56 protein-coding genes and 1 pseudogene (1 of these 57 cut by a window edge) are annotated in these 55,109 nt (G+C 65.5%); 26 read left to right on the forward strand and 31 right to left on the reverse strand.

Features of this window, described 5'->3' with window-relative positions; translation table 11 throughout:
• The 4 genes from D8Z78_RS13095 to D8Z78_RS13110 all read right to left on the reverse strand — a co-directional run.
• Nucleotides 1–1,879, reverse strand: partial view of a DUF2339 domain-containing protein gene (locus D8Z78_RS13095; RefSeq protein WP_121630722.1) — the 5' portion only. 863 nt of this gene lie to the left of the window's left edge; only the first 1,879 of its 2,742 coding nucleotides appear in the window; it begins with the start codon at nt 1,877–1,879; its stop codon lies beyond the left edge, outside the window.
• A gap of 97 nt (nt 1,880–1,976) precedes the next feature.
• The gene (locus D8Z78_RS13100; RefSeq protein ID WP_121630723.1) at nt 1,977–2,978 is read right to left on the reverse strand and encodes a YcjF family protein; all 1,002 of its coding nucleotides are present in this window, start codon (nt 2,976–2,978) and stop codon (nt 1,977–1,979) included.
• Nucleotides 2,979–3,030: 52 nt separating this feature from the next.
• On the reverse strand, nt 3,031–3,519 hold the full coding sequence (locus D8Z78_RS13105) for a GNAT family N-acetyltransferase (protein WP_240672116.1): 489 nt from the start codon (nt 3,517–3,519) through the stop codon (nt 3,031–3,033).
• Nucleotides 3,516–4,943: a YcjX family GTP-binding protein gene (locus D8Z78_RS13110; RefSeq protein WP_121630724.1), complete on the reverse strand. Its 1,428-nt coding sequence runs from the start codon at nt 4,941–4,943 to the stop codon at nt 3,516–3,518. The genes D8Z78_RS13105 and D8Z78_RS13110 overlap by 4 nt, the downstream gene beginning before the upstream one ends.
• 248 nt (nt 4,944–5,191) lie before the next feature.
• Between D8Z78_RS13110 and truA the strand changes: the two genes are divergently transcribed.
• Entirely contained in the window at nt 5,192–5,959 is a 768-nt protein-coding gene (gene truA / locus D8Z78_RS13115) for a tRNA pseudouridine(38-40) synthase TruA (protein WP_121630725.1), read from the forward strand.
• A gap of 30 nt (nt 5,960–5,989) precedes the next feature.
• Here the strand turns inward: truA and D8Z78_RS24610 are convergent, their stop codons facing one another.
• The 4 genes from D8Z78_RS24610 to queF form a co-directional block, all read right to left on the reverse strand.
• Complete coding sequence (locus D8Z78_RS24610; RefSeq protein ID WP_164932961.1) at nt 5,990–6,496, reverse strand: hypothetical protein; 507 nt, start codon at nt 6,494–6,496, stop codon at nt 5,990–5,992.
• Nucleotides 6,496–8,118 carry a hypothetical protein gene (locus tag D8Z78_RS13125; protein ID WP_121630727.1) on the reverse strand — a complete coding sequence of 541 codons (1,623 nt, stop codon included), beginning with the start codon at nt 8,116–8,118 and terminating at the stop codon, nt 6,496–6,498. Before D8Z78_RS13125 ends, D8Z78_RS24610 begins: the two co-directional genes overlap by 1 nt.
• Nucleotides 8,119–8,241: 123 nt before the next feature.
• Entirely contained in the window at nt 8,242–9,219 is a 978-nt protein-coding gene (locus D8Z78_RS13130; protein ID WP_121630728.1) for a membrane dipeptidase, read from the reverse strand.
• Between the two features lie 39 nt (nt 9,220–9,258).
• Entirely contained in the window at nt 9,259–9,723 is a 465-nt protein-coding gene (gene queF / locus D8Z78_RS13135) for a preQ(1) synthase (protein WP_121630729.1), read from the reverse strand.
• A 246-nt stretch (nt 9,724–9,969) separates the two neighbouring features.
• Between queF and D8Z78_RS13140 the strand changes: the two genes are divergently transcribed.
• Both D8Z78_RS13140 and argF read left to right on the forward strand, forming a co-directional pair.
• A complete protein-coding gene (locus tag D8Z78_RS13140) occupies nt 9,970–11,142 on the forward strand; it encodes an aspartate aminotransferase family protein (RefSeq protein WP_121630730.1) in 1,173 nt (390 codons plus the stop codon).
• Between the two features lie 93 nt (nt 11,143–11,235).
• A complete protein-coding gene (argF, locus tag D8Z78_RS13145; RefSeq protein ID WP_121630731.1) occupies nt 11,236–12,162 on the forward strand; it encodes an ornithine carbamoyltransferase in 927 nt (308 codons plus the stop codon).
• A gap of 35 nt (nt 12,163–12,197) precedes the next feature.
• On the opposite strand, the gene D8Z78_RS24615 is transcribed toward argF, so the two are convergent.
• From D8Z78_RS24615 to D8Z78_RS13155, 3 genes are all read right to left on the reverse strand, one after another.
• Nucleotides 12,198–12,371 carry a hypothetical protein gene (locus tag D8Z78_RS24615; protein ID WP_164932962.1) on the reverse strand — a complete coding sequence of 58 codons (174 nt, stop codon included), beginning with the start codon at nt 12,369–12,371 and terminating at the stop codon, nt 12,198–12,200.
• A gap of 73 nt (nt 12,372–12,444) precedes the next feature.
• On the reverse strand, nt 12,445–14,886 hold the full coding sequence (hrpB, locus tag D8Z78_RS13150; protein WP_121630732.1) for an ATP-dependent helicase HrpB: 2,442 nt from the start codon (nt 14,884–14,886) through the stop codon (nt 12,445–12,447).
• A 46-nt stretch (nt 14,887–14,932) separates the two neighbouring features.
• Nucleotides 14,933–16,507, reverse strand: a complete 1,575-nt coding sequence (locus D8Z78_RS13155) for a calcium-binding protein (RefSeq protein ID WP_121630733.1) — start codon at nt 16,505–16,507, stop codon at nt 14,933–14,935.
• Nucleotides 16,508–16,684: 177 nt separating this feature from the next.
• Between D8Z78_RS13155 and meaB the strand changes: the two genes are divergently transcribed.
• The 6 genes and pseudogenes from meaB (at nt 16,685) to D8Z78_RS13185 (ending at nt 20,942) form a co-directional block, all read left to right on the forward strand.
• On the forward strand, nt 16,685–17,659 hold the full coding sequence (gene meaB / locus D8Z78_RS13160) for a methylmalonyl Co-A mutase-associated GTPase MeaB (RefSeq protein WP_121630734.1): 975 nt from the start codon (nt 16,685–16,687) through the stop codon (nt 17,657–17,659).
• Between the two features lie 96 nt (nt 17,660–17,755).
• A complete protein-coding gene (locus tag D8Z78_RS13165; RefSeq protein WP_121630735.1) occupies nt 17,756–19,471 on the forward strand; it encodes a DUF1963 domain-containing protein in 1,716 nt (571 codons plus the stop codon).
• Nucleotides 19,472–19,483: 12 nt separating this feature from the next.
• Nucleotides 19,484–19,567: pseudogene (locus tag D8Z78_RS25360) on the forward strand (DUF1963 domain-containing protein); the annotation flags it as partial.
• A 134-nt stretch (nt 19,568–19,701) separates the two neighbouring features.
• The gene (rpmB, locus tag D8Z78_RS13175; RefSeq protein ID WP_121630736.1) at nt 19,702–19,989 is read left to right on the forward strand and encodes a 50S ribosomal protein L28; all 288 of its coding nucleotides are present in this window, start codon (nt 19,702–19,704) and stop codon (nt 19,987–19,989) included.
• 111 nt (nt 19,990–20,100) lie between these two features.
• Entirely contained in the window at nt 20,101–20,451 is a 351-nt protein-coding gene (locus D8Z78_RS13180; RefSeq protein ID WP_128910786.1) for a hypothetical protein, read from the forward strand.
• 38 nt (nt 20,452–20,489) lie between these two features.
• Entirely contained in the window at nt 20,490–20,942 is a 453-nt protein-coding gene (locus tag D8Z78_RS13185; RefSeq protein WP_121630738.1) for a copper chaperone PCu(A)C, read from the forward strand.
• 33 nt (nt 20,943–20,975) lie between these two features.
• Here D8Z78_RS13185 and D8Z78_RS13190 read toward each other — a convergent pair whose 3' ends face one another.
• Nucleotides 20,976–21,671, reverse strand: coding sequence for an NAD-dependent deacylase (locus D8Z78_RS13190; protein WP_121630835.1), 696 nt, complete (start codon nt 21,669–21,671; stop codon nt 20,976–20,978).
• Nucleotides 21,672–21,711: 40 nt separating this feature from the next.
• Between D8Z78_RS13190 and D8Z78_RS13195 the strand changes: the two genes are divergently transcribed.
• Nucleotides 21,712–22,161, forward strand: a complete 450-nt coding sequence (locus D8Z78_RS13195; protein ID WP_121630739.1) for a low molecular weight protein-tyrosine-phosphatase — start codon at nt 21,712–21,714, stop codon at nt 22,159–22,161.
• Here the strand turns inward: D8Z78_RS13195 and D8Z78_RS13200 are convergent.
• Nucleotides 22,152–22,331, reverse strand: coding sequence for a hypothetical protein (locus D8Z78_RS13200; RefSeq protein WP_121630740.1), 180 nt, complete (start codon nt 22,329–22,331; stop codon nt 22,152–22,154). The two genes, D8Z78_RS13195 and D8Z78_RS13200, sit on opposite strands and share 10 nt — an antisense overlap.
• A 141-nt stretch (nt 22,332–22,472) precedes the next feature.
• Here D8Z78_RS13200 and D8Z78_RS13205 point away from each other — a divergent pair, with 141 nt between their 5' ends.
• From D8Z78_RS13205 to D8Z78_RS13245, 9 genes are all read left to right on the forward strand, one after another.
• Nucleotides 22,473–23,333, forward strand: coding sequence for a DUF1353 domain-containing protein (locus D8Z78_RS13205; protein WP_164932963.1), 861 nt, complete (start codon nt 22,473–22,475; stop codon nt 23,331–23,333).
• 179 nt (nt 23,334–23,512) lie between these two features.
• Complete coding sequence (locus tag D8Z78_RS13210; protein ID WP_121630742.1) at nt 23,513–24,379, forward strand: FAD binding domain-containing protein; 867 nt, start codon at nt 23,513–23,515, stop codon at nt 24,377–24,379.
• The gene (locus D8Z78_RS13215) at nt 24,376–24,858 is read left to right on the forward strand and encodes a (2Fe-2S)-binding protein (RefSeq protein WP_121630743.1); all 483 of its coding nucleotides are present in this window, start codon (nt 24,376–24,378) and stop codon (nt 24,856–24,858) included. The genes D8Z78_RS13210 and D8Z78_RS13215 overlap by 4 nt, the downstream gene beginning before the upstream one ends.
• The gene (locus D8Z78_RS13220) at nt 24,858–27,095 is read left to right on the forward strand and encodes a xanthine dehydrogenase family protein molybdopterin-binding subunit (RefSeq protein WP_121630744.1); all 2,238 of its coding nucleotides are present in this window, start codon (nt 24,858–24,860) and stop codon (nt 27,093–27,095) included. Before D8Z78_RS13215 ends, D8Z78_RS13220 begins: the two co-directional genes overlap by 1 nt.
• Nucleotides 27,095–27,346, forward strand: a complete 252-nt coding sequence (locus D8Z78_RS13225) for a MoaD/ThiS family protein (RefSeq protein ID WP_121630745.1) — start codon at nt 27,095–27,097, stop codon at nt 27,344–27,346. The genes D8Z78_RS13220 and D8Z78_RS13225 overlap by 1 nt, the downstream gene beginning before the upstream one ends.
• A 272-nt stretch (nt 27,347–27,618) precedes the next feature.
• Entirely contained in the window at nt 27,619–28,914 is a 1,296-nt protein-coding gene (locus tag D8Z78_RS13230; protein ID WP_121630746.1) for a flagellin N-terminal helical domain-containing protein, read from the forward strand.
• 167 nt (nt 28,915–29,081) lie between these two features.
• Nucleotides 29,082–29,492: a flagellar biosynthesis repressor FlbT gene (gene flbT, locus D8Z78_RS13235; protein ID WP_121630747.1), complete on the forward strand. Its 411-nt coding sequence runs from the start codon at nt 29,082–29,084 to the stop codon at nt 29,490–29,492.
• 94 nt (nt 29,493–29,586) lie between these two features.
• Complete coding sequence (locus tag D8Z78_RS13240; protein WP_121630748.1) at nt 29,587–30,369, forward strand: enoyl-CoA hydratase-related protein; 783 nt, start codon at nt 29,587–29,589, stop codon at nt 30,367–30,369.
• 1 nt (nt 30,370) lies between these two features.
• The gene (locus D8Z78_RS13245; protein WP_206169682.1) at nt 30,371–30,895 is read left to right on the forward strand and encodes a thioesterase family protein; all 525 of its coding nucleotides are present in this window, start codon (nt 30,371–30,373) and stop codon (nt 30,893–30,895) included.
• A gap of 156 nt (nt 30,896–31,051) precedes the next feature.
• On the opposite strand, the gene D8Z78_RS13250 is transcribed toward D8Z78_RS13245, so the two are convergent.
• From D8Z78_RS13250 to D8Z78_RS13305, 12 genes are all read right to left on the reverse strand, one after another.
• Nucleotides 31,052–33,250, reverse strand: a complete 2,199-nt coding sequence (locus D8Z78_RS13250) for a 3-hydroxyacyl-CoA dehydrogenase NAD-binding domain-containing protein (protein WP_121630750.1) — start codon at nt 33,248–33,250, stop codon at nt 31,052–31,054.
• On the reverse strand, nt 33,247–34,167 hold the full coding sequence (locus D8Z78_RS13255; RefSeq protein ID WP_121630751.1) for a nuclear transport factor 2 family protein: 921 nt from the start codon (nt 34,165–34,167) through the stop codon (nt 33,247–33,249). The genes D8Z78_RS13250 and D8Z78_RS13255 overlap by 4 nt, the downstream gene beginning before the upstream one ends.
• Nucleotides 34,164–34,622: a cupin domain-containing protein gene (locus D8Z78_RS13260; RefSeq protein WP_121630752.1), complete on the reverse strand. Its 459-nt coding sequence runs from the start codon at nt 34,620–34,622 to the stop codon at nt 34,164–34,166. Before D8Z78_RS13260 ends, D8Z78_RS13255 begins: the two co-directional genes overlap by 4 nt.
• Entirely contained in the window at nt 34,604–35,116 is a 513-nt protein-coding gene (locus D8Z78_RS13265) for a hypothetical protein (protein WP_128910787.1), read from the reverse strand. Before D8Z78_RS13265 ends, D8Z78_RS13260 begins: the two co-directional genes overlap by 19 nt.
• Entirely contained in the window at nt 35,113–36,000 is an 888-nt protein-coding gene (locus D8Z78_RS13270) for a hypothetical protein (protein WP_121630754.1), read from the reverse strand. Before D8Z78_RS13270 ends, D8Z78_RS13265 begins: the two co-directional genes overlap by 4 nt.
• A 2-nt stretch (nt 36,001–36,002) precedes the next feature.
• Nucleotides 36,003–37,214, reverse strand: a complete 1,212-nt coding sequence (locus tag D8Z78_RS13275; RefSeq protein WP_121630755.1) for an acetyl-CoA C-acetyltransferase — start codon at nt 37,212–37,214, stop codon at nt 36,003–36,005.
• 20 nt (nt 37,215–37,234) lie between these two features.
• Nucleotides 37,235–37,870 carry a glutathione S-transferase family protein gene (locus tag D8Z78_RS13280; protein ID WP_121630836.1) on the reverse strand — a complete coding sequence of 212 codons (636 nt, stop codon included), beginning with the start codon at nt 37,868–37,870 and terminating at the stop codon, nt 37,235–37,237.
• Nucleotides 37,871–38,188: 318 nt separating this feature from the next.
• Nucleotides 38,189–39,322, reverse strand: coding sequence for an acyl-CoA dehydrogenase family protein (locus D8Z78_RS13285; protein ID WP_121630756.1), 1,134 nt, complete (start codon nt 39,320–39,322; stop codon nt 38,189–38,191).
• A gap of 9 nt (nt 39,323–39,331) precedes the next feature.
• Nucleotides 39,332–39,544 carry a hypothetical protein gene (locus D8Z78_RS13290; RefSeq protein ID WP_121630757.1) on the reverse strand — a complete coding sequence of 71 codons (213 nt, stop codon included), beginning with the start codon at nt 39,542–39,544 and terminating at the stop codon, nt 39,332–39,334.
• A 42-nt stretch (nt 39,545–39,586) separates the two neighbouring features.
• Complete coding sequence (locus D8Z78_RS13295; RefSeq protein ID WP_121630758.1) at nt 39,587–41,365, reverse strand: acyl-CoA dehydrogenase C-terminal domain-containing protein; 1,779 nt, start codon at nt 41,363–41,365, stop codon at nt 39,587–39,589.
• A gap of 30 nt (nt 41,366–41,395) precedes the next feature.
• Complete coding sequence (locus D8Z78_RS13300) at nt 41,396–41,797, reverse strand: MerR family transcriptional regulator (protein ID WP_121630759.1); 402 nt, start codon at nt 41,795–41,797, stop codon at nt 41,396–41,398.
• A gap of 252 nt (nt 41,798–42,049) precedes the next feature.
• Nucleotides 42,050–42,442, reverse strand: coding sequence for a MerR family transcriptional regulator (locus D8Z78_RS13305; protein ID WP_121630760.1), 393 nt, complete (start codon nt 42,440–42,442; stop codon nt 42,050–42,052).
• A 131-nt stretch (nt 42,443–42,573) separates the two neighbouring features.
• Between D8Z78_RS13305 and D8Z78_RS13310 the strand changes: the two genes are divergently transcribed.
• Genes D8Z78_RS13310 through D8Z78_RS13325 form a run of 4 tightly spaced genes read left to right on the forward strand, consistent with a single transcriptional unit; the run spans nt 42,574 to nt 45,119 of the window.
• Complete coding sequence (locus tag D8Z78_RS13310; protein ID WP_121630761.1) at nt 42,574–42,999, forward strand: PaaI family thioesterase; 426 nt, start codon at nt 42,574–42,576, stop codon at nt 42,997–42,999.
• Nucleotides 42,996–43,508: a PaaI family thioesterase gene (locus D8Z78_RS13315; protein WP_121630762.1), complete on the forward strand. Its 513-nt coding sequence runs from the start codon at nt 42,996–42,998 to the stop codon at nt 43,506–43,508. Before D8Z78_RS13310 ends, D8Z78_RS13315 begins: the two co-directional genes overlap by 4 nt.
• Before the next feature lie 10 nt (nt 43,509–43,518).
• The gene (locus D8Z78_RS13320) at nt 43,519–44,832 is read left to right on the forward strand and encodes an MATE family efflux transporter (protein ID WP_121630763.1); all 1,314 of its coding nucleotides are present in this window, start codon (nt 43,519–43,521) and stop codon (nt 44,830–44,832) included.
• A gap of 56 nt (nt 44,833–44,888) precedes the next feature.
• Nucleotides 44,889–45,119 (forward strand): N-(5'-phosphoribosyl)anthranilate isomerase, encoded by a 231-nt coding sequence (locus D8Z78_RS13325; RefSeq protein WP_121630764.1) that lies wholly within the window; start codon nt 44,889–44,891, stop codon nt 45,117–45,119.
• Between the two features lie 94 nt (nt 45,120–45,213).
• On the opposite strand, the gene D8Z78_RS13330 is transcribed toward D8Z78_RS13325, so the two are convergent.
• Complete coding sequence (locus D8Z78_RS13330) at nt 45,214–46,290, reverse strand: transglutaminase-like domain-containing protein (RefSeq protein ID WP_121630765.1); 1,077 nt, start codon at nt 46,288–46,290, stop codon at nt 45,214–45,216.
• Between the two features lie 131 nt (nt 46,291–46,421).
• On the opposite strand from D8Z78_RS13330, the gene trpB reads away from it, so the two are divergent.
• A complete protein-coding gene (trpB, locus tag D8Z78_RS13335; RefSeq protein ID WP_121630766.1) occupies nt 46,422–47,666 on the forward strand; it encodes a tryptophan synthase subunit beta in 1,245 nt (414 codons plus the stop codon).
• A 396-nt stretch (nt 47,667–48,062) separates the two neighbouring features.
• Entirely contained in the window at nt 48,063–48,572 is a 510-nt protein-coding gene (locus D8Z78_RS13340) for a hypothetical protein (protein ID WP_121630767.1), read from the forward strand.
• A 329-nt stretch (nt 48,573–48,901) separates the two neighbouring features.
• Here the strand turns inward: D8Z78_RS13340 and D8Z78_RS13345 are convergent, their stop codons facing one another.
• From D8Z78_RS13345 to D8Z78_RS13360, 4 genes are all read right to left on the reverse strand, one after another.
• Nucleotides 48,902–49,279, reverse strand: a complete 378-nt coding sequence (locus tag D8Z78_RS13345) for a DUF2237 family protein (RefSeq protein WP_121630768.1) — start codon at nt 49,277–49,279, stop codon at nt 48,902–48,904.
• A gap of 3 nt (nt 49,280–49,282) precedes the next feature.
• Complete coding sequence (locus D8Z78_RS13350; RefSeq protein ID WP_121630837.1) at nt 49,283–50,437, reverse strand: serine hydrolase domain-containing protein; 1,155 nt, start codon at nt 50,435–50,437, stop codon at nt 49,283–49,285.
• A 4-nt stretch (nt 50,438–50,441) separates the two neighbouring features.
• A complete protein-coding gene (pth, locus tag D8Z78_RS13355) occupies nt 50,442–51,113 on the reverse strand; it encodes an aminoacyl-tRNA hydrolase (RefSeq protein WP_121630769.1) in 672 nt (223 codons plus the stop codon).
• A 369-nt stretch (nt 51,114–51,482) separates the two neighbouring features.
• Nucleotides 51,483–52,106: a 50S ribosomal protein L25/general stress protein Ctc gene (locus tag D8Z78_RS13360; RefSeq protein WP_121630770.1), complete on the reverse strand. Its 624-nt coding sequence runs from the start codon at nt 52,104–52,106 to the stop codon at nt 51,483–51,485.
• Nucleotides 52,107–52,253: 147 nt separating this feature from the next.
• On the opposite strand from D8Z78_RS13360, the gene D8Z78_RS13365 reads away from it, so the two are divergent.
• Complete coding sequence (locus tag D8Z78_RS13365; protein WP_121630838.1) at nt 52,254–53,402, forward strand: MFS transporter; 1,149 nt, start codon at nt 52,254–52,256, stop codon at nt 53,400–53,402.
• A gap of 94 nt (nt 53,403–53,496) precedes the next feature.
• On the opposite strand, the gene D8Z78_RS13370 is transcribed toward D8Z78_RS13365, so the two are convergent.
• Nucleotides 53,497–55,047 (reverse strand): hypothetical protein, encoded by a 1,551-nt coding sequence (locus D8Z78_RS13370; RefSeq protein ID WP_128910788.1) that lies wholly within the window; start codon nt 55,045–55,047, stop codon nt 53,497–53,499.
• Between the last annotated feature and the right edge of the window lie 62 nt (nt 55,048–55,109).

The raw sequence follows: 55,109 nt of genomic DNA on the forward strand, positions 1-55,109 counted from the left end.
CCCACAGGGGGGCGTTTTCGGCCCAGACGAGGCCCGGATCGATGACAAGGCGATAGCCCAGCCCCACTACGCCCGCCGCCACGTAGACCTCCATCAAGGGCAGGTCGAACCGCCGGTCGAGCGCGCTGGCCGCCAGCACCGTGGCCGCAAGGGCCAGCGTCAGCGCCGTGGTCGTCAGCACCACGCCCAACGCGAAGGCCAGACAGGCCAGCGCCGACAGCACGGCGAGCGAGGCGCGCAGGTGATCTGCCCCGTCGGCGCGGGCGTACCGCTCGGCAAAGGCCACCATCAGCGCCGACAGGCCAAGCGCGTGCAGCGCCCATGTGGTCTGCCCGATCATCAGCGCCGGGTGCCATGTCAGTTCCAGCGCCAGCCCGGCCAGCGGCGCCAGCAGGCTGGCCGCGCCCGCCCAGATCACGCCGAAGTCGCCCGGCTGCCGCGACCGCCAGAAGGCCGCAAGCGTCGGGATCACCGCGGCCAGCAGGATCAAAAGGATGTCCCACGGCAGGCGCTGTTCGGTCAGGCCTTCGCTGGCGGTCAGCGCTGCGGCCAGCGCGTCGCGGGGTGCTTCGGACAGGGTCGGCCCGGCGATCAGCGCCAGCATCGCCAGCGACGGCAGGGCCGCGAGGTCCTGCAAGGCCGGCGCCGGGCGCGAGGCGAGGATCAGCGCTGCCGCCAGCCCCGCCGCCAGCCAAAGCGCCACCCACCATGTCAGCGCCGTCATCGGGCCGAGCACCACAAGCGTCGCCGAGGCGGCGAGCACCGCCGCCCCTGCCAGCCATGTGGCAAAGCCCGCTCCGGCCGGGTCCTGCGCGGCGATGGTCTGGCCCAAGGTGCGGCCCGCCTGATCGGGGATCAGGCTGCGCGCCGGGATCAGCACGGCCAGCGCCACCAGCGCGCAGCTGTAGGCGGCAAGGCTGACGGCCATGGTCTCGGACCCGGTGCCAAGATGCAGCAGCCACCCGGCGGCGTGCCCCAATCCCACCGCCAGCGCCGAGATCCACCCCCAGCGGCGCAGCGTGTCGATGCCCAGCCCCAGCGCCGTCAGCGTGCCGAAATACAGCAACAGCCATTCCGGCGTCTCGGAACTGCCGCCCACGGCAAAGGGTGCGCCGATGCCGCCGATCAGCCCGACGGCGGCCAGCAGCGGCCCGTGCAGCCAACCCAGCAGCAACCCGCCGCCGGCCACCAGCGCCAGCGCCACCAGCGCCGGTCCGGGGCCGATCAGGTCATACAGCAACCGCGCGGCGACGATGCCACCCATCAGCGACACCAGCCCCGCCCCGGACAGGACCGAGGGCAGGTAGGCCGAGGCGCTGCCGACATCGTCGCCCCAGCGGCGCCGGATGAACTCGCCCGCGGCGATCAGCGTGACGCCAAAGGCCAGCGCGGCGGCCACCCGCAGGCGCGGGCCGAGCAGCCCGGTCTCGATCCCGTATTGCACGAAGAAGATCCCGGCCAGCGCAAGGCTTGCAGCCGCCGCGGCGTAGAACCAGTTCTGGGTCAGCCAGATGAGCAGGGCCGAGGGCGCTTTTGGTTCTGTCGGAGTGGTGTCGGGCGGCGGCGCCTCGGTCCAAGGGGTGGCGGTCTTGGTGCGATCGGGACCGGCGGGCTCGGCGGCGCGTTTGACGCGGTCCGGATGCGCCTGACGCGAGATATGCGCCATCGGGGGGTGGGCCGGGTCCTTCGATTCGGGCGCGGGAAGGGGCGCCGGTACAGGGGCCGGCTCGGTTGCGGGGCCGCTGCCCGCCAGTCGGACAAGCTCTGCCCTGAGTTGGGCAATCTCGCGGCGGATACGGAAATGCGCGACGACGAGGGCGATCAGAACGACCGGGATGACAAACAGCACGAGGCCGAAAAAAATGACAAGTGGCGCCAAGGGAGGTCTCCTTTGGGCGGAGTTTGACCGCGTGCGCCAGCGAGGGCCAGTCCGGAAAAGCCGACCGCCGCCAAAAGCCCGCGCGCGGGCGACAGGGTCAGGACTTGTCCTTCATCACCAGCCCCGCCAGCGAGGTCCGGATGATCGCGCGGACCGAGGGGCGCTTGACGGCGGTAAAGGGCAGCGGGCGGCAGACCTCCATCGCGGCCACGCCGACCCGGGCGGTCAGTGCGCCGTTCACCATGCCCTCGCCAAAGCGGCGCGACAGCTTGCCAAGGATGCCGGACCCAAGGATCGGCTCCAGCATGTCGTCGCCCACGGCGACGGCACCGGTGGCGACGAGGTGGGACATGACGGCGCGGGTCAGCCGCCAGCTGCCCAGCGTGCCCGAGCGCCCGCCATAGATTTCGGCGATGCGGCGGATCATCCGCAGGTTGGAGGTCAACGCGGCGACCACGTCGGCCAGCGCCAGCGGCACCAACGCGGTGACCGTGGCGACCTGCCGGGCGGCGGCTTCGACTTCGCGCCGGGCGGCGGCGTCGAGCGGCGCCAGCAGCGTCGCCTCGGCATGGCCGATCAGCGCGCTTGCGTCGAGGATTTCGGCCTCGCGGTCGCGCAACTGTTCGCGGCCCCAGCGCGTGTCTTCGCGCCCAGCATACAGCGATTGCAGGTCCTTGGTCAGGGCGCGGGCCTCGGTGAGGTCGTCCCCGGCCAGCGCGGTATCGGCGCGCCGGTGCAGCGTGTCGATGCGGGCGAGGCGGCGGAAGGCGGCAAGCTCCTTGACCACGATGCCGAGACAGACCGCGACGAAGGCGGCGATCAGCGCGGTGACGGCCCAGCCGAGGATCGGGTTGGACGCGATCAGCGCTGTGGCAAAGGACCAAGCGGCGAGCGAGACCAGCGTGGTGACCAGCGCGGCCAGCAGCCGCCAGAACCAGCGCGCCAGCCGCGACGGGCGGCGCGCGGTCAGCGCGGCGACGGTGGCCATGGCCTGCCCCTGCGGGGCGGGTCCGGGATCGGGGACGGGAGGCGCCTCGGCGGGGGAGGGCGCGGCCTCGTCTTCGAGGTCGATCAGGACGGGGCCTTGTCTGTCGGTCATGCGGAACCTCTTCTCAGGCGTTGGCGGTCTGCGGGTCGGGGTGATCCCGGACCTAGCTTTGGGCGCGCCAGCGCAAACGGATGTCGGGCAGGCCTTCGTCATTGTCGCCTGCGGTGCGGTCTATCTCGACGAAGCCCATGCGGGTGTAGAAGGCGCGGGCGGCGCGGTTGGCCTCGAATGTCCAAAGCTCCAGCCGCGCGCGCTGCTGCTGGGCCTGCCGGATCAGCGCCGAGCCCAGCCCGGTCGCGCGGGCCGCCGGATCGGTGAAAAGCGCATGCACGTAGTCGTCCTCGCGCGCGATGAAGGCTTCGGGCCGGGGGCCGCGGCTGGCGACCGTCACCCATCCGCGCTCGATCAGACTGGCGGCGTGGGCAATGTCCTCGGCGGCGCTGTGCAGGCGCGGCTTCCACGCGTTTTCCCGAACCGCGTCGGTGATCATCTGTCCCAGCGCCCCGGCATCCAGCGCCGTTGCGGCGCGCAGCGTGATCCCGGGCGGAGGCGGGGCAAAGCCGTGCGCGACGGGTTGGTGTGCGCCGCTCACAGCCGGTCCCCGATCAGGAACTGCGCCGCCCGGTCCAGCCGGATATGCGGCGGACCCTCGCCGGGTTTCAGCGTGACCGGCGCGGGGGCAAAGCGCATCACCTCATAATCGGTGTCGAGCCACCTGTCCGCCCCCTGCCGGGCGGGCGTCAGCAGGTGGCTGGGGTCCTCTGGCAATTCGCCGGGATAGAAGGCTGCCTGCTTGCCGCGCGACCCGTCCGCCTGCAGCAGCGCCCCGCGCACGCAAGCCAGCTCTCGTCCGCCATGCGACACCATCTGTTCGGTCGTGGCGCGCAGCGCCGCCAGCGACAGCGCCTGCGTATCCGCCCCGGCAAAGCGCGCCCGGTCGCGGGCGTCGCGGGTCAGCGCCTCCATGATGGCGCTCAGCCGGGCATGTTGGGTGTGGTGAAGATGATCCGCCTTGGTCGCGGCGAACAGGATCTTTTCCACCCGCTTGCCCAGCAGCAATTGCGACAGAAAGGCGTTCTGCCCTGGCCGAAACGCCCCAAGGATATCGGCCAGCGTCTGGCGCAGGTCCTCGACCGCTTTCGGCCCGGAGTGGATGGCGCCAAGGGCGTCGACCAGCACGATCTGCCGGTCGATCCGGGCGAAATGGTCCCGGAAGAAGGGTTTGACGACCTTGGCCTTGTAAGCCTCGAACCGCCGCTCGAACTCGCGATAAAGCGACCGCCGCCCGGCACCGTCCTGCGGCGGCAAGGGCGCGAAGGTTAGCACCGGCGAGCCGTCCAGATCGCCGGGCAACAGGAACCGCCCGGGCGCGCAGTCGGAAAACCCCGCCCCGCGCGCGGCATGCAGCAGCGCCGTCCAGGCGCTGGCAAGGCGCTTGGCCACGGGTTCGTCAAGATCGGCCTGCGCGGCCTCGGAGGTGGCGAGCGCGGCAAAGCCCGCGTGATCGGGCCAGCGGGTCATGCGGGTCAGCATGGTCTCGGACCATTGGGCAAAGCTCTTGTCCATCAGGCCAAGGTCCAGAAGCCACTCCCCCGGATAATCGACGATATCCAGATGCAGCGTTCGCGGCCCCGACAGACCCGAGAGCAGCCCGGTCGGGCGCACCTTCAGCGACAGGCGCAGCTCGGAAATCGCACGGGTGCTGTCGGGCCAGCGCGGGTCGGTGCCGGTCAGCTCGGCCAGATGGCTTTCATAGTCGAAACGCGGCACCGTATCGTCGGGCTGCGGTTGCAGGAAGGTGGTGAGGATACGGCCCTCGCGCTCGGCCACCAATTGCGGCATGCGCGCACGATCCAGCAGGTTGGCCACCAGCGAGGTGATGAACACGGTCTTGCCCGCGCGCGCCAGCCCGGTGACACCCAGCCGCAGGGTCGGCTCCATGAAGGTCTGTGAAAACGTGTCGGACACCTGCTCCACCCCGCGGGTGAGCGTGTCGGCAATCGTGCCTAGGACCATGGGCCGCCTTTCTGTCGTACACCGGCAATCTAGGCAGCCCGGCCCGGATATGCCAGAGGGAGGGACGCGCGCAGCTTCCCCCTTGCACCGGGCGCCACCCTGACCGTCACGACCCGCCCTCGCTACGGGCGCCAACCCGAGCGGACGACCGAAGGGAGGACAGCGAGGCACCCTGCGCGCCGAAGGCGCACCTTTGGATCACCACACCCGCCCTTGCGGTGACGAGACCGGCGGGCTATCCGGCTGCCATGCCCAGATACGCGCTTCTCGTGGAATATGACGGTCGGCCCTTCGCAGGCTGGCAAAGACAGGCGGATCAGCCCTCGGTGCAGGGCGCGATCGAGGCCGCGCTGGCGCGGCTGGAGCCACGCGCCCACACCATCGCCGCCGCCGGGCGGACCGATGCCGGGGTGCATGGGCGCGGGCAGGTCGCACAGTGCGACATGGACAAGGACTGGGACCCGTTCCGCCTGTCCGAGGCTCTGAACTATCACCTCAAACCCGCCCCGGTCGGCATCCTCGCCTGCGCGCGCGTCGATGATGAGTGGCACGCGCGTTTTTCCGCCATCGAACGGCGCTACCTCTTCCGCCTGCTCATGCGCCGCGCCCCCGCGACGCTGGAGACCGGGCAGGTCTGGCGGGTGAACCACGACCTCGACGCAGAGGCCATGCGCGCCGGGGCGGCGCATCTCGTCGGGCTTCACGACTTCACCACCTTCCGTTCGGTGATGTGTCAGGCGAAATCCCCGGTCAAGACGCTGGACGAGATCCGCATCGACCGGGTCGAGGGACCGGCCGGGCCGGAAATCCAGTTCCGCCTGCGGGCGCGGTCCTTCCTACACAATCAGGTCCGCTCCATCGTCGGCACGCTGGAGCGCGTCGGTGCGGGCGCCTGGGCGCCCGAGCGGGTGGCCGAGGCCTTGGACGCGCGCGACCGCGCGGCCTGCGGACCGGTCAGCCCGCCGGACGGGCTGTACCTGACGGGGGTTGGCTATCCCGAGGACCCGTTTTCCTGAAAAGGGCGCACAGCGCCGCCCCGTGGACTGTCAGTCATTGTCGATATCGCCCGCCCCTGCGCCGGAGCGGGAAGCGTCGCTGGCGGGCACGAGCGTGCGCGCCGCCAGCGCGGCCAGTGCGTCGTAGCACTCACCTTGCAGCGTCAGCCGCGCGGGCAGGGAACTGGCCGGAGCGTCCGGCGCAATGGACAGGTGCAGGCGCGGGATTCCGTCCTCTTCGACCACGTGGCAGCCTGCGATCGCGTGGCCGCAAATCCGCGCATAGGCCGGGGCCAGCGCCGCGTCGCCCGGTTGCAGGCTGAGCACCATGTCGGGCCCGGCCAGCGGCAGGGCGCGGCGGATGTCCTCGGGCAGCAGGTGCAGCCGCAGGATCGGCCCGCCCTCCGCGTCAAGCGCCCGTGTCAGCGCCTCCGGGTCGCCCTCCAGCGCGAGGTGATGCGCGGCGGCGCGGCCAAAGCTGTCCGCTTGCGCCGAGGGGAAGCCCGCGCCAAGCGCGGCCTTGCGGGCAAGGACCTCGACCTCGTTGACCGAACGCATCACGCGCTGGCCCTCAGCCACCAGTCATCGGCCAGCGGCGTCGACAAGTCCTCGGGCAGGGGCGCACCGCGACACAGGGTGACGCGGGTCCAGAGATCCGATTTCGGATCGAAACCCGTCGCCCCGAAGAAGGCCAGTTTGCAGCGCAGCATGTCGATGGGCCGCGTGGTGTCCGCGAGCAGGTTGTCCTGGATTTCCGAATAGGGATGGGCATCCGCCAGCAGCACCCGCGCCAGCGCCATCTCGTGCTGCGGATGGGCTTCGCGGAAGGCGCGCAGCGGACCCCTTTCGGGCAATGCGCGATGCAGCGCCTGCACCCGGCGGGCGATGTCGAGCGGGCTTTCCCGCTCGGCCCCCGGCTCGGCAAAGCGGTCGCCGAGGCGCGGTTCGTTCTTTTCCTCGGACACGTACCAGAAGCGGCGCAGATGCGCGGGGTCGTCGAAATCGAGCGCAAGCGCCCAGCCGAACTGCGCCGCGATGCGGGCGCGCAGATCTTCGACCGTATCGGGCGGCAGGGGCGTCGGCGGGGCCGTGTCGGCCATCGTCTCGGCAAGGTCGTCGATCACCTCGCCGAAGGGTTCGAGCAGCAGGGCAACCGTCAGTTCCTGTGTCTGGACGGACAGGGCGTCGGTCGCGGCGAGGATCTGTGACGGGCTGCCCTGCGCCACCGCAGCGATGACCTGCGGCCATTCCCGAGCGGTCTGGGCGATCTCGCCCTGAGCGCGCGGATCGGGCACGCGCCAGTCGGCGAGGTGCTGCGCCGCGCGCAGCGCCAGCGTATGCAGGCGCGCCCGCGCCTCGGGCGAGATATCGGGCATGGCCAGCACCCGCGCCAGCGCGGTTTCGCGCGCCGCGATCCAGTTGTTCAGCAGCACCGGATGGGACACGAGGAACGGCGCCATGCCGAGCCCGGTCGAATTGCCGATGCCAAGGCGGCGTTTCAGATCGGGATCGAGCGGCGCGCCGCCCAGATGCTCGACGAGGTCGTGGGTGAAGGTCCGGATCATCCATACGGTCAGCATCTCGGCGGCGAAGGGGCCTTGTAGGCCGGGACGGCCAGCGATCAGGGCGCGGTCGGCGATGCCGAATTTGCCGTTGCCGTAGACGGCGGTCGTCCGCATCAGATAGCCCACGGCATCGATCTGGTCCCGGTCGGGCTGCTGGCCCGCGCGCAGGTGCTCGACGATATGACCGAACAGGCGGACGGACTTGTTGGCGCGCGACAGGACGAGGTCGCGCGGGCCGAATCGCCCGGCCTCCTGCAAAGGCGCATTGGCGGTGATGCGGGCGATGTCCTCGGGGCCGGGGATGCCGTCGAACAGCACATAGGCAGTGTCCCAAGCGGTGGCGATCACCCGGTCCGAGCGGTCCTCATCCGCCAGCGGGCTGGATACGGCGACAAGGCTGTAATCGTGCCCGCCAAGCGCGATGGTGTAGACCGCGTGCCCATAGCCCTCGGCGTCGATCTGCCAGACCGGGCGGCGCAACTCGGCACCCTCGCGCGCGAGCCGTCTGGTCAGGCAGCGCAGGAAGGACAGGCGGGTTGGAAAGCCCGCGCCCATCCGGGCGAGGCGCATGACCTGCGCGGCTGGGCGCAGCGGGGGCAGGGCAATGTCTTTCATGCGGGCAGTCTGGCATCGCGCGCCGTGTCAGGAAAGAGAGATTCGCGACGCAGGGTGGTCCGGTGACGACTGGGCAGGGCGGTGAGCTTGGGTAGGATGGGTGATCACCCATCCTACTTCAGGTCACGCAGGCCCGAAGCTGGCCTCGTAGAACCGCAGCCAGTTGTCGCCCATGATCCCGTCCGTCTCGGCCCGCGAAAAGCCCACCTCGCGCAGCCCGTCGCGGATATTGTCCCAGTCGCGGTTGTCGCAGAACCAGTCGGGCTGCGGCGGAAAGCCGGGCTTGGCCGCCGAGCCCTCGCCATAGTCGATGTCCTTGGTCCAGCGCCCCACGCGCATCCATTCGACGACCTTGTCCGGCTGGTCCTGACACAGATCGGTGCCGATGCCGAGGTTTTCCGCCCCGTACCGATCCGCCGCCTCGGCGATCATCTCGCAGAAATCCGATATGCGGCAATTCGTGCCGTCCTTCAGGTGATGCGGATAGACGGAAAAGCCCAACATCCCGCCGGAATTGGTCAGCGCCTTCAACACCGTATCGGACTTGTTGCGCAGCGCCGGGTGCCACCAATGCGGGTTGGCATGGGTGATCGCGATGGGCCGTGTGGAATGGTCGATCGCCTCCAGCGTCGACCGCTCCGCGCTGTGGCTCATGTCCACGACCAGCCCAACCCGGTTCATCTCGGCCACCACGGCGCGCCCCATGCGGGTCAACCCGGTATCTTCGTCCTCGTAACAGCCCGTCGCCAGCAGCGACTGGTTGTTGTAGGTCAACTGCATGAAGCGCACACCCAGCTGGTGCACGATCTCGACCAGCCCGATATCATCCTCGATGGGCGAGGGGTTCTGAAATCCAAAGAAGACCGCCGTGCGCCCGGTCTGCTGGGCCTCGATCACATGCCGCGCCTCGGTCCCGCGCAGGATCAGGCCGGGGAACTGCTCGAACCAGCGGTTCCAGCGTTCGAGGTTCAGCACCATTTCGCGGAAACTCTCGTGATAGGCGATGGTCACGTGGATTGCGTCGACGCCGCCTTCGCGCAATTGGCGAAAGACCTTTTCCGAGAAGTTGCAGTATTGCAGGTTGTCGATCAGCACGCTCATGGGCGCGACGCTAGCCGCGCCCTTTGCGGGCGTCCAGCCCTATCCGCGTCCGCGATAGGTTGGCACGTCTTGATCGGGAATCCACACACCCGACGGCACCTCGCCGGTCTGGTAGAAGACGTCGATCGGGATACCGCCGCGCGGATACCAATAGCCGCCGATGCGCAGCCACTCCGGGTCTAGGAGATCGACGATGCGCTTGCCGATCATCACCGTGCAGGCCTCGTGAAAGGCCCCGTGGTTGCGGAAGGAAAACAGGAACAGTTTCAGCGATTTGGATTCCACCAGCCAATCGCGCGGCACATAGTCGATCACCAGATGCGCAAAGTCCGGCTGCCCCGTCATCGGACACAGCGAGGTGAATTCCGGCGCGGTGAAGCGCACGCAATAGCGCGTCCCGGCCTCGGGGTTGGGGACCCGCTCCAGCACGGCTTGATCGGGGTCGGTGGGGATGCCGGTCGGCTGGCCCAGCTGTTGCAGGCCGGAATAGATATCGTCGCTCATGATGCGTCCTTTCGCGTTGCGCGCGTCCTATCGCGTGCCGCCGCCGCTGACAATTTCCCTTGCATTCGCGCGCGATGCAGCGCATCAGTCGCGCATGGACACCAAGACGATCATCCGACGAGCCTGAGCTTTCCCCGCGCCAGTCGCGCGCGGTTTCGTCGTTTTTGTCCACACCACCCCCTTGAAAACTTGACTCGGTCCCTTGGTCGCGTAACCAATCGGGCCTCATCTATCCGGAGACGTGACATGATCGCACCCGTTCTGCCCACCTATGCACGCGCGCCCCTGCACTTTGTGAAGGGCGAAGGTTCGTGGCTGATCGAGGAGGACGGGCGACGCTTTCTCGACCTTGGCTCCGGCATTGCCGTGAACGCGCTGGGCCATGCGGCCCCCGAACTGGTCGCCGCATTGACCGAGCAGGCGAACACGCTGTGGCACGTGTCGAACCTGTACGAGATTCCGCAACAAGAGGCGCTGGCGCGCAAGCTGGTCGACGTGACCTTTGCCGACACGGTCTTCTTCACCAATTCCGGCACCGAGGCTTGCGAACTGGCGGTCAAGATGGCGCGCAAATATTGGCACGACAAAGGCCAGCCCGAAAAGATCGAGATCCTGACCTTCGACGGCTGCTTCCATGGCCGGTCCACGGCGGCGATTGCGGCCTCTGGCGCGCCCAAGATGGTCGGCGGGTTTGGTCCCGTGCTCGAAGGTTTCGTGCACCTGCCGTGGGGCGATCACGATGCGCTGAACGCCGCGATCAATGAGCGTACGGGGGCGATCCTCATCGAACCGGTGCAGGGCGAAGGCGGCATCCGCCCGCTGCCCGACCAATGCCTGCAAGGCCTGCGCAAGCTGTGCGACGAAAAGGGCATCCTGCTGATCCTGGACGAGGTGCAATGCGGCATGGGCCGGACGGGCAAGCTCTTTGCGCATGAATGGGCGGGCATCACCCCCGATATCATGATGGTCGCCAAGGGCATCGGCGGCGGCTTCCCGCTTGGCGCCGTGCTGGCCACCGAGGATGCCGCCAGCGGCATGGTCACCGGCACGCACGGCTCGACCTATGGCGGCAACCCGCTGGGCTGCGCCGTGGGCAAGGCCGTGGTGGATCGCATCGCCGACCCGGCCTTCCTTGAACAGGTCCGCGCCCGCGCCGGTCAGTTGCGGCAAGGTCTCGAAGGGCTGGTCGCCAGCCATCCGGACATCTTCGAGTCCGTTCGCGGTCAGGGCCTGATGCTTGGCCTGCGCACCAAGATCGCCCCGGCCGATTTCGTCAAGGCGGGCTACGCCGCCGAGGTCATCACGGTTCCAGCCGCCGACAACATCGTCCGTCTGCTGCCGCCGCTGACCCTGTCCGAAGACGAGGTCGCCGAGGCCATCACCCGTCTCGACAAGGCCGCCGCCTCCCTAGCCGCCTGATGCTTCTTCTGGCCAAAAATACCGCGGGGTGAATGCGCCAGTGGCGCAGAGGGGCAGCGCCCCTCCCCCCCTTTCACAAAAAAGAACACTGACATGAACCACTTCCTTGACATCCACAAGACCGACAAGGACCAGCTGAGGGCCATCATCGACGAGGCCAAGGCGATCAAGTCCGCCCGCAACGGCCGCCCCAAGGCGATGCCCGACGACGAAACCCCGCTCGACGGGCGCATGGTCGCGCTGATCTTCGAAAAACCGTCGACCCGGACCCGCGTGTCGTTCGACGTGGGCGTGCGGCAGATGGGCGGGCAGACCATGGTGCTGTCCGGCAGCGACATGCAACTGGGCCATGGCGAGACCATCGCCGACACCGCCCGCGTCCTCAGCCGCTTCGTCGACATGATCATGATCCGCACCTTCGACGAAAGTGTGCTCGAAGAGATGTCGGACTACGCGACCGTGCCGGTCATCAACGGGCTGACGGACCGCACGCATCCCTGCCAGATCATGGCCGACATCCTGACCTTCGAGGAACATCGCGGCCCCATTGCCGGGAAAAAGGTCGTCTGGTGCGGCGACGGCAACAACGTCTGCGCGTCCTTCCTGCATGCCGCCGGGCAGTTCGGGTTCGACCTGACCTTCACCGGGCCGGTGCAGCTTGACCCCGAGATGGAATTCGTGGGCCTCGCCCGCAATCAGGGCAGCACGATCACCATCGAACGCGACCCGTTCAAGGCCGTCGAGGGCGCCGATCTGGTGGTCGCCGACACTTGGGTCTCGATGCATGACGCGCAATCCGCCAGGGAACGCCGTCACAACATGTTGCGCCCCTATCAGGTCAACGAGGCCCTGATGGAGGCGGCGGGCAAGGACGCGCTCTTCATGCACTGCCTGCCCGCGCATCGCGGCGAAGAGGTGACGTCCGAGGTGATGGATGGCCCGCAATCGGTGATCTGGGACGAGGCCGAAAACCGGCTCCACGCCCAGAAGGCGATCATGCGCTGGTGCATCGGCGGCTGATATATCCCGTAGGTCGGGATCACCCCGACCTACCCTTAGAACACCACGCGCGTGAACCACACGATCGCCATAAGCCAGAACATCGGGACAAAGATCAGCACCGCCCCCCAGATCAACGGTTGCACCGGGTTGCGCCGCATGACGCGGGGCGGCAGGTGCGGGCGGTACTGATAGGGGGCGACCGAGAAGCGTTTGGGCAGCTCTTGCATCCGGGACTCCATGCATGACTGGCGCAAGCCTGCCCGAGAGCGGTTAAGATTGTCCTAGCTGCGGCGGCAAAGCTCACGTGCCGCGCGGTTTTGCCCGCAGGGTCGGGTCCGCCTGTGTCGGGTCCTCGGGCCAAGGGTGGCGCGGGTATTTCGCCCGCATGTCCTTACGCACATCCGCATAGGAGCCCGACCAGAAACCCGGCAGGTCCATCGTCGTTTGCACGGGCCGCTGCGCGGGGCTCAGCAGCGTCACCTTCAGGGCCGTGCGCCCCACCATCGGGTGCGTGGTCTGGCCGAACAACTCTTGCAGGCGCAAGGAAATCTCCGGATGCTCGCCGGAATAATCGATCGGGATCTGCCGCCCCAGCGGCGTCGTGAAATGGGCCGGGACCGAACCATCCAGAGCCTGCATCTGGCCCCAGTCCAGCCGCGCGCGCAGGGCTGGCAACAGGTCGAACTTCTTCCAGTCGGCGGCGGTCCTGACCCCCGAGAGGTAGGGGAGAAGCCAGTCCTCGACGCTGTCCAGAAGCGCCTCGGGGGACATGTCGGGCAGGTCATGCCCGGCCTCGCGCGCCAGCGCCACGCGGGCGCAGAATCGCCGGGCTGCGTCCGACAGCGTGATGCCCAGATCACGCACCCCGTCCAACATGGCGCGGGCAATGGCCTCATCCGGGGCGTCCTTCCAGATGCGGTCATCCAGCGCGATCGCCCCCAGCCGTTCCTGCTGGCGCGCGATCACGCGGCGTTCGCGCCGGGACCATTCGCACATGTCGTGCCACGCGATCTGATCGGCGAACAGCGCGCGTATCTCGGCCAACGAGATCGCCACCGCCTGCCGGATGCGCGCCTCGCGCGGGTTGCCGTCGGTATCCGTCACCACGAGCAGCCGTTCGCCCGCAAGCGGGTCGGCCTCGTCCATCACCGCGCCCTTGCCGCCAGACAGTTGAAAGCGCGGTGCGTCCCCCTTGCGCCGCAGCCCGATGCGGTCGGGATAGGCCAGCGCGGCCATCTCGGCGGCGCTGCGCGTGGGCGCGGCGCGGGGGGCAGAGCGCGCCAGCCGCTTCGCCTCGGTCCGGATGGTTTCCAGCGCGCCGCGATGGATTGCATGGGGGCGGGTCTCGGCGAAACGCCGCGGGTCGGAGAGCGCCTCCAGCCGCAGGGTCAAGTCTGTGGGCGCCCCTGTGAGCGGATCGCGATTGGACAAGAGAGACGCCAGATTTGCACCCTTTTGACCCGACATCAGCAACATATGGGCAAGACGCGGGTGCAGCGGCAAGGCGGCGATGGCGCGCCCGTGATCGGTGATCCGCCCGTCTTCGAGCGCGCCCAGCAGGGTCAGCAGCGCGCGCGCCTCGGCATAGGCGCCCTCGGGCGGCGGCGTGAGAAACGGTAATTGGTCGGGCGACGCCTCCCACAGCGCCAGTTCCAGCGCCAGACCGGCCAAGTCGGCAGCCTCGATTTCCGCGGGGGGATAAGGGCTTAGCGCGCCTTCCTCACCCTTTGTCCAAAGCTTGTAGGCGGTGCCTTCGGCGACGCGCCCGGCGCGCCCCGCACGCTGTGTGGCCTCGGCCCGGGTGACGCGTTCGGTCACCAGCCGCGACATGCCCGAGCCGGGGTGGAAGCGCGCCCGCCGGGCCTTGCCGCCGTCGATGACCACGCGGATATCGGCGATGGTCAGCGAGGTCTCGGCAATCGAGGTGGCCAGCACCAGCTTGCGCCCCGATGTCTCGGGCCGGATCGCGGCGCGCTGCGCGGCAAAGTCCATCGCACCGAAGAGCGGACGCAGGTTCACGTCGCCCGGCAGGCGGCCCCGCAACAAGGCCTCGGTGCGGCGAATCTCTCCTTCGCCGGGCAGGAAGGCCAGCATGCCCCCCGTCGTCTGGGCCGCGGCGCGGCAGATCAGGTCGGCCATGGCATCCTCGAACCGCATCCGCTTGCCCAGCGGCGCGTCCAGCCAGACCGGCGTCACCGGAAAGGCGCGCCCCTCGGAGGTGACGACCGGCGCGTCCATCAGCTCGGCCACCGGCCCGGCATCCAGTGTTGCGGACATGGCGATCAGGATCAGGTCCTCGCGCAGGGCTCCGGCGATTTCGAGGCACAGCGCCAGTCCCAGATCGGCATTCAGCGAGCGTTCGTGGAATTCGTCGAACAGCACCGCGCCCACGCCGGTCAGTTCCGGGTCGGACTGGATCATGCGCGTCAGGATGCCCTCGGTCACGACCTCGATGCGGGTCTGCCTGCCGGTCTTCGCCTCGCCCCGGATGCGGTAGCCGACGGTTTCGCCGACCTCCTCGCCCAGCGTCTCGGCCATGCGGGTCGCCGCCGCGCGCGCCGCAAGGCGACGCGGTTCCAGCATGACGATGCGCCCGGTCACCAGCCCCGCGTCGAGCAGCGCCAGGGGCACCCGCGTCGTCTTGCCCGCGCCGGGGGGCGCCTGCAGCACCGCACGGCCCCGCGCCCGCAGGGCATCCAGCAGGGCGGGCAGGGCGTCGTCGATGGGCAGGCGCGGTGTCATGCGCCCCTTATCCACAGCGGGCAGGGGCGCGACAAGGTCACATCACTCAGGCAAGGATGAAGTCACTTGCCGTCAGGTCGGTGACATCATGCAGGTGGACAACGAGATCGGCGGCCATGTCGCCATCCGCATCGACTTCGAGCAGGCCGTCCTCGAACCGCACGGCGGCTGTTCCGTCAAAGGCGGCGGCGCCGAGAAAGCCCAGCGTGCCGAACGCGGTCAGGTCGATCAGGTCCTCGCCGATTGCAAAGTCGTACACGGTGTCCATTGCCGCGGCAGAGCTGTCACCGGTGTTGAAGATCAGCACATCGACCATGTCGTCGGCGCCGTCGAGCCGGAAGACATCCGCGCCGGTGCCACCGTCCAGCGTGTCTGCGCCGTCGCCTGCGATCAGGATGTCGCGGCCATCCCCGCCGGACATCAGGTCGTCCCCGTCACCGCCAAACAGCCGGTCCCAACCGGCATCGCCCTGCATCTCGTCGTGGCCACCGCCCCCGATCAGCCGGTCATGGCCGTCGCCACCGATCATCGAGTCGTCGCCTTCGCCGCCGATAAGGCGGTCGTGTCCGGTGCCGCCCTCCAGCGTGTCGAACCCGTTGCCGCCGATCAGGCGGTCATTGTCCGCGCCACCGGACAGGGAATCGTCACCTTCGCCACCGGTCAGGCGGTCCGTCCCGTCATCGCCGCGCATCGTGTCGTTGCCCGCATCGCCGTTGAGCCAGTCATTGCCCGCCCCGCCTTCGATGTCGTCGTCGCCGGCCTCGCCTCGCATCACGTCCTGACCGGCGCCGCCCTGCATGCCGTCATCGCCGTCACCGCCCCGCATCCGGTCGTCACCGTCATCGCCGCTGAGGTTGTCGTTGCCGCGCCCGCCGAACATGACGTCATTGCCCAGACCGCCGCGCATGTTGTCGTGGCCGTCCTGCCCGTACAGGCGGTCGTCGCCGGATTCGCCATCGATGTCGTCGTCGCCATCGCGGCCAAAGATGCGGTCGTCGTCGGTACCGGCGCGCACGGTGTCGTTGCCCCGCCCGGCGATGACACGGTCGCGCCCGCCGCCCATGTTGTAGGAGCCATGCACCGGTTCCAGTTCCTCCGAGGAGTCCTCGGCCCGCACGGTATCGTCGGTCTCGCCGCCTTCGAAGGTGGAGGTGCCGTTGACCGCAAGGTTCAGCCATGCGGCAACATCGACAAGGTCCTCGCTTTCGTCACCATCGATGTCGAGGATCGAGCCTTCGACATGGCCGAGCCCGATCTGGTAGAGGATGGCCAGTGCCGTATCGACCAGTTCCTCGCCCTCGACCACCAGCGTGCCGCCATCGTCGTGAACCAGCTGAAAACCGGTTTCGACCCCGTCGACGCTGCTGCCATAGGCCGTGAGATAGGTGTCGAGGCGGGTGCCGTCGGCGCGAATCCAGTCCGAGATGGCCATGACATCCTCGACGGTGATCTGCCCATCGAGATTGACGCCCAGCGTGTCGATCGCCTCGGCGATCAGCGCATTCATCGTCCGGGCGGCGCTCAGGCCCTCGGCGATCTCGGCGGAGGGCAGGGTCTCTGCCAGACCGGGATCGGTCGCGATCGGTGCGGCGAAGAGGTCGAGGGTGGCGCGGGTGGTCATGGCGGTGTGTCCTTGCTTTGCATCTGGCTTGCGCCCCCGGAGGGTGGAATTCGCGTCGAATCATGGCCGGTTTGCGGCAGAGGTCGGACCGGACACGGGATGAATAGGGAAAATTTGAATGACTTGCGCTCGGGCGGTGGGGGCGGCACAAGTCGCGCATTGGACTGGGGGTGACTGATGCAGGACATGGCGGAACAGATCCTTGCGGGCAACAGGCGGGCACTGGCGCGGGCGATCACGCTGGTCGAAAGCGGGCGGGCCGACCACCGCGCTCAGGCGCTGGAGTTGCTCGAAACGCTGCGCGGCCATGACCGGCAAGCCCTGCGCATCGGCCTGTCGGGCACGCCCGGTGTCGGCAAGTCGACCTTCATCGAGGCGTTCGGCTGTTTCCTGACGGGGCAGGGTTTGAAAGTGGCCGTTCTGGCCGTCGATCCTAGCTCGGCGCGCTCTGGCGGGTCCATTCTGGGCGACAAAACCCGGATGGAGCGTCTGACGCGCGACAAGAACGCCTTTATCCGGCCCTCGCCCTCGCAAAGCCAATTGGGCGGCGTGGCGCGGCGCACGCGCGAGGCGATCGACCTGTGCGAGGCGGCAGGCTTTGACGTGATCCTGATCGAGACGGTCGGCGTGGGCCAGTCCGAAACCATGGTTGCGGAAATGTCCGACCTGTTCCTGCTGCTGCTGGCCCCCGCCGGGGGCGACGAGTTGCAGGGCGTCAAGCGCGGCATCATGGAGATGGCCGACATCCTCTTGATCAACAAGGCCGATGGCGATCTGAAGACCACCGCGATCCGCACCTGCGCCGATTACGCCGGCGCCCTGCGCCTGCTGCGCAAACGCCCGCAGGACCCCGAGGGCTTCCCCAAGGCGCTGACCGTCTCGGCGATCGAGGAGAACGGGCTGGAAAAGGTCTGGGGCGAGATGACGGCGCTCAACGACTGGCGACAGGAGAACGGCCATTTCGAGGCGCGCCGCGCCGCGCAGGCCCGATTCTGGTTCGAGGCCGAAGTGCGCGAGCGGCTGCTGGCCCGATTGACGCGCGAGCCGGTCAAGGGCGCCATGCGCGCGTTGGCCGGGCAGGTCGAGGATGGTCGCCTGACGCCATCTGCGGCGGCAGAAGAGTTGCTGCGCGAGCACCTGTTGATGGAATAGGCGCGCCTTTGCGCCAATTTCCGTGTTCACGCCATAATCCGGCCATAAGCCCTTGATTGCGTCGTCATTGGAAACGGTGGCAGAGGTGACGCAGAGATGTGGACGGATCGGTATTGGCAGATTGCCGGGCTTGTCGCGTTTGCCGGGGCGCTGGTCGCGGCGGAGGCAAGCGGGCTGGTGTCCGGGCTTCTTATGGGGCTCGACGTCGTTGCTGCGGCACTGATCGCGGTTGGGATCGTCGTTCTGATCCCGTTGATCGGCTGGAGCCTGTTCGTGCACCTGACCTGCGGGCCAAAATCCCGCGCGATCCTGAAATTTGCCTATGCCATGGCCGGGTGGGACCGGAAGAAAGGTCAGGTCAAGGCGGGTGCCAAGCTGATCGAAGCATGGGGCCTGAAACCCCGCATCCGGGACGCCGACGATGCCGAGGCGCTGCGCGCCATGCTGGCGCAGGCGATGCGGCTGGAATGCAAGGTGCCCTTCGTGCTGGAACAACGCGTCATGCCGGAGCTTTGGGGGCATGTGCTTGCGCGGGCTGCGGGGGGCACGGCGGATGATCAATGGTACTACAGCCGCCGCGCCGTCGCCTATACGCCGCAAGATCGTCCTTTACCCCTGTGGCGGCGCGCCCGTGTGGCCCTGCGCAAACGCCTGAGCCCTCTCGTGCTCAGCGCAGAGGATCGCAAATACCTGACCGCGATCGAGGATTTGGCACGGATGGCGGTGAAGCAGGCCGCCCGGACAAAGGAGCCCTTGCAGATGACACCGCAGATGCAAGTGCATCAGGAACTGTACGGCATGTACGAGGCGGCTGGCGTGGCGATGGGCCGGGGGCTGGGCGAGATCCGGCCAGAGGTCGACTGGCTTCCGCTGACGATGCAGCGCCGCGCCAAACTGATCTCTGACGTGGTCGCCGGACGCGCGGTGCCGGATCGCTTCCGTCTGACCGATCCTAGCGCGATGAAGACATTGCAGCGCGTTGCCCGCACCGCGACCCGGGCGCAGGCCGCCACCGAGGCTGCAAAGGCCAAAGAGGCCGCTGAACGGGCCGAAAAACAGCGCCAGTACGAAGCCAGGCGGCAAGAGGCCCGCCGTGACATCGGGGATGCCGAGCTCGAAGAGCTGCTGCTGGCCCATGAACGCAAGGCGATCTTCCTGCGGCAGGGCGCGTCGGGCGGGCGCTCGCATCTGGGGGGGCGGCCGCCTTTGCCTGCGGGCGTGGCGTGGCCGCGCCATCCGGGCCACGGAATGCCTTTGCATTACCTGTGCGGCATCGACTGCGCAGAGATGCCCAAGGTGCCCGGCGAGGCGGCCTTGCCCAAGGACGGGATGCTGCTGTTCTTTGCCGATATCGACGAAGAGATGCTGCAACTCATAGATTTCGAAGGCGAGGGCGATACGCCGTGGCGTGTGCTGCACGTGCCCGCAGGCGCGCCGCCGCGCGATTTCCCGGACGACATGCCAGATGTGGATCACGGCTATGGCCAGATCGATTCGGCGCGGGGCAATCTGGGGCGCAAGGGGTGGCGTCGGACGCCGGTCGAACCGTGTATCGTTTCGACATGGCCGTTCGAGGGGCAGCCGATTTTCAGCAATCCGCGCTACCGCGAGGCGGTGCGCATCGCCGAGACGGCCCATTTTGCCGACCACATGTTGCCAGAGAGCGACGGCGACACACTGGTGCGCGAGGTCAAGGATGCACGCCACTTGATGCTTGGCAGCGCCCAGCACTTCACCAATATCACAGGCTTCGACAAGCCCGGTCACGTGCGGCTGTTGTGCCTCGACAGCGACCGGGGGCTGGATATGTGATTCTGCGATGCAGGCGTTATGGAGTTCTGGATCACCGAAGCCGATCTGGCGGCCCGACGCTTTGACAAGGCATGGGCGCTGACGGCGGGCAGTTAAACGTAACAGGCTCTTGACGGGCAGGGGATGTGAGTCTATTGCGACCCGACGAGATTCAGGGCGCCACAGCGGCGCCCTTGTATATTGGCAAGGCAACCGCAGGTGGCCTCGCCCCAGAGGATGAGGATAGACCCATGTCGCGTGTTTGCGAACTGACCGGTAAGGGCCCGATGGTTGGCAACAATGTCAGCCACGCCAACAACAAGACCAAGCGGCGTTACCTGCCGAACCTGAACGATGTGACGCTTCAGTCGGAAACGCTGGGCCGTGGCATCAAGCTGCGCATTTCGGCGCATGCGCTGCGGTCTGTCGACCACCGCGGTGGTCTGGACAAGTTCCTGGCGAAGGCCAAGGATGTCGAACTGTCCGACCGTGCGCTGAAGGTCAAGAAAGAGATTGCAAAGGCGCAGGCAGACGCCTGATCCCTTGCTGACCGCATCGATGCACCCCTGCAGGCCCGGCCTGCGGGGGTGTTTGCGTTTGCGGCGCTTTGTCTCTGGCGGGGGGCGCGGCGCGGGCGTATATCGCTTTCCATGACCCGTATGTATCGCATCGCTGCCGGGATTTTCCTGTCCCTGATGCTCGCGCTGACCAGCGTGAGCATGGCGGCGGCGCGTGGCATGCCGGTGCCGGTCGACACGATGGTGATCTGCGCCGGGGGCGTGATGCAGGTCGTGCCGATGGATGCCGATGGCCAGCCCACCGGCCCGGCGCATCTGTGCCCCGACTGCGCGCTGAACCTGTTCGTCGATGTGGGCGACGGCTATGTGCCCCTTGCCCCCGTCCCGGTCTGGGTCAAGATCGTGCCCGCCATCGAGGGAATGCGCGTGGCCGGGCGCGGGGCGCCGGTCGCACAAGCCCGGGGGCCACCGCTTTCTGTCTGATTTCCAACCGTGAATCTGACATGAAAGGGAAAGACCCAATGAAAAAGACGTTTGTTTTCGCCAGCGCGGTTGCGCTGTTCGCCGCCATGCCCGCCATGGCTGACATCGTGGTCAAGGACGCCTATGCGCGGGCTGCCAACACCATGGCCGGTGCGGCCTTCATGGTGATCGAGAATACCGGCCCCGAGGATGACCAACTGATCGACGCGCGGTCCGACGTGGCCAAGCGGGTCGAGTTGCACACCCACAAGGATATGGGCGACGGCATCATGAAGATGATGCATGTGGAGGAAGGCTTTGCCATCCCCGCCGGGGGCGAACACGCCCTCATGCGCGGCGGCGACCACGTCATGTTCATGGGGCTGAACGGCCCGATGGAACAGGGCGACATGGTCACGGTCACGCTGGTCTTCGAGAAGGCCGGTGAAATCGCGGTGGAGATTCCCGTCGATCTGGAACGCAAACAGGGTCACGGCATGGCCGGACATTGATCCGAAGGAGGCCGGGGGCAGCCCCGGCCTTCGTCACGTCGCGCCGCCGAGCAGTTGGTCGACCCAAGCCGGAACGGTCCGGCTGGCCGGGCCGATGCGGCGGCTGTGGAAGGCGCGGCTGATCTCGGTCGGCTCAAGGTTCAGTTCCACCGTCTCCGCCCCGGCATAAAGCGCCTCCTGCACGAAACCCGCCGCCGGGTAGACATTGCCCGATGTGCCGATCGACGCGAACAGCGTGCAATTGGCGAGGTGATCCGAAATCTCCTCCATGTGATAGGGGAACTCTCCGAACCAGACCACGTCGGGGCGGGCGGCATGGGCCTGACAGGCGGGGCAGGGGGTGTGCGTGTCCATCTGAGGTGGCGCGTCCCAGCGGTGGTCGCAGACCGCGCAGAGCGCGCGGGCCAGTTCGCCATGCATATGGATCGCCTGCGCCCCGGCGCGTTCGTGCAATCCGTCGACGTTCTGGGTGACGATCACCACGTCCCCAGCAAAGTCCCGTTGCAGCCGCGCCAGCGCGTCATGCGCGGCATTGGGCGCGGCCTCGGCGGCCTGCTGGCGACGCGCGTTGTAGAAGTCATGCACGAGACCGGGATTGCGGGCAAAGCCTTCGGGCGTGGCGACATCCTCGATCCGGTGCTGCGCCCACAGCCCGCCCGCGTCGCGAAACGTGCCCAGCCCACTTTCGGCGGACAGGCCCGCGCCGGTGAGAATCACGATCTTGTCCATGGCGCTTGTCCCCCGTGCCGTCGGGCTGTAGGCCAGCCCCATGGTCTACCGTATCCTCTTTGTCTGCTTGGGCAACATCTGCCGCTCGCCCTCTGCCGAGGCGGTGACGCGCGCCCTTGCCCGGGATCGGGGGACGGAACTGGAGTTGGACAGCGCGGGCACCGGTCGCTGGCACGTGGGCGAACCGCCCTACGGACCGATGCAGGAAGCGGCGCGCCGACGCGGGCACGACCTGTCCGCCTTGCGCGCGCGCCAAGTCACCCGCGCCGATTTCGAGGCCTTTGACCTGATCGTGGCGATGGATGCGGAGAATCTCGACGACCTGCGCCGCATGGCGCCGCGCGACGCCCGCGCCCGGCTGGCGCTGTTCACCGATTACGCTCCGCAGACCGGCGCAACCGCCATTCCCGACCCCTATTACACGCGGGATTTCGACGGCACGCTGGATCTGGTCGAGACCTGCGCGCGCGGACTGATCGCTCAGCTGTAGATCTGCCGCGCCACGTACCACGAGACCGGCAGGGCCAGAACGAACCCGGCCGCCGCCGCTGCAAGGATCGGTATCAAGGTGCCATAGCCTGCCGCAAGAACGGCGATCACGCCGGTCCCGGCAAGCGAGGTGGAAATCAACGAATAGAGAATGCTGGCAAGACGGAACATCCCGGACCTCCTGACTGGTGTTCCCTGATTACATATGGATAACGGCATGTGTTGTCCTTGATCCATGTCAGCCAGACTTGATCGCTGCATCGGCGATGCCGTATGGTGTCGCCATTATCGATCAGGCTTGGATTTTCGACCATGAAACGTATTGCACTTTTGCTGGCGGGCGCCTGTGCGCTGGCTGGATGTGACCCGACGACATTGACCCGATCCTCCGGCGTGGACAGCCCGGAAATCTCTTGCCTGACAAGGCCGGGGGGCGGTTGCAGCTTTGATCAGTCGCCGCTGCGCGTGTTGCCCGAACCGGTGACCCTGCCGAAACGCGCCTATCTGTTCTATCCGACCGCCGCGCCGCTGAACTTCGTCGATTCGCGGGGGCGCGGCTGGGTGGCCCCGGCGCGCACGCTGACCGATGGTGCCTCGATCCCGCCGATCTTCGTCTCGGTCGTGGGGGATCCGACCTCGCCGGAATTCATCAATGCGGCTGCCGTGCATGACGCCTATTGCGGTGTCGGCAACGAGACCGGGCCGCGGTTTCAGCGCGCGCGTTGGGAAGACGTGCACCTGATGTTCTATGACGGGCTGATCACCGGCGGCGCCCAGCCGATCGTGGCCAAGGTGATGTTTGCCGCCGTCTGGATGGGCGGTCCGCGCTGGCCCGCCCCGCGCGACCTGATCTCGACCCAAGGGCCTGCCGCCACGATCGGGCAGACCGGGTATCGCAGTCTCGATCACGTGCCGACCGCCGAACGGCAGGCCCGCATGCGCAGTGCCAAACGCTATATCGAGCGCGAGAATCCGCCTCTGCCACGGCTGATCGCCTATCTCGAGATGCAGGAGCGCGCGATGCTGCGCGCCTACCCGCGCGCGCCGCAAAGCCCCGCCTCCGAATACGAAGAGGAAACGCCGGTGACAGAGCCGTATGGTCTTCTCTATCCCGAGGACAGCGGCGAGACGGCAGAGCCCGTGATCGATCCGGCCACGGGGGAGCCGATCTGACGGGCCTTCCTCCGACGTCAAGCTTGTGGGAAAACGCGCGCGGGGGCTTGACGCCAGCGCGCGGGTGAGGCCCGTTAGGCGCAAACATTTTCGGGGCGGCCGGTCCAACGGGCATGCTCACGGCAAATGGATGGCGCAACTGACGGCGCAAGCAGACAGCGTGGAGGAAACAGGGTCTCATGAGATATCACACACCAAGCACCTACGAAGAGGCGTCGGCCGTCGCGGCCGGGGCGTCCGGCCTGACGCGTTTTCTGGCGGGGGGCACGGATGTTCTGGTTCAGATGCGGGCGGGGATGGTGCTGCCGGACGACCTGATCGACCTCAAGAAGATCCCCGGCACAAGCGAGATCAGCCGCACCGAGGATGGCGGCTGGCGGATTGGCGTCGCCGTTCCGGGCATCGCTCTGGGGGCGCATGCGAGCCTAAAGGCCGACTGGCCCGGCGTGGTCGAGGGGATGGAGCTGGTCGGCTCCACCCAGATTCAGGGCCGCGCGACGCTGGCGGGGAACCTGTGCAACGGCTCTCCGGCGGCTGATTCCGTGCCCGGTCTGGTCGCTGCTGGCGCGACCGTGGAAATCACCGGCCCCGATGGCAGCCGCACCGTGCCGGTCGAGGACATCCCCGCAGGCCCCGGCAAGACCAACCTCGCCAAGGGTGAGTTGATCTCGGCCATTCTGCTGCCCGCGCGCGGGCAAAACGCCGGCGACTGCTACCTGCGCTTCATCCCGCGCACCGAGATGGACATTGCCGTGGTCGGCGCGGCGGTCAGCCTGCGGCTGGACGGTGACACCATCGCCGAGGCCCGCGTGTCTCTGGGCGCGGTGGCCCCGACGGTGATCCTTGTTCCCGAGGCGGCGGATGCGATCATCGGCACGACCCTCGACGATGCGGCGCTGTCCGCCATCGAAGCTGCGGCCAAGGCGGCCGCCAAACCCATCAGCGACAAGCGCGGCACCACCGAGTTCCGCGTCGAAATCGCAGGCGTATTGGCGAAACGCGCCGCGAAGATCGCCTATGCCCGCGCGAAGGGAGAAACTGCATGACCAAGGTTCACGTACAGACGAAGATCAACGGCGACGCCGTCGAATTCCTCGCCGACCCGCGTGAGACGCTGCTGGACTGCCTGCGTGATCACGTTGGCCTGACCGGATCGAAAGAGGGCTGTGGCACCGGCGATTGCGGCGCGTGCTCGGTCGAGCTGGACGGCACGCTGGTCTGTTCCTGCCTCGTCCTCGGCGTCGAGGCGAACGGCAAGACCGTCGACACCATCGAAGGCATGGCCACCGGCAACGACCTGCACCCGCTGCAACGCAAGTTCATCGAACATGCGGCGCTTCAGTGTGGTTTCTGCACACCGGGCATTCTGGTCGCGGCGAAAAAGCTGTTGGAGGTCAACCCGGACCCGACCGAGGAAGAGACCCGCTACTGGTTGGCGGGCAACCTGTGCCGCTGCACGGGCTATGACAAGATCATCCGCGCCGTCATGGATGCGGCGGCGGAAATGCGTCAGGAGGTGGCGTGATGGCGAAAGATGAGCTGAACACATTCAAACTGGTCGGCACCCGTCCGGACCGCCCCGATGGTCTGGACAAGGTGACGGGCCGTGCGCGCTATGGCGCGGACTTCTCGCTGCCGGGCATGTTGCATGCGGCGGTCGTGCGCTCCCCCCATGCGCATGCGAAAATCGTCAAGATCGACGCGTCCAAGGCGCTCGCACTGGATGGCGTGAAGGCGGTCGTGACCCGCGCCGACCTCCCCACGGGTCTGACCGGCGACGAATGGGACCTTCAGGAAAACACGCTGGCGGGCGAAAAGGCGCTCTATGACGGTCATGCCGTCGCCGCCGTCGCCGCCACCTCGAAACTGCTGGCCGAAGAGGCCGCCCGCCTGATCGAGGTCGAGTACGAGGTACTGCCGCATGTGATCCATGTGGACGATGCCATGGCCGAGGGCGCGCCGGTCATCCGCGAAGGCGCGGCTGACCCGACCGTCCCCGAGGGGCTGCATCCGAACGTCGTGAAGTACATGGAATTCGGGCGCGGCGATGTCGAGGCGGGCTTTGCCGAGGCCGACCTTGTGATGGAGAAATCCTACAAGACCGAGGCCACCCACCAAGGCTATATCGAGCCGCATGCCTGCGTCGGCCAGATGGGCAGCGACAACAAGGGCGAGATGTGGGTCTGCACCCAAGGTCAGTGGTTCATCCGCAAGATGTCCGCCGCCGTGCTGGGCATCGAGGCCTCGCAACTGCGCGTGACGCCGTCGGAAATCGGCGGCGGCTTTGGCGGCAAGACCACGATCTTCATGGAACCCCTGTCGCTGGCCCTGTCGAAGAAGGCTGGCGGACGTCCGGTGAAGATCGTCATGACCCGCTCCGAAGTGCTGCGCGCCACCGGCCCGACCGCCTCGGCCAGCATGGACGTCAAGATCGGCATGAAGACCGACGGCACCATCACCGGCGCGCGGGCCGAGTTCCGGATGCAGGGCGGGGCCTTCCCCGGTGCGCCTGTGGACATGGCGCTGTACTGTGCCTTCGCGGGCTACAAGTTGGAGAATGTCCAGCATATCGGCTACGACGTGCTGGCCAATCGCCCGAAATGCGCCGCCTATCGCGCGCCCGGCTCGCCCATGGGGGCCTTCGCCGTCGAAAGCCTTGTCGACGAGATGTGCCGCGAGCTGAAGCTCGACCCGATCGAGGTGCGCATCAAGAACGGCGTGCAGACCGGCGACCGGGCCAGCTATGGGCCGAAATTCGGCTCCATCGGCCTCAAAGAGGTGCTGGAAGCGGTCAAGGATCACCCGAACCTGCAAGCCGAGCTTGGCCCGAATCAGGGTCGCGGCTTTGCCGTCGGCTACTGGTTCAACCACAATGGCGAGACCTCGGTCAGCATGGCGATTGGCGAGGACGGCACCGCGCAGGTGTCGGTCGGCACGCCCGATATTGGCGGCTCGCGCGCGTCCGTGTCCTTGATGGTCGCGGAAACGCTGGGCATTCCGTATGAAGATGTGCGCGTGAACGTGGTCGAAACCGGGGCGCTGGGTGTGAACGAGCCGACCCACGGCTCGCGCGCGACCTTCGCCACCGGCAAGGCCGCGGTCGAGGCCACCCAAGGCGCGATCAAGGAGATGTGCCGCCGCGCTGCCGCCGAATGGGGCATCGACGAGGAAGCCGTGGAATGGGCCGATGGCGCGGCGCAGCCTGCCGGGCCGAACGCGGGCAAGTTCCCCCCCATGACCATCAAGGAAATCGCCGCCAAGATGGGCTCCACCGGCGGTCCGATCTCGGGCCACCATGAATCGGTGCCGGATGGTGTCGGGGCCAGCTTTGGCGCGCATGTGGTGGATCTGGAGGTTGACCCGGAGACCGGGCGCGTCACGATCCTGCGCTATCTCGTGGTGCAGGACGCGGGCCGGGCAATCCACCCGTCTTATGTCGAAGGCCAGTATCAGGGCGGCGCGGTGCAGGGCATCGGCTGGGCGCTGAACGAGGAATACGTCTATGACGACAAGGGCCGGTTGGCGAATTCGGTCTTCCTCGATTACCGCGTGCCGGTGGCCTCCGACCTGCCGATGATCGACACGGTCATCGTCGAGGTCCCGAACCCCGGCCACCCCTTCGGTGTGCGCGGCGTCGGCGAGACGGGCATCACCCCGCCGCTGCCGGCGATTGCCAACGCCATCCACGACGCGGTGGGCGTGCGCATGACCCATCTGCCCATCAACCCGCCGAAACTGCTGGCGGCGCTGAAGGCGAAGTGATGGGGCAGGTCACGGTTCACCTGTGGTCCGGGCTGCGCCGTTTGACCGACGGCGCAGAGACGGTTGAGGTCGAGGCGGACACCGTGGGCGAGATGCTGGATGCGCTGTCAGAGGCGCATCCCGGCGTCAAACCGGTTCTGGATGCCGGTGTTTCGGTTGCCGTGAACGGAGAAATCCTCAACGGTGGCCGCCACAAAGCGGTTTCTCCGGAGGATGAAATATTCCTTATGCAAAGGATGAAGGGCGGATAACCCCTTGATATGAATGCCAAAGCCCCCGGCGACGCGCTTCGCCGGGGGCTTTGTTTTGGCTTCGTCTAAAATTTTGCCGAAATCTGCGTTCGGTTCTGCACGAGTTTTATTCTTCTTTAAGTCGCAAGCGCCATGTTGGCCCTGCACCCGAAGACAGGTGGCGCAGGTCGCAAAACGGAACTGGCCTGCAACCGTCAGAAAGACGTCAGTAGTGCCGAATGCGGTACGTCAATCGGCGCCAAAGTGCGCGCTAGAAACCAAGGACGAGAAACATGTCTAGCATCCTGACGAATAACGGCGCAATGGTCGCCCTGCAGACGCTGAAATCAATCAACAAGGACCTTGCCGCCACACAGCGCGACATCTCCACCGGCAAGCGGGTCGCTACCGCCAAGGACAACTCGGCCGTCTGGGCGATCTCCAAGGTGATGGATTCCGACGTCAAGGGCTTCAAGGGGATTTCGGACAGCCTCAACCTCGGCCAGTCCACCGTGTCGGTGGCGCGCCAGGCGGCTGAAACCGTGACCGAGCTGCTCACCGACATCAAGGCCAAGATCGTCGCCGCCCAAGAGGAAAACGTCGACCGGGTGAAGATCCAGGCCGATATCGACGCCCTGCGCGACCAGATCACCGGTGTCGTCGGCGCGGCACAGTTCAACGGCCTCAACTTGCTGTCGAACACCAGCCAGACCGCTGGCACCGGCGAGATCAACGTGCTTGCCTCGCTGGATCGCTCCGGCACCGCGGTCACCGCGTCGGACATCACCGTGGCCAAGCAGGATCTGGGCACCGATACCTCGATCATCACCGGCACCGCGCAGGCCACCGGTGGCACCCAGATGAGCGGCACCGCGGCGGGCGCCGTCGCCACCCTGACCGGTGCGGCCACGGCCCCGACCACCTCCTTCACCATCGAACCGGCAGAAGTCGCCGCCGGTGTCGGTTATACCATCACGCTGACGCTGGGCGCGGGGGAACTGGCGGGCGCCAACACCTCTGCCACCACCGGAAAGCCCTCGCAGATCATGTATATCGCCCGCGATGGTGACACGGCGCAGGATGTGTTCGACGGGCTCAACTACGCCATGAACAAACATCTGAAGGCGAATGATGTCGACACGTCGAACCTGACGATGGCCTTCAACGCGACGACCGGCGCGGTCACCGTCACCGGCAGTGGCACCGGCAACAACGTCACCTTCCGGGGCGACACCTATGCCGCGGCGGGCAACACCATCGGTGGCCGCATGGAGGCGCTGGTTGATCTCGACGTGACGACCCAGTCCGGCACGGATGCCGCGCTGGAGGAAATCGAGGACCTGATGCAGATCGCCATCGACTCGGCTGCGGCTTTCGGTTCGGCCCAAGGCCGCATCGATACACAGGCCGAGTTCGTCAGCGGCCTGATCGACGCCATGCGCTCGGGCATCGGCACGCTGGTCGATGCCGACATGGAAGAGGCCTCTGCCCGACTGCAGGCGCTTCAGGTCCAGCAGCAGCTGGGCGTTCAGGCCCTGTCGATCGCCAACCAGGCGCCGCAATCGCTGCTGTCGCTCTTCCAGGGCTGATCCCGGTAGGAGAGGCTCTGCGCCTCTCCTGACCAGCATCAGACCCATCAGAGCGAGGTTAACCATATGAAACACACAACGAAAGCTGCCCATGCCCCCGCGCCGCGTGCCGGGCGTGCGGGCCTCCCGGCGGAAATGCGCGCCGGGATCACACGGGGGAAAAGGGAATGAGCGGACTTGTCCTGAAACTTGGTCCCCGGGAACGCGTCCTGGTCAACGGGGCGGTCATCGAGAACGGGGATCGGCGCAGCCGCCTCTCGATCGTGACGCCCAATGCCAACGTGCTGCGGCTTGCGGATGCGCTGCATCCCGACGAGGCGCACACCCCGGTCCGGCGCCTGTGCTACGCCGCACAGTTGATCCTGACCGGCGACGCGGACCCGGACGAAGCGCGCCAGCAATTGCTGCCCCGGATCGAGGAACTGAGCCAGATCCTTACCGATACGGACAGCCGCCGCATCCTGTCCGAGGCCACCGATGCGCTGCTGAACGAACGGTACTACCTGTGCCTCAAGTCGCTGCGCAAACTGGTCCCGCGCGAGGATCGCCTGCTGGCCACCGCGCCACGCGCCGTCTGACCCACCGGCCTGTCCCCTCGGGGGCAGGCCTTTTCCGTTCCCCATTGCCCCGCTGCGTCGATCCGGGCAGTCTGCTGCCAAAACAGGGGGCTTTATGGAACCAGTCACAACCCGGCGCGAGGGTCGCGTCTTGATCGTCACGCTCGACCGGCCCAAGGCCAACGCCATCGACGCCGCCACCAGCCAAGCTTTGGGCCGCGCCTTTGCCACCCTCCAAGCCGATGACAGCCTCTCCGTCGGGATCATCACCGGCGGCGGCGACCGCTTCTTTTCCGCCGGGTGGGACCTCAAGGCCGCTGCCGAGGGCGAGGCCCCCGATGCCGATTTCGGCGTGGGCGGCTTTGCCGGGTTGACCGAATTCTGGGACCTCAAGAAACCCGTCATCGCCGCCGTCAATGGCATGGCGCTGGGGGGCGGGTTCGAACTGGCGCTGGCCGCCGACATGATCGTCGCCACCAATGCCGCCACCTTTGCCCTGACCGAGGCCTCCTTGGGCATCGTGGCCGACAGCGGCGGCGTCATCCGCCTGCCGCGCCGCCTGCCACGCGCCATCGCGATGGAGCTGATGATGACCGCCCGCCGGGCCACCGCCGAGGAATTGGCGCGCTGGGGTGTCGTGAACCGCGTCACTTCGGCCCACGACCTCATGACCGAGGCGCTGGACCTCGCCAACCGGATCGCCGCCAATGCGCCGCTGTCGCTGCAAGCCATCAAGGAGATCGACAGCGCCACCCAAGGCACCTCGATACAGGACGCCTACGCCATCATGCGCAATGGCGACCTGCCGATCTATCGCAGCCTCTACGCCTCGGACGACGCGACCGAGGGCATGGCCGCGCTCGCCGAAAAACGCGCCCCCGACTGGAAAGGCCGCTGAGGTGTTGGTGACGGAAACCTTCCTGCATGACTGGACAGGCCAGATCGCGGTGCCGCTGATGCTGGTCGAGAACCACGTCAAACCCGACTGGGTGGATGAATATGGCCATCTCAACATGGCCCATTACCTGACGATCTGCGATCAGGCGAATTGGGCCTTCTGGAACTGGATCAACGCGCCCGACCAGACCATTGAGGCGCGCGGCGGCGCGGAATACGTCATCGTCGAAAACCACGTCACCTATGGCGGCGAACTGGCCGAGGGCGATGCGGTCACGGTCGAAACCCGGCTCCTTGCCCATGACGACAAGCGCGCGATCCTCTTCCACCGCGTGCTCGACGCCAGCGGCGCCCAAAGCGCCACGAACGAGGTCAAGCTCCTCGCCTTCGACCTGACCACCCGTCGCGCCAGCAAGTGGTCCCCGCGCGTCGCAGACCGCCTGCACGACATCGCGAAAGCCCACGCATCCCTGCCACCCGCCCCCGAGGCCGGCCGCGCCATCACGCTCAGATCGCAACGCGCCTAGGCTTCTTCTGGCCCAAAATACCGCGGGGTGAGGTCCGGCACGGGCCGAGGGGCAGAGCCCCTGATCGCGCCCATCCCATCCAAATGCAAAAGGCGGGCCCGGTCCGTTAAGACCGGACCCGCCCTCGGGCGACGCGCAGAGCGCGGCGCAACCAGATCAGGCCGCGTCGGCCTGCGGATCGAACCGCCCGTAAAAGCTCTGCCCCTTCGCGGCCATGTCGCGCAGCAGGTCGGGGCAGGCGAACCGCTCGCCATAGGCATCCGACAGCTGGTCACAGCGTTCCGCCGCATAAGGCGCGCCGATCATGTCCAGCCAGCTCAGCGGACCGCCGGACCACGGCGCAAAGCCCCAACCCAGGATCGCGCCGACATCGCCCTCACGGATGTCCTCCAGCACGCCTTCCTCCAGCGCGCGCACCGCTTCCAGCGATTGCGAGAACAGCAGGCGGTGCTGCACGTCGATCAGATCGGGCTGTGCCTCGGCCTGCGGATACTGCGCCTTGACCACCGAGGACAGGCCCTGCCGCTTGCCCTTTTCGTCGTAGTCATAGAAGCCCGCCTTGGTCTTGCGGCCCAGACGCCCTTGCTCTTCCATCCAGAAGATCACCTCGTCGACCTCGCCATCGGGGTAGGCATCGCCCATCGCGGCCTTGGTCGCGCGGGCGATCTTGGCCCCCAGATCGACCGAGGTCTCATCCACCAGTTGCAGCGGCCCCAGCGGCATGCCGACCATCTTCGCGGCGTTCTCGATCAGGGCAGGGGCGACGCCCTCCTTCACCATGCGGATGCCCTCGTTGATATAGGGAATGATGCAGCGGTTCGCGTAGAAGAAGCGCGCGTCGTTCACCACGATCGGCGTCTTGCGGATCTGCCGGGTGAAGTCCAAGGCCTTGGCCACGGCCCGATCCCCAGTCTTTTTCCCCTTGATGATCTCGACCAGCATCATCTTTTCAACCGGGCTGAAGAAGTGGATTCCGATGAACTGCTCGGGGTTCTTCGACGCCTTGGCCAGCTCGGAAATCGGCAGGGTCGAGGTGTTGGTGGCAAAGATGCAATCGGTATTCGTCACCGCATCGACGGCCTTCGTGACCTCGGCCTTGACCTTCGGGTCCTCAAAGACCGCCTCGATGATCAGGTCCGCATCGGCCAGCGCGGCGTAGTCGGTGGTGGCGGTGATCCGGCCCAGCACCTCGTCCTTCTTCTCCGGCGTCGCCTTCTTCCGCGCGATGCCCTTGTCCATGTAGTCGGCGGTATAGGCCTTGCCTTTGTCCGCCGCCTCCTGCTTCTGGTCGATCAGCACGACCTCCATCCCGGCCTGCGCCGAGACCAGCGCGATGCCTGCGCCCATCATGCCCGCGCCCAGCACGCCGACCTTCTTCACCCGCTGGTCCGGCACACCCTCGGGCCGCACCGCGCCTTTCTCCAGCGCCTCCTTGTTGATGAAGAGCGACCGGATCATGTTGCCCGAAGACGGGTTCATCAGCACGTTGGTGAACCAGCGCGCCTCGATCTTCAGCGCTGTGTCGAACGGCACCAAGGCGCCCTCATAGACCGCCGACAGCATCGCCTTGGCCGCTGGGTAGACGCCCTTGGTCTTGCCGTTGACCATGGCGGACGCGCCGACGAAGGTCATGAACCCCGCCGGGTTATAGGGCGCGCCGCCGGGCATCTTGTAGCCCTTCGCGTCCCACGGCTTCAGGATGTCGGCATCCTTGGCGTTCAGAACCCACGCTTTCGCCGCCGCAAGCGGATCGTCCACCACCTCGTCGATGATGCCCGCTGCCTTGGCCTTCTTCGGCTCGGACAGCTTGCCTTCGAGCAGGAAGGGCGAGGCTGCCATCGCGCCCAGCTTGCGGGTCAGGCGGGTGGTGCCGCCCGCGCCGGGGAAGATGCCGACCATGATCTCGGGCAGGCCGATCTTGGCCTTGGCATTGTCGGCGGCAAAGATGCGATGCGTGGCCAGCGGGATTTCCAGCCCGATCCCGAGGGCGGTGCCGGGCAGGGCGGCGGCGATGGGCTTGCCGCCCTTGTTGGTCTTTGCATCCATCCCGGCGCGCTCGATCTTACGCAGGATGCCATGCATCTTCATCGTGCCCTCGAACAGCCCGCGCGCGGGGTCGTCGCCAGCCATCTCCTTCATCTTGGCGATGACGTTCAGGTCCATCCCGCCGGCAAAGGTGTCCTTGCCGCTGGTGATGACGATCCCCTTGATCGCCTCATCGGCCAAGGCTTGATCGATCAGCGCGTCCAGCTCGGCCAGACCGTCGAGGGTCAGCACGTTCATCGACTTGCCCTGCACGTCCCAGGAAATGATCGCGACGCCGTCGGCGTCGGTCGTCATGGTGAAATCGGTCATGTCTTTGTCTCCCGAAGTGTTGGGTGTTGTCCGGTCCACTTGTGGTGGCCCCGGGCGTTTAGGATCGACGACATCTGCCATGTGCCGCCTGTGCGGTGCAGCAGGGCCGTCGAGGTATAGGGGGTTTCCACCAGCGTCCCGCGCGAGCGCAGCTCGGTGCGGTAGGTGGCCATCACGGTGTCGTCATCGCAGATGTCGAAATCCAGCGGCACGCGCCGCAGGTCGTCCAGCGCCATCTTGTCGGCGGCGTCGAGGTAATCGGCAAAGTTCCGGGCCAGATCGTCATGGCTCTGCAACAGCACCGGGCCCTGAGCCGTGACCATGGAAAAGGGCAGGGCCATGCGCGACGCCCAGCGGTCGATCTGCCGGGTCAGGAAGGGCGCTGTGATGTCGTCGAGGAAGGCGTCGAATTCTGCCTGCGTGAAGGGCATCGGCAGGCGTTCGCCGGGTTTCAGCGGAGCACCGTCCGGGTCATCGGCCGCCAGCAGCGGCCATGTCCCGCGCGCGACGTTGTTGCGCGCCTCGCGCATGCGGAACTGGCCGGTCTCGCGCACGAGGATCATGTAGGCGTCGAAGCTGGGGAACACGTCCAGCGTGTCGCGCAGGAACCAGCAGCGATACTGCCCTTCGATCATGTCCTCGGTGACGTAGCGCGCCCGCGTGACCGAGCGCACGTAATCCGTCACGCGCATGTCGTGTATCGAATTGTGCAACTGCGACAAGGCTTTGTCGAGCTCTTGGTCATGGTTGAAGGTGGCGATCCCCTGCTTGGTATGGATCGTGTGCGGATCGGTGGTGAAGGCGCGGATCAGTTCGGGATCGTATTCCCAGATCGCCATGGTCAGGCGATTGAGCACACCCTGCATCACCGCCCGCGCCTTGGCCGGGGTCAGGCCTATCTTGTCGAACTGGGTCAAACCGGCCCCCCGTCACGACGGCTGAAGGTCATCTGGCCGTCGGCCACCGTCACCTTCATGTCGAGATCGGAATACCAGCCGGTTTCCGTCGCGGTGCGCGTGCCCACCACGATGAAGGCGCCGGGCGCCTCAGAGCGGTTGACGATGTGGTGCCCGTTCGGATCGCCCGCCGGAAAGGCGCAGCAATCGCCGGGGCCAAGCGGCGTCTCGCCCGTATCGTCCACCAAGGTCAGGCGGCCCTCGGTCACCACCAGAAACTCGTCCTGTTTTTCGTGCCAATGCCGCAAGGAGGACATGGCGCCGGGTTCCAGCACCACGCGGTTCACGCCGAATTGCGTCAGCCCGCCCGCATCGCCCAGCCGTTGCTGGCTGCGTCCGGCCATCGCCGCGTCATGCGGGGCAGGGTAGCTGGACCCGGTGCGGGTCTCGATGGTGGTCAGGTCGAGCTTTGGCATGGCCGGTCCTTTCCGTCGCTGCGGCGCAGCCCGTCGCCGATCACCGTCAGGTCGCGGTTGCGCAGCGCCGAGCGCAGGCCGACCGATCGCCAGCCGTCATCGACAAGGCGCAGCGTCATGACCGCCTCGTAGGGCGGCACCGCGCGCTGCCCGCCCGACAGGAAATGCGTGACATGGCGGCCGACGATCTCGGTCTGCGCATCGGAGGTAAAGGCCGCCTCGGTGCAGATGCGGTGATATTCCGTCACGCGCAGACGCTGCATCGACTTGGCCTGTGCGTGCAGGCAGGACATCATCTCGGTGGCGTCGCGGATCACGGTGGTGCCCTCGGCGGTCTCCATCACGTTGGGAAACGCCATATTGTTCAGCACCTCCTCCAGCCGACCGGCAAGGAAGGCGCGCGTCACCACGTCCAACTGCCTTTGGTAGATCGACCGGGCCAGTTCCGGGGCCGGCACGATCTGCGCGGCCTGCATGTCGAGTGTCGGGGTCACGAGGTCACCTCGCCGCTGTCCGGGGCACCGCGCGTCCAGTGGCCGGCCGGGTGCATGATGGTGCTGATCTGCCAAGGTCCGTCGGGCGTGCGCTCCATCGTCATGGCGCTGACATAGGACGGCACGAACAGCCGCGTGCCGCACAGGATATGCGTGCGATAGCTGCCATGCATCCGGTCCGCCCCGGCCTTCACGGCGGATTTCACCAGCCGCACGATATCGGTGATCTCGTTGACGGTGAATTCGCGCATGTAGTGGCGGAAATCGGCTTCGAGCGCGGCGCGCGTGGCAAAGACCTGCCGCGCCTTGCTGCCCTGCAGGAACAGCGGCAGCCGGATGACATCGGCCAGAAGGTCGAAATCGCCGGTCAGATAGGCGCGTGTCGCCTGATCCAGCACGCTCTGGAACTGCGCGCGCGCCGCGACCTGTTCGGCCTCGGTCTGATGGCCGACGCGCAGCAGGGCGCTTGAAAAGGTTTCGGGGTCCGAGACGATATGCTCGGTCGCGATGGTCAGCCAACGGTCGCCGCGACGGCGCAGGGTGGCGATGTTGGGATAGGGCGCGCGATAGGGCTGATCCCCGGCCATCAGCTGAGTGACATAGCAATAGCGCAGCCCGTCCGGCCCGTCGAACAGTGCCGACTCCACCTGCCGGTCCAGCCGCGTCACGCCGCGTGCGCGGTAATACTCGACCGCATCGTAAAACCCGTCGCGCAGTTCGTCATTCGTTGCGCGACGGGCGATTCCGGTCTCGGTGGCGATGGTGTAGGGGGTTTCGTAATGCCGGGAAAACAGGTCGAAATCGCCCGAGATCAGCGCCGCGCCGGTTTCCTCCAGCGCGGTCTGGGCGATCGCCCTTGCCTTTTCATTCCCGGCATCAAGCATGCTTAAATCCGCTCGATGATCGTAGCGGCGCCCATGCCCGAGGCGATGCACAGCGTCGCCAGCCCGGTGCCCTTGCCGGTGCGTTCCAGCTCGTCCAGAAGCGTGCCGATGATGATCGCCCCGGTCGCACCCAAGGGATGGCCCATTGCAATGGAACCGCCATTCACATTCACCCGATCCATGTCCACGTCGAAAGCTTGACAGAACCTTAACACGACAGATGCAAACGCTTCGTTAACCTCGAAGAGGTCGATGTCGGAAATGCTCATCCCGGCATCGTTCAGGATCTTTTGGGTGGCGGGGACGGGGCCCGTCAGCATGATGGTCGGGTCGGTGCCGATCTTGGCGGTGGCCTTGATCCGGGCGCGGGGCTTGAGCCCGTATTTCTCGCCAAACGCCTTGTTGCCGATCAACACGCCCGCCGAGCCATCGACGATGCCGCTGGAATTGCCCGCGTGGTGGACGTGGTTGATGCGTTCGAGATGCGGGTATTTCATCAAGGCGATCTGGTCGAAACCGGGCATCACCTCGCCCATATCCTTGAACGACGGCTTGAGCGCGCCGAGGCTTTGCATGTCGGTCTGCGGGCGCATGTATTCGTCGCGGTCCAGAATGGCGAGGCCGTTCTGGTCGCGCACCGTCAGCACCGATTTGGCAAAGCGGTTGTCCTCCCACGCGGCGGCTGCGCGGCGCTGGCTTTCGACCGCCAGCGCATCGCAATCGTCACGGGAGAACCCGTATTCGGTGGCGATGATGTCGGCGGAAATGCCCTGCGGGACGAAATACGACTCCATCGCAAGGCTGGGGTCCACGGCAATCGCCGCCCCGTCGCTGCCCATGGCCACGCGGCCCATCATCTCGACACCGCCAGCGATATAGGCCTCGCCCGCGCCGCCCTTCACCTGGTTGGCGGCCAGGTTCACCGCCTCCATGCCCGACGCGCAAAAGCGGTTGATCGCCAGACCGGGGATCGATTCATCCAAGTCAGAGGCCAGCACAGCCGAGCGCGCAAGGCAGCCGCCCTGTTCGCCCACCTGCGTCACGTTCCCCCAGATCACGTCCTCGACCGCGTGGCCATCGAGGCCGTTTCGGTCCTTGAGCGCGTTCAGCACGCTCGCCGACAGCCGCAGCGAGGTCACCTCGTGCAGGGCCCCATCCTTGCGGCCCTTGCCGCGCGGCGTGCGGACGGCGTCATAGATATAGGCTTCGGTCATGTTGCGTCCTTCTTGGTAGGTCAGGCCCGGTCCGCGGGGGAGCCGGGCATCAGGTCGTAGGGATGTTTCCAACCGCTCAAAGCTTCGATGTTCGAGAGCCAGCGGTCGATATGGGTCCATTGCGCTCGGTCAAAGCCGAACGGCTCGGGGTAGAACAGGTAGCCGCAGCAGGACAGATCGGCATTGGTGACGGCCTCCCCCACGATCCAGTCGCGGCTTTCCAGATGCCGGTTCAGCACCTTGTAGGCCGAGGCCAGCCGCCCCTGCATGAAGTCGATCACCGGCTGCGGGCGCTTGTCCTCGGGCAGGAAGTTCATCAGGAACCGGGTCATACCCGCCTGAGACGACATCTTGTGATTGTCCCAGAACATCCAGCGCAGCACCTCGCGTCTTTCCGCCTCGGTGGTGCCGCCGAACTTGCCGGTCTTCTCGGTGACATAGGTCTGCATCACCCCCGACTGGGTCAGCGTCACGTCGCCATCCACCAGCACCGGTGCTTCGCCCATCTCGTTGAGCGCCAGATAGTCCGGCGTCCGCGTCGCCCCGTTGAAGAAATCGACATGGACCGGCTCCCAGTCCAGCCCCGACAATTCCAGCGCGAGCGCCGCCTTGTAGGCATTCCCGCTTTCACCGAAGCAATGAAGTTTGATCGTCATGCGCATCCCTCCCGTCGCGCCTGTGTCCCGGTCCGGAGCGGGGGTTTCACACCCCCGCACCCCCGTGGGGTATTTTCACCAAGAAGAAACAGAATGTCGCATCCTTTGCTTACCGGGCATTAACGTTAACGCGCCTATCGTGGCTGTGCGGTACAGGCTGGGGAGCCGATGACCGCCCAAGGAGAAGCCCTGCCTCTCGCCAAAGGGTCAGGCATGACAGGAAGGTCGACGGCAGCCCGCGTCAGGGCCCGATGCGCGGCCTTCCTGTTTCTTCTTGGCGAAAATACCCAAATTCCATCCTCTCCACACACGCCCCGGTCACAGGGCGCGCGCGATCAACTCCTTCATGATCTCGTTGGTGCCGCCATAGATGCGCTGCACGCGCGCATCGGCCCACATCTCGCCCACCGCGTATTCCTGCATGAAGCCGTAGCCGCCATGCAATTGCAGGCACTCGTCCAGCACCTCGCCTTGCGTGTCGCTGAGCCAGTATTTCGACATCGCCGCCTTTTCCACGCTCAGCTCGCCGCGCAGGTGTTCCGCGATGCAGGCATCGAGGAAGGCGCGTGCGACGGTCGTTTTCGTCTGGCATTCGGCCAGCTTGAAGCGGGTGTTCTGGAACTGGGTCAGCGGGCCGCCAAAGGCTTCGCGGGTCTTGCAATACTCGATCGTGCGCGCGACCGCGCCTTCCATCGCGCCCACCGCGCCGCAACCGATGATCAGCCGCTCCTGCGGCAGCTGCTTCATCAGCTGGTAGAAGCCCTGACCCTCTTCCTGCCCGAGGATGTTTTCCGTCGGGATCTCGACATTGTCGAAGAACAGCTCGGACGTGTCCGCCGCGTGGCAGCCGATCTTGTCCAGATTGCGCCCGCGCTGGAACCCGTCGGCGCCGTCGGTTTCCACCACCACAAGCGACACCCCCTTGGACCCGGCAGTCGGGTCGGTCTTGGCGGCGACCACGATCAGGTTGGCGTGTTGTCCGTTGGTGATGAAGGTCTTCTGCCCCGACAGCCGATAGGCGTTGCCATCCTTCACCGCCTTCGTCTTGATCCTTTGCACGTCGGACCCGGTCGAGGGTTCGGTCATCGCCAGCGCGCCGACCAGCTCGCCCGTCACCATCTTGGGCAGCCAGCGGTGTTTTTGTTCCTCGGTGCCGTAGGCCAGCACGTAATGCGCGACGATGCCGGAATGGATGCCGTGGCCCCAGGACGCCAGATTGGCGCGCGAAGCCTCGATCAGGATTGCGGCCTCATGCCCGAAATCGCCGCCCGCGCCGCCGTATTCCTCGGGAATCGAGGGGCACAGCAGACCCAGTTCACCGGCCTGCTGCCACGTCTCGCGGTCCATCATGCCCTGCTTGCGCCAGCGGTCATACTGGGGCTGCCACTCGGTCTCGATGAACTTGCGCGTCATCTCGGCCAGCATGGCGTGTTCGTCACTCATCCAGCTCATGGTGTCTCCCTAGCGCTTGCGCGCCTCCAGTTCCGAGTTGAACAGCCGCAGCCGGTGGTTGAGCGCGTCGGTATCCGTGACGCTGTCGAAATTCTCGAAGAGAAACGACAGCGCCTCGCCCTCGTCCAGACCGGCTTCGGCGGCAAAGCGTGTGAGGTTACGATAGCCGTCTTCTGTCATGGCGACAGGAAAACGCCGCGTCAGACGAAACCGTTTGGGCATGGGACCTCCGGCAAGTCGGGTGTGGTTGCCCCCACCTTTCCCTCAGAAGGCTTCGGCGTCCAGTGCCATCACCGTCTCTGCGCCGGATTCGATGCGCCGCAGATGGGTCGTGGTCATCGGCAGTTGGCGCGCCATGTAGTAGCGGCCCGTGGCGATCTTGGTCTTGTAGAAGTCCGCATCGCCCGCCCCCTCGGCCAGCTTGTCCTCGGCCACCACGGCCATCTTCGCCCACATCAGGCCAAGGCAGACATGGCCCATCAGGTGCATGAAGTCATAGGACCCCGACAGCGCCGCGTTCGGGTTCTTCATACCATTTTGCATGAAGAACATGCCCGCCGCCTGCAGATCCTTTGACGCGGCCTTCAGCGGTTCGCGGAAGTCCTTGTCGAAGCTGTCCGACCGGCCCTTGGTTTCCTTGATGAAATCCGTGACCTGCGCGAAGAAGGCCATGACATGCTTGCCGCCATCCTGTGCCAGCTTCCGGCCCACGAGGTCCAGCGCCTGCACGCCATTCGCGCCTTCGTAGATCATGGCGATGCGGGCATCGCGGGCGAATTGGGACATGCCCCATTCCTCGATATAGCCGTGCCCGCCATAGACCTGCTGGGCGTTTGTGGCCATCTCGAACCCCTTGTCGGTCAAAAAGCCCTTGATCACCGGCGTCATCAGCGACACCAGACCATGCGCCGCCGCGTCGTCACAGCGATGCGAGCGGTCGATCAGGTTCGCGCCCCAATAGGCAAAGGCCCGCGCGCCTTCGACGAAGGATTTCTGGTCCATCAGGTTGCGGCGGATGTCCGGATGCACGATCAGCGGATCGGCGGGGCCATCGGGGTTCTTGACCCCGGTCACGTCGCGCCCTTGCAGGCGGTCCTTGGCATAGGCCAGCGCGTTCTGATAGGCGACCTCGGCCTGCGCATAACCCTGCAGGCCCACGCCCACACGTGCCTCGTTCATCATGGTGAACATGGCGCGCATGCCCTTGTGTTCCTCGCCCAGCAGATAACCCGTGGCCTCGTCATAGTTCATGACACAGGTGGAGTTGCCGTGGATGCCCATCTTCTCCTCGATCTTGCCGACCGAGACGCCGTTGCGGGCGCCGGGCTTGCCATCCTCGATGATGAACTTGGGCACGATGAACAGCGACACGCCCTTGATGCCCTCAGGCCCGCCGGGGATCTTCGCCAGCACCAGATGGATGACGTTCTCGGACATGTCATGGTCACCGGCAGAGATGAAGATCTTCTGCCCCGTCACCTTGTAGGTCCCGTCGTCCTGCGGCACGGCCTTGGTGCGCATCAGGCCCAGATCGGTGCCGCAATGCGGCTCCGTCAGGTTCATGGTGCCGGTCCATTCGCAGGTCACCATCTTGGGCAGGTACATCTCTTTCTGCGCGTCCGTGCCATGGGCGTGGATCGCCGAATAGGCGCCGTGCGTCAGGCCGGGATACATGTTGAAGGCCATGTTCGCCGCCGAGAACTGCTCGCCCACCGCCGTGGCCACCACGTAGGGCAGGCCTTGGCCGCCATAGTCAGGGTCGCAGTCCAGCGCCGTCCAGCCACCCTCGCGCATCTGGTCGAACGCCTCCTTGAAGCCCGTGGGCGTCCGCACCACGCCGTTCTCCAGCACGCAGCCCATCGTGTCGCCCACCGGGTTCAGCGGGTTCAGCACGTCAGAGGCCAGCTTGCCCGCCTCGTCGAGGATGGCGGTCAGCGTGTCGCGGTCCATGTCCTCGTAGCCGGGGATGTCCTGCCGGGATACCCCCAGAACATCCTCCAGCACAAAGATCTGGTCCGTGATGGGCGCCGTGTATGTGGGCATGTCTCTCTCCCTTGCCGGCGGCCAGTGGGGTTACTCGGCCGCGCTCTTCGTCTCGATCGAGGTCAGCATACGCTCACCCCATTTCATCTGGTCTTCCAGCTCGACGATGGCAGCGTCCAGTTCGTCGCGCTGAGCCCGCATGTCGGCCAGACGGTCCTTGGCGATCTCGTAGGCGCGGGCCAGCTGGGTATGCTGCTGGTCGCCCTCGCCATACAAATCGAGCAGCTGGCGGATTTCCTCCAGCGAGAAGCCAAAGCGCTTGCCGCGCAGGATCAGCTTCAGACGTGCGCGGTCGCGGCGGGTGAATAGGCGTTTCTGGCCTTCACGGATCGGGAACAGCAGTTCCTTCTGCTCGTAAAAGCGCAGCGTCCTCGGTGTCACCTCATACGCGTCGCACATCTCTCGTATCGTCATCAGTCGGTCGTCGTTCATTGGTCTTTCCTCAAGCCGCGAGTGTGTGTGTGTATGTCTGCCTTGCGCCTTGAGGTGCGGATCTGGGGACATTCCTACAATGGGAAAAACAGGTGACGTAACTCATACGTCACGTCACTTTTAAGTTGACGTAAGATCAATAAACGTCAACACCCCGGATGCGCAATAAACCTTCAAAGCGCTTTGACGGCCTTCGTAAGGAAATCCTTACCTCATCCCCGGTCAAAAGGTTAACAAAAAGTTAACACAGCGTTAATCCGAGCGATGGTGATCAGCCTGACCAAGGGATTCGGCGACGTCGTCACGAAGTGACCGCAACTCTGTCAGCGCATCTTCCAGTTGTAAACGTTGTTCTTCCAGCTCTTTGATCTGACCATTGGCCATGTCGATCCAGGCACGCATCTGCGCCTCGGTGCCTTCCTTCTCGTAGATCAGCAGCCATTGCCGGATGTCTTCCAGCTGAAAGCCGAACTTGCGCCCCCGCAGGATCAGCGTCATCCGCGCGATCTCGCGCGGGCCATAGAACCGAGACCGGCCGTCGCGCTCGGGCTGAAGCAGTTCGATATACTCGTAATACCGCAGGGTGCGCGGGGTCACGTCGAACTTGGCGCACATTTCCTTGAAACTCAGGCGGGTGTCGGGCATCTGTCTTTCTCTCCCTTGGCAGACGCAAGGTAAGCCGGGGCCGACGGGCTGGCAACCGCATCGCTCGGGGTTGCGGGGGCGCGGGGCGCGTGATCAATATGGCGCGACACCGCTCAGGAAAGGCAAGCGCCATGACCGCCGACAAGGCCCGCATCGCAAGGCAGTTCATCGAGCTCATCCCGCATTCCCGGGCGCTGGGGATGACCATCACCGAGATCGGCGATGGCGTGGCCGAGATCACCATGCCCTACGATCCGCGTTTTATCGGCGATCCGGAAACCGGCGTGATCCATGGCGGCGCCGTGTCGGCCTTGATGGATACCTGCGGCGGCGCGGCAGTCATGAGCCACCCGCGCAGCCCGGCGGGAACGGCGACGATCAACCTGCGCATCGACTACATGCGCCCGGCGGCGCCGGGGCAGGCCGTCACCGCGCGCGCCGAATGCCATCACATCACCCGCAGCGTCGCCTTCGTCCGTGCCACCGCATGGGACGAGGACCGCGACCGCCCCGTGGCGCAGGCCACCGGTGCCTTTACCGTCGAGGCCGCCCAATGACCCGCAAGCCGCCCGAACCCGTGCAGGTCGTCAAGCAACGCCGCGACGCGGCGCTGAACGCGCTGGTCGGCGGGGTGCCCTACATCCAGTATCTCGGCGTGACCTTCGACCGCCGCGGGGACGAGCTGACCGCGAACCTCGCCTTCGATGACAAGCTGATCGGCAACCCGCTGCTGCCCGCGATCCATGGCGGCGTGACCGCTGCCTTCCTCGAAATCACCGCGATGATCTCGCTGTCGTGGAGCTGGCTCTGGGAAGATATCGAGTCGGGTCGTCTGGATGTCGACACGTTGGCCGCGGGCCAGCTGCCGCGCCTGCCCAAGACCATCGACTTCACCGTCGATTACCTGCGGTCAGGTCTGCCGCGCGACGCCTATGCGCGGGCGCGGGTCAACCGGTCGGGGCGGCGCTATGCCTCCGTCCATGTGGAGGCCTGGCAGGACAATCGCGACCGGCCCTATGCGCAGGCCAATGCGCATTTCCTGATGCCCCGCGGCACCGCAGCATAAGGCCTGCGCCGTGACCGACACGATCACGCATCGCCGCGTGCTGAAGATCGCCGTGCCGATCCTGCTCGCCAACATCACCGTGCCGATCCTCGGCGCGGTCGATACCGGCGTCGTGGGCCAGATCCCCGAGGCCACGCCCATCGCCGCCGTCGGCGTCGGCGCCGTCGTCATCAGCGCGGTCTACTGGATCTTCGGATTCCTGCGCATGGGCACCGCCGGGCTGACCGCGCAGGCGCGCGGCGAAGGCAACACCCCCGAGGTCGCCGCGCTTTTGACCCGCTCGCTGATGATCGGGCTGGCGGGCGGGTTGGCCCTGATCGCGCTTCAGGCGCTGATCTGGCGCGGCGCCTTCGCCGTGTCGCCCGCCGGGCCCGAGGTCGAGGACCTCGCGCGCAGCTACATGCAAATCCGCATCTGGTCCGCCCCGGCGGCCATCGCGATCTTCGGCATCAATGGCTGGCTGATCGCTCAGGAACGCACCCGCGACGTGTTGATCCTGCAGGTCTGGATGAACGGCGTGAACGTGGCGCTCGACCTGTGGTTCGTGCTGGGGCTCGGCTGGGGCGTCGGCGGGGTCGCGTTCGCGACCTTTCTGGCCGAGTGGTCGGGGCTGGCGATGGGGCTGTGGCTGTGCCGGGCCGCTTTCCGGGTGCCCGACTGGCGCGACGGGGCGCGGGTCTTTGATCGGGTTAAGCTCAAGCGCATGGCCGTGGTCAACACCGACATCCTGATCCGGTCACTGTTCCTGCAGGCGATCTTCGTGTCGTTCCTGTTGTTGGGCGGGCGGTTCGGTGCGGTCACGCTGGCCGCTAATCAGGTGCTGCTGCAATTCCTGCATGTCATGGCCTATGCGCTCGACGGCTTTGCCTTTGCGGCCGAGGCGCTGGTGGGGCAGGCGCTGGGCGCGCGCGCGGTCGGGCAGCTGCGCCGCGCGGCGGTGCTGACCAGCCTTTGGGGGCTGATCTGCAACCTGCTGTTCTCGCTGGGCTTTGCGTTGGCGGGCGCGACGATCATCGACATCATGGCCAAGGACGCCGAGGTGCAGGATGCCGCCCGCAGTTATCTGCCATGGATGGTGGCCGCGCCGCTGGTCGGGCTGCCCTGCTATATGCTCGACGGGATCTTCATCGGGGCGACCCGCACGGGGGACATGCGCAACATGATGGCGCTCTCGGCGGCGATCTATGTCGCGGCGGTCTACCCGTTGATGGGGCTGATCGGCAATCACGGGTTGTGGCTGGCGCTGCTCGTCTCCTTCGTCGCGCGCGGGGTGACATTGGGGCTGCGCTATCCGGCCTTGGAACGCGCCGCGAGGCGCGTTTGAACGCGTTTCGAAACGCGTTCACCGCAGGTTAACCGGAATCGCGCTTTGATCGGAACATGGGACAGTTGCCTGATCATCTTACACCGGAAATCTGGTTGGCGCAGATCTTTGCGTCGCAAGAGGCGCTGCGCGGCGGCGTGGTCAAACGCAAGATCCGCGACGTGGAACGCCTCGTCGGACGGGCGCAGTTCGTCGCGGAGTTGGACCGGCGTGGATTTCAGGCGGTCGAGAACAACCAGCATTTCGTGATCTTCTGCAATCCGAACCCGATCCGGCGGGTGCGCTGACAAGGGCTTTCGAAAGCCCTTGTCCAACGCGCTTCGAAGCGCGTTGCAAAGCGGTTTCGAAACCGCTTCGCCCAAGCGCGTTCGAACGCGCTTGTCACCCCGCCGCGACGCTGATCTCGTAGGTGAAGGTCGCGGGGTCCAGTTCGTCCTGCGGCACCCCATCGATCACCGCCTGCGGGTACATGAAGAAGGGCAGAGTGCCCGTCAGCCCCGGCAGCGTCACGTCATGCGCGGTGTTGTAGCACAGCCAGTTGCCCTCGGCGCCGCCGAACAGCCCCGCGCGCACCGCCGCGACCTCGGGATCGGCCAGCGTCAGCGTTTTCGGCGGTTCTTCCAGAACCACCTTGCGCACATCCGCCGGGTCGACCGGCACCCAGCCTGCGCCGTCGATGAACACCTCGGCGCGGCAATGCTGCGCCTTGGTCACTGTCTCGGACCCGGCCCCCAACGCCTTGTAGCCAAAGGCCGAGGGCGCCACGCGCAGCCCATACAGGTCGCGCGCCGGCAGGCCCGCCGCGCGGGCCAGCCCAACATACAGCGCGTTCAGATCGGCGCATTTACCCGTCAGATCCCCCGTCGCCAGCATCGAGGCCACATCGCCCAGCCCGCAGCCGCGCGTCTCGGGGTTGCGTTCCGTCTGCTCGACCACCCAGTCATAGATCCGCCGCGCCTTGGTCAGATCGTCATCGGCATCGCCGACGATGGCGCGCGCGGTGTCCAGCACCAGCCCGTTCGTCGGGATGAAATCCGTCGCGGCCAGATGCAGCGCGCGCTCGGCATCGCTCAGCTCCGCCGCGCCCGACCCGGTCAGATCGACCCGTCGATCCTGCACCGAGGCGCGGCTCACCACCTCCAGCGCGGCGGGCGTCTCGCCCGCGTCCCAGCGCGCATGCACATAGGCGATGCCCTGCGCATCGTCGCGCACCAGCGCGGCCTCGCCGGTGGTCTGGAACGTCGTCGCGCCGGGGCGCGCCCATGTCTCGTCCGCGTGATACGGCACCGGCACCCAGGCCTCGGCGGCCGCGCCCTGACGGGGCAGGGCGATGCGCGTGGTCAGGACGAATGTCCGCCACCCGGAGGGGGTGGGGGCATATTGCGCAGCGCGCGCCACCGATCCAAGGCAGGTCATCGCTGCGGCAGAGCCGATGAAGGTGCGGCGGGTCAACGTCATGAAACGGTCCTTTCGGGAAATCTGGCCTGCCTATACGCCGCTCCGTTCCCGGGCTTCAACCCTCGGGATTTAGCCCTTCCAACGCCCGCCCACGTGCTTTAAACCAGCCCCGATAAAGGCGGAGAGGCGCAATGGACGATCTGGTGAATTCCTTCATGACCGGCCCCGATGAAAAGGGGCGTTTCGGCATCTTCGGCGGGCGCTTCGTCTCCGAGACGTTGATGCCGCTGATCCTCGAACTTGAGGAGGAGTACGAGCGCGCCAAGACCGATGACAGCTTCTGGGCCGAGATGGACTTCCTGTGGAAGCACTATGTCGGCCGTCCCTCGCCGCTTTACCACGCCGAACGCCTGTCCGAACGTCTGGGCGGCGCCAAGGTCTACATGAAGCGCGACGAGTTGAACCACACCGGAGCGCACAAGATCAACAACGTGCTGGGCCAGATCATCCTCGCCCGCCGCATGGGCAAGACCCGCATCATCGCCGAGACCGGCGCAGGTCAGCACGGCGTCGCCACCGCCACCGTCTGCGCCAAGTTCGGCCTGAAATGCGTGGTCTACATGGGCGCCCATGATGTCGAGCGTCAGGCCCCCAACGTCTTCCGCATGCGCCTGCTGGGGGCTGAGGTCGTCCCCGTCACCTCTGGCCGTGGCACGCTCAAGGACGCGATGAACGACGCGCTGCGCGACTGGGTCACCAATGTCCGCGACACCTTCTACTGCATCGGCACGGTCGCTGGCCCGCACCCGTACCCGGCGATGGTCCGCGATTTCCAGTCGATCATCGGCAAGGAAACCCGCGAGCAGATGCACGAGGCCGAGGGCCGTCTGCCCGACACCATCATCGCCGCGATCGGCGGTGGCTCGAACGCGATGGGCCTGTTCTTCCCCTTCCTCGACGACAAATCCGTCAACATCATCGGGGTCGAGGCCGGCGGCAAAGGCGTCAATGCCAAGATGGAGCACTGCGCCTCGCTCACCGGTGGCCGCCCCGGCGTGCTGCACGGCAACCGCACCTACCTGCTGCAGGACGATGACGGCCAGATACTCGAAGGCTTCTCGATCTCCGCCGGTCTCGACTATCCCGGCATCGGCCCGGAACATGCATGGCTGCACGAAATCGGCCGCGCGAAATACGTCTCGATCACCGACAAGGAGGCGCTTGAAGCCTTCCAGCTGTGCTGCGAGACGGAAGGAATCATTCCCGCATTGGAGCCCTCCCACGCGCTGGCCCATGTGATGAAGATCGCGCCGGAGCTGCCCAAGGACCATATCATCTGCATGAACATGTGCGGGCGCGGCGACAAGGACATCTTCACCGTGGCCAAACACCTTGGCTTCGACATGTCCGATACCGAAGGCCGCACCGCCGACTGAGGCGCGCAACAGACGGAAACCGCAAGCGCTTTGACGCGGCGGTTTCCACCGCGCCCCGCGCGAACCCTTTCCCAATATTGCGCAACCTTGAAATATTGTTGCGCGCTCGCCACAGGCGATCCGGACGTTCAACTAGATGGTGAGCAGCTTATTTCGGCTGTGTTGGTCAAAGCTTCAACGCTTAAGAGCGGGAGCCATTCCGGGCGATTTGCCCCCGGTGCTGCGCGCCAACCTTGATCCGCGCAATCGGTCAACTGGCAACACCGTTGACCGCGCGAAATCAACAAGCGATGTTGAACGCGGACGGAAGCCAGCTGAACATTCTGTCAAGCTGCTTTACACCCTCGTTTTGCGTCCGCCTGCAAGTTTGATTGTTTCTTTTTTCAGGAGATTGCGATGTCGCTTCCTACCTTTGAAACCAAGACCCGGGATTGGGAGATTGCCTTTGCCCACTCCGACGGCTTCGGACTCGGCCTGGCATTCGAAACACACGGGTTCATTATGCACTCGCCATCTTTGGGAGTTTTGGTCGCACTGCAGACTATGGCAGTGTCGCTCATGACAGCGCCGAAATTACCGGAAACGAGCTCAAAAGTCGTGGATACATTCAAGAAGATCAAATCCGAGACCGAGAGCTTGTCGGGCCATTCTCACCCGGCGTTCTTTCGCGTTTCCGCGCAGACGTCCTTTAGCTGCAATGACCTCGATTGCTGTCAGGTCTATTTCACCGTTTATGACCCGGCCATGTTGGCACCGCAGGCCAACGCGGCAGGAATGATGCTTCGAACGTCGATCAAAAATCAGCCACTATTCGACGCGAATATTCTTGTACCCTCCGCAATACTACCAAGTCTTTCGCTGGGGTCAGCCCTGATGAAGGTGACTCAAGCGGCTCTCTTTGATTGATCCATACTGGGTCGGGCACTCGTGCATCGAAAGCTCAAAGGGTTTTGCCCTGAAGCTCGACGCATTTATCCCAATATTGTAAGTTTCCGGAACAATGGAAGCAGAAACTCCTCGTCGCTTTCCTGGCGGGGTCGCGTACCTGCGCGATTGACACGAACTTTGCCTCGGGTCCGCCGTTTCCGTGGACGGTTTCGTGGATAGATTGTGTATATTGTCAGGAATGCCCCTCAGACGCGGCAAATCCGTCTGAAAAGTTGTGAAACGATAAGCTATTTCACCTGACATGAGTGTGCAGGGAAATCCTTGATCCCGGCAGTTTTTCTTTTGGATCAGGCGGTTGCGCTGTGTTCTTCGAGCACGGCCAGCGGCACGATCTCCAGCGCGCGCAGATGCGTCGCGTTCAGATCCACCTTGGGCGCGCAGCCCTCGTCATGCGCCTGCAGGAAGCGACCGGCGCACAGGCACCAGCGGTCGCCGGGCTTCAGCCCCGGAAAGCGGAACTGCGGCATCGGCGTCGACAGGTCGTTGCCGACATATTTGGAATAGGCGAGGAATTCGGCGGTCATGACGGCGCAGACCGTGTGACTGCCGTGATCCTCGGCGCAGGTATTGCAATGCCCGTCCCGGAAGAACCCGGTCACGGGGTCGTTCGAACAGGGCAGCAGAGCGCCGCCCAACACGTTGATTTCCGGGTCTTTCCGGATCATCTCTCAATCCTCCAACCGGGTCGCGATGCGGCGCAGCATGGCGATGGCGTCTGGCTCGGCCTCCGGGTCGCGAAAGCCGCGATCCGCCGCCGTCATGGCCACCACGATACCCGCCTGCCGATTGACATAGATGTATTGGCCGTAAATGCCACGGGCCATGAATTCGCCCTCGGGCGCATCCTCGGCGATCCACCACTGATACCCGTATTGCCACGCCCCCGGCCGGGTCTTTGCCCGAGGCGCGGTCGAGGTCGCCACCCAGTCCGCCGGTACGATCTGGCGCCCGTCGAAATAGCCGTCATTGCGGAACATCTCGCCCAGCCGCGCATAGTCGCGCACCGTCAGGTTCAGCCCGCCCAAGGCAAAGGCCACCCCGTACCCATCGGCCAGATAATGCGGCGAGCCATGCGCGCCCAGCGGCGTCAGAAGCCGCTCGCCCAGCAGATCGGGCAGTGTCCGCCCCGTGGCCCCCCGCAACACCATCGCCAACACATGCGTGTCGATCGACACGTAGTGCCACTCCACCCCCGGCTCCGCATAGGTCCGGTCCAGAGCCGCCGCAAAGGCGTCCATCGAGCGGCCCAAGGCAAGCACGCGGCCCATCTGGTTGATGTCGCTCCAGAAATCCATGTAGTCCTCGTCGAACTCTACGCCCGAGGACATCGTCAGCACGTCGCGCACCGTTGCGCCATCATAGGCGCCACCCGCCAGCGCGGGCACATAGGTCACCACCGGGTCGTCCAGCGACGCGATCTCGCCCCGCTCCAGCGAAATGCCCACCAGTGCCGAGACATAGCTTTTCGCCATCGACCACGAAATCCGCTGATCCGCCGGACCGGTGCCGCGGTGATAGCTCTCATGCACCACGCGGCCCTCGTCCAGCACCACGATGCCGGTCACCTTGCGGCGGTCCAGCCACGCCTCCCAGTCGTCGGGCAGGCGCATCTGCGCGCCGTCCGGCAGCGGCGTGACCGTGCCGCGCACCGGGATCGGAACGCTGTGGAAGATTTCGCCCATATGGCTGAAATTCTCGACGATCCGCCCCTCGTCGAACAGCGTGACGGTCGAGCGCAGGCGCAGGATTTCGTCCCGCTTCCACAGGCTCAGACCGGCGACCAGCACCACCAGCAACAGCAGGAAACGCCTGAGCCACACCATCACGTCACCGGAACTTGTCGGCCAGCCGCTGAAGCGGACTGCGCGTGTCTGGTTCCGGCTCGGGCTCCGGTGCGGGCTTGGCGGCGGGGGCGGTCTTGGACGATCGGGCAGGGGCCACGCGCAGGGCCACGGCGTTCTGGAACTTGCCCGCATCGCCTGCCGCCAGATGCGGCGCGCCATCGCTCAGCCCGCGCAACACGTCGTCCAGCATGTCAGCTTCGGCCTTGGCGAAATCCGACAGCACGTAGCCCGCCACCCGGTCCTTGTGACCGGGATGGCCGATCCCCAGCCGAACCCGTTGATAAGCCTCGCCAATATGCTGATGGATCGAGCGCAAGCCGTTATGCCCCGCATGCCCGCCGCCCATCTTCACCCGGACCTTGCCGGGGGCGAGGTCCAGCTCGTCATGGAACACGGTGACATCGCCCGGCTCCAGCTTGTAAAAGCGCATCGCCTCGCCGACGGACTGGCCGGACAGGTTCATGAAGGTCTCGGGCTTGAGCAGCAAGACCCGTTCGGAGCCAAGCCGCCCCTCGGTCAACTGCCCCTGAAACTTCGCCTTCCACGGGCCAAAGCCGTGATCCTCGGCGATCCGGTCCAAGGCCATGAAGCCGATATTGTGCCGGTTGCCGGCATATTTCGCGCCGGGATTGCCAAGGCCAACAAAGATCTGCACCGCGCCCTCCGCTATCGGGTTTTTCTTGTCATACGCCGAAACGGCTTTTGTCACAACGGGTTGGAGGCGGGTGGTGGAAAACTGCCGGGTGTCGGGTTTGCGGGTAAAGCCTACGCCGGAACCAAGCGCCAAAGCGCGGGACCAAGGCCGCAGGCCGCCGCGCGACCGACTGGTCGCCCCCACGGCCTGTCGATCTGTCGAGGCTGGCTCAACGTGTCGAGGTCTCGCGGACTTGGCCCGGATAAATCAAGAGGATCAAGTGAAAGGCTCGATCAGCCGCGGCCCGTCGATAGCGCGGCTCCCCGGCCCCAACAAAAAGGCCCCCGCCAAACCGGCGAGGGCCTCTCAAATCCGTCAAGCGGTCGAAGCTTACGCTTCTTCGGCCTCGGCTTCGTCGTCTGCTGCGTTCTCGGACGCCACCAGACCCGACGGGGCCGAGATGTTGGCGATCACGAAGTTGCGGTCGATCGTGGCCTTTGCGCCTTCCGGCAGGGTCACGTCGTTGATGTGCACGATGTCGCCGATGTTCAGACCGGCGAGGTCCACGACCACCTTCTCGGGGATGTCACCGGCGGTCACGACCAGTTCCACCTCGGGACGAACGACGGTCAGAACGCCGCCCTTCTTGATGCCGGGGGCGGTTTCCTCGTTGATGAACTCGACGGGGATGAACAGGTTGACCTTCGAGGTGCGGCGCAGGCGCATCAGGTCGAAATGGGTCGGCAGGTCCTTCACCACGTCACGCTGCACGTCGCGGCAGATCACGCGGACGTCCTCGTGTCCTTCGACCTTCAGGTTGAAGAGGGTCGACTTGAAACGGCCGGCCTTGAGCTTCTTCAGCAGGACGTTGAAGGGGATGTTGATTGCCAGGGGTTCTTTGTCACCGCCAAAGACGATGCCCGGAACGAGGCCCTCACGGCGCGCTGCGCGAGCGGCGCCCTTGCCCGTCCCCGCACGTTCCGTAGCTTCGAGATCAGGAATCTCACCAGCCATGTGTATCTCCAATATGTCTAGGGCAGGGTGCCTCCAAGGCTGTCACCCCGCGTGAAGCCGTGCCTGTAGGATGGATCGGGCCTCTTGGCAAGCCGATTCCGGTGAATCGCGCTGGACGGGGTGGGAATGCCGTGTCAGATCGCGGCCATGTTGAAAGATTTGCACCTCTCGCGCGGCTGTGCCGCTGCCTTCGCCGCCGTCGGGATCTATTGGGGCGCGTTCGGCGCGCTGGTGCCCGATCTCAAGCCGCAGGTCGGTCTGTCGGATGGCGGATTTGGCGCGGCGATGCTGGTCTCGACGGCGGGGGCGGTGGCGGCGATGTGGGCGGCGCCGTGGATCGAGCGGGTGCTGGGCCTGCGCGCGGTGCCGGTGCTGGCCTGCGCGGTGGCGCTGGCCTTCGTCTTTCCGGGACTGGCGGTTGGCGGGGTCAGTTTCGCGTTGGCGATGATGCTGGCGGCGATGGCCAGCGGCACGCTGGACGTGGCGATGAACGCGCGCCTGTCGGTGCTGGAATCGGTGAGCGGTCGGCCCCTGATGAACCTCAATCACGGGATATTCTCGCTGGCCTATGCGCTGTCGGCGGTCTTCACCGGGTTGGCGCGCGAGGCGGGCTGGTCGCCGCTGATGGTGTTTTCGGCACTAGGTCTGGTGGTGTTGCTCTTGTTGGCCCCCATGATCTTGTCTCCGGTCCCGGATCCCGACCGGGTCGAGGGCGCCCCGGAACCGGCCCCGATTAGCTGGGCCGTGCTGGCGCCCGCAGGCCTGATCGTCTTGGTGGGATTCATGGCCGAGCAGGGGACCGAGGGCTGGTCGGCGCTGCATCTGGAACGGGGCCTTGGCGCGGGGGCGGCCGAGGGGGCGTTGGGACCGGCGATCTTGGGGTTCACGATGGCACTGGGGCGGTTTTCGGGACAGGCGGTGGCGCATCGGATGAGCGAGGCGGTGGTGCTGAGTTTGGGGGCGTCGCTGTCGGCGATGGGGGCCGTGGTGGCGGCTTGGGCGGACGGGTTGGCGATGGCCTATGCGGGCTTCGCGATGCTGGGCTTGGGGGTGTCGGTGGTGGCGCCGATGGCCTTTGCCTGGGTCGGCAGGCTGGTGGCGGTGGAGCGGAAGGCGCTGGCGATCAGCCGGGTGGCGGTGCTGGGCTATGCGGGGTTCTTTCTGGGGCCGCCGATGATGGGGGGGCTGTCGGAAATGGCGGGGCTGGCGTGGTCGTTCACGGCGGTGGCGGGGCTGTTGATTCTGGTGCCGCTGCTGCTGGTGCCGGTGCTGCGTAGGCGTGGGGCCCCGGCTTAAGGCAGCCAAGGGAGGTTTCGCGGCGAAACCTTGTTTGTTAACAATGGGTTAATGCTTGTGTGCACTTGAGGGCAGTAAACATAGTACTAAGCCGCTAGTCTCTGCGCTTACGTAAACGCTTATTGCGAGTACGTTCCATGGCTCGCCTTTGTTGGCGAGACATTTTTGTTCGAGTTGTATGGGATGGCTTCGAGTAGTCTGGGAATTCTTGCGTTGTGATGTTGCTCCAATTTAAACGCTCTTTACGCATTATCCCGAAATACTCTTCTGCATCCTTCACTTCCTGTTCAAGTTCTTCTGTCCATTGATCCACTTCGAGAATAAGTAGGTCTTCTGAGGAACCATTAGGATGGAATTTCCCACCTAAGCCCTCCATCCCAATTCCGACAACGCGTTTAAGTGTCTTGTTGTGGCGTAGCGTTGCATATGAATATATTTCCAGTAGCTTGTTCCTTGCGGTTCTGTACTCCTCGTAACTTGCGTTGTCTGGGAAATTTCCGGGAATAGGTAGAAACAAAAATACATATGCACAGAAGGGATCTGGAGCATCATAGTCCGGGTAAATCACGCGCGAGTATCGAGCATCCGGAAGGTGTTTGGTTCGTTCCAAAGCGTCCATAAATCCCGCTGAGAGACTCCTACGGCGAGTTCTGTCCTCGGCTGCCATTTTCCGAAGTGCGACTTCCATTGCCATTGGGCTTTCCTCTTGGCCCGGCGGTGAGATGGCTGTCCCAGAAAGGAGTGTCTGAGCGAATATGGATATAAGTTTATCCCAAGCGTAGGAATCTTGGTTTGCAACTTTTCTTGCCAAGTATTCGGGCCGTGAAACAAAGCGTTTATGTCTTCCAGGGGGAATGGCGTAGAGGTCACCGGTTTCGTGGTCAGGGGGGCAGAAGGAATGGTTGCCGTTTTCATCCTCCGTTTCGAAGTAACAGGCTAACAAATCCAGTTCACTGTTCGCCAATAGAATTAATGGTTGGCGAAAAGCTTGTTCGCGATGCCTCAGGTACGAAACGAAATCACTTACAGTGTCGAGTTCATCAAGAACGGTATCGAGGCTAGTTCGGTCAAATACATGTATGAAAGTCCCATCAGGCGCGATGTCCCCAATAAAGAAAGGCATGCAGTTTGAGCCATCTTTAGGGGCGTGAGCGTCCCCCTTTATTTCAGGGGAAAGAAAAAATGTCCCTTTTTCGTCATCACGATGCTGTTTGGCGGCGTCTTCTGCGCCGATAGCGACAGCAATACCGTGAACACGGCGTGCGTTGGCGGGCGGTAGGGCAATTGGCAATCTATGTTTGCAATCTTTATCAGTAAATACGCGATCAGGAAATTCAGTTAGCCAGCGCTCTGCGCCTCTAATTTGTTGCGCCGACTTTTGTACCGCACTCTTGTACCATCTTTTCCAGCTGACTTCGATATCTTCGTGCGGTTTCCACTCAATATATTTGTCGCTAAAAATTAAGACATCATCGCCAAATGTTACCAGAAGATCACAAATCTCTTTGCCATCTCCGCTTTTGTGGCCGCGCTTGTCACTGTAAATGTTTGGGTAGCACCAGAGGTCAAGGAAAGTGCGCTCTGCAATTTTCTGGAGATACCGCTCGCTATCTGTGACCCCTGTACCTCGGTGAACTGTCGCCACTTCGTCCCCATTCGATTACTGCACCTAACAGTTCAATAGGCGACCAAACGTAGTGGTTGTCT

This window comes from Tropicibacter alexandrii (genome assembly GCF_003667315.2).
Taxonomy (GTDB): Bacteria; Pseudomonadota; Alphaproteobacteria; order Rhodobacterales; family Rhodobacteraceae; genus Tropicibacter; species Tropicibacter alexandrii.

What these genes read in the sequence shown, in the direction of transcription:
- D8Z78_RS13100 (WP_121630723.1), bottom strand. Translation starts at nt 2,978, where the DNA reads ATGACCGACAGACAAGGCCCCGTCCTGATCGACCTCGAAGACGAGGCC.
- D8Z78_RS13110 (WP_121630724.1), bottom strand. Translation starts at nt 4,943, where the DNA reads ATGGTCCTAGGCACGATTGCCGACACGCTCACCCGCGGGGTGGAGCAG.
- truA (WP_121630725.1), top strand. Translation starts at nt 5,192, where the DNA reads ATGCCCAGATACGCGCTTCTCGTGGAATATGACGGTCGGCCCTTCGCA.
- D8Z78_RS24610 (WP_164932961.1), bottom strand. Translation starts at nt 6,496, where the DNA reads ATGCGTTCGGTCAACGAGGTCGAGGTCCTTGCCCGCAAGGCCGCGCTT.
- D8Z78_RS13125 (WP_121630727.1), bottom strand. Translation starts at nt 8,118, where the DNA reads ATGAAAGACATTGCCCTGCCCCCGCTGCGCCCAGCCGCGCAGGTCATG.
- D8Z78_RS13130 (WP_121630728.1), bottom strand. Translation starts at nt 9,219, where the DNA reads ATGAGCGTGCTGATCGACAACCTGCAATACTGCAACTTCTCGGAAAAG.
- queF (WP_121630729.1), bottom strand. Translation starts at nt 9,723, where the DNA reads ATGAGCGACGATATCTATTCCGGCCTGCAACAGCTGGGCCAGCCGACC.
- D8Z78_RS13140 (WP_121630730.1), top strand. Translation starts at nt 9,970, where the DNA reads ATGATCGCACCCGTTCTGCCCACCTATGCACGCGCGCCCCTGCACTTT.
- argF (WP_121630731.1), top strand. Translation starts at nt 11,236, where the DNA reads ATGAACCACTTCCTTGACATCCACAAGACCGACAAGGACCAGCTGAGG.
- D8Z78_RS24615 (WP_164932962.1), bottom strand. Translation starts at nt 12,371, where the DNA reads ATGCAAGAGCTGCCCAAACGCTTCTCGGTCGCCCCCTATCAGTACCGC.
- hrpB (WP_121630732.1), bottom strand. Translation starts at nt 14,886, where the DNA reads ATGACACCGCGCCTGCCCATCGACGACGCCCTGCCCGCCCTGCTGGAT.
- D8Z78_RS13155 (WP_121630733.1), bottom strand. Translation starts at nt 16,507, where the DNA reads ATGACCACCCGCGCCACCCTCGACCTCTTCGCCGCACCGATCGCGACC.
- meaB (WP_121630734.1), top strand. Translation starts at nt 16,685, where the DNA reads ATGCAGGACATGGCGGAACAGATCCTTGCGGGCAACAGGCGGGCACTG.
- D8Z78_RS13165 (WP_121630735.1), top strand. Translation starts at nt 17,756, where the DNA reads ATGTGGACGGATCGGTATTGGCAGATTGCCGGGCTTGTCGCGTTTGCC.
- rpmB (WP_121630736.1), top strand. Translation starts at nt 19,702, where the DNA reads ATGTCGCGTGTTTGCGAACTGACCGGTAAGGGCCCGATGGTTGGCAAC.
- D8Z78_RS13180 (WP_128910786.1), top strand. Translation starts at nt 20,101, where the DNA reads ATGACCCGTATGTATCGCATCGCTGCCGGGATTTTCCTGTCCCTGATG.
- D8Z78_RS13185 (WP_121630738.1), top strand. Translation starts at nt 20,490, where the DNA reads ATGAAAAAGACGTTTGTTTTCGCCAGCGCGGTTGCGCTGTTCGCCGCC.
- D8Z78_RS13190 (WP_121630835.1), bottom strand. Translation starts at nt 21,671, where the DNA reads ATGGACAAGATCGTGATTCTCACCGGCGCGGGCCTGTCCGCCGAAAGT.
- D8Z78_RS13195 (WP_121630739.1), top strand. Translation starts at nt 21,712, where the DNA reads ATGGTCTACCGTATCCTCTTTGTCTGCTTGGGCAACATCTGCCGCTCG.
- D8Z78_RS13200 (WP_121630740.1), bottom strand. Translation starts at nt 22,331, where the DNA reads ATGTTCCGTCTTGCCAGCATTCTCTATTCGTTGATTTCCACCTCGCTT.
- D8Z78_RS13205 (WP_164932963.1), top strand. Translation starts at nt 22,473, where the DNA reads ATGAAACGTATTGCACTTTTGCTGGCGGGCGCCTGTGCGCTGGCTGGA.
- D8Z78_RS13210 (WP_121630742.1), top strand. Translation starts at nt 23,513, where the DNA reads ATGAGATATCACACACCAAGCACCTACGAAGAGGCGTCGGCCGTCGCG.
- D8Z78_RS13215 (WP_121630743.1), top strand. Translation starts at nt 24,376, where the DNA reads ATGACCAAGGTTCACGTACAGACGAAGATCAACGGCGACGCCGTCGAA.
- D8Z78_RS13220 (WP_121630744.1), top strand. Translation starts at nt 24,858, where the DNA reads ATGGCGAAAGATGAGCTGAACACATTCAAACTGGTCGGCACCCGTCCG.
- D8Z78_RS13225 (WP_121630745.1), top strand. Translation starts at nt 27,095, where the DNA reads ATGGGGCAGGTCACGGTTCACCTGTGGTCCGGGCTGCGCCGTTTGACC.
- D8Z78_RS13230 (WP_121630746.1), top strand. Translation starts at nt 27,619, where the DNA reads ATGTCTAGCATCCTGACGAATAACGGCGCAATGGTCGCCCTGCAGACG.
- flbT (WP_121630747.1), top strand. Translation starts at nt 29,082, where the DNA reads ATGAGCGGACTTGTCCTGAAACTTGGTCCCCGGGAACGCGTCCTGGTC.
- D8Z78_RS13240 (WP_121630748.1), top strand. Translation starts at nt 29,587, where the DNA reads ATGGAACCAGTCACAACCCGGCGCGAGGGTCGCGTCTTGATCGTCACG.
- D8Z78_RS13250 (WP_121630750.1), bottom strand. Translation starts at nt 33,250, where the DNA reads ATGACCGATTTCACCATGACGACCGACGCCGACGGCGTCGCGATCATT.
- D8Z78_RS13260 (WP_121630752.1), bottom strand. Translation starts at nt 34,622, where the DNA reads ATGCCAAAGCTCGACCTGACCACCATCGAGACCCGCACCGGGTCCAGC.
- D8Z78_RS13270 (WP_121630754.1), bottom strand. Translation starts at nt 36,000, where the DNA reads ATGCTTGATGCCGGGAATGAAAAGGCAAGGGCGATCGCCCAGACCGCG.
- D8Z78_RS13275 (WP_121630755.1), bottom strand. Translation starts at nt 37,214, where the DNA reads ATGACCGAAGCCTATATCTATGACGCCGTCCGCACGCCGCGCGGCAAG.
- D8Z78_RS13280 (WP_121630836.1), bottom strand. Translation starts at nt 37,870, where the DNA reads ATGACGATCAAACTTCATTGCTTCGGTGAAAGCGGGAATGCCTACAAG.
- D8Z78_RS13285 (WP_121630756.1), bottom strand. Translation starts at nt 39,322, where the DNA reads ATGAGCTGGATGAGTGACGAACACGCCATGCTGGCCGAGATGACGCGC.
- D8Z78_RS13290 (WP_121630757.1), bottom strand. Translation starts at nt 39,544, where the DNA reads ATGCCCAAACGGTTTCGTCTGACGCGGCGTTTTCCTGTCGCCATGACA.
- D8Z78_RS13295 (WP_121630758.1), bottom strand. Translation starts at nt 41,365, where the DNA reads ATGCCCACATACACGGCGCCCATCACGGACCAGATCTTTGTGCTGGAG.
- D8Z78_RS13300 (WP_121630759.1), bottom strand. Translation starts at nt 41,797, where the DNA reads ATGAACGACGACCGACTGATGACGATACGAGAGATGTGCGACGCGTAT.
- D8Z78_RS13305 (WP_121630760.1), bottom strand. Translation starts at nt 42,442, where the DNA reads ATGCCCGACACCCGCCTGAGTTTCAAGGAAATGTGCGCCAAGTTCGAC.
- D8Z78_RS13310 (WP_121630761.1), top strand. Translation starts at nt 42,574, where the DNA reads ATGACCGCCGACAAGGCCCGCATCGCAAGGCAGTTCATCGAGCTCATC.
- D8Z78_RS13315 (WP_121630762.1), top strand. Translation starts at nt 42,996, where the DNA reads ATGACCCGCAAGCCGCCCGAACCCGTGCAGGTCGTCAAGCAACGCCGC.
- D8Z78_RS13325 (WP_121630764.1), top strand. Translation starts at nt 44,889, where the DNA reads ATGGGACAGTTGCCTGATCATCTTACACCGGAAATCTGGTTGGCGCAG.
- D8Z78_RS13330 (WP_121630765.1), bottom strand. Translation starts at nt 46,290, where the DNA reads ATGACGTTGACCCGCCGCACCTTCATCGGCTCTGCCGCAGCGATGACC.
- trpB (WP_121630766.1), top strand. Translation starts at nt 46,422, where the DNA reads ATGGACGATCTGGTGAATTCCTTCATGACCGGCCCCGATGAAAAGGGG.
- D8Z78_RS13340 (WP_121630767.1), top strand. Translation starts at nt 48,063, where the DNA reads ATGTCGCTTCCTACCTTTGAAACCAAGACCCGGGATTGGGAGATTGCC.
- D8Z78_RS13345 (WP_121630768.1), bottom strand. Translation starts at nt 49,279, where the DNA reads ATGATCCGGAAAGACCCGGAAATCAACGTGTTGGGCGGCGCTCTGCTG.
- D8Z78_RS13350 (WP_121630837.1), bottom strand. Translation starts at nt 50,437, where the DNA reads ATGGTGTGGCTCAGGCGTTTCCTGCTGTTGCTGGTGGTGCTGGTCGCC.
- D8Z78_RS13360 (WP_121630770.1), bottom strand. Translation starts at nt 52,106, where the DNA reads ATGGCTGGTGAGATTCCTGATCTCGAAGCTACGGAACGTGCGGGGACG.
- D8Z78_RS13365 (WP_121630838.1), top strand. Translation starts at nt 52,254, where the DNA reads ATGTTGAAAGATTTGCACCTCTCGCGCGGCTGTGCCGCTGCCTTCGCC.